Origin of the sequence: Nostoc sp., from assembly GCF_036917815.1 — a bacterium.
Lineage (GTDB): Bacteria > Cyanobacteriota > Cyanobacteriia > Cyanobacteriales > Nostocaceae > Nostoc.
In genome coordinates, this window is record NZ_JBALEK010000055.1 from 1 (window position 1) to 57,671 (window position 57,671).

At 42.8% G+C, this 57,671-nt stretch carries 48 protein-coding genes, 1 tRNA gene, 1 other RNA gene and 2 pseudogenes (1 of these 52 running past the window's edge); 24 read left to right on the forward strand and 28 right to left on the reverse strand.

All coding sequences use genetic code 11. The features are described 5' to 3' along the window. Positions 1–254 precede the first annotated feature (254 nt). The 7 genes and pseudogenes from V7K97_RS32055 to V7K97_RS16015 form a co-directional block, all read right to left on the reverse strand. Positions 255–788: a hypothetical protein gene (locus tag V7K97_RS32055; protein WP_442936892.1), complete on the reverse strand. Its 534-nt coding sequence runs from the start codon at positions 786–788 to the stop codon at positions 255–257. After that, positions 704–1,066 (reverse strand): aminotransferase class V-fold PLP-dependent enzyme, encoded by a 363-nt coding sequence (locus tag V7K97_RS32060; protein ID WP_442938910.1) that lies wholly within the window; start codon positions 1,064–1,066, stop codon positions 704–706. Before V7K97_RS32060 ends, V7K97_RS32055 begins: the two co-directional genes overlap by 85 nt. Positions 1,067–1,121: 55 nt before the next feature. Beyond that, positions 1,122–1,364 (reverse strand): annotated as a pseudogene (locus V7K97_RS32065) (aminotransferase class V-fold PLP-dependent enzyme); the annotation flags it as partial. A gap of 185 nt (positions 1,365–1,549) precedes the next feature. Then, positions 1,550–1,621: transfer RNA gene (locus tag V7K97_RS16000), tRNA-Asn, on the reverse strand. A gap of 144 nt (positions 1,622–1,765) precedes the next feature. Further along, positions 1,766–2,317 carry an NYN domain-containing protein gene (locus tag V7K97_RS16005; RefSeq protein ID WP_334802017.1) on the reverse strand — a complete coding sequence of 184 codons (552 nt, stop codon included), beginning with the start codon at positions 2,315–2,317 and terminating at the stop codon, positions 1,766–1,768. Between the two features lie 311 nt (positions 2,318–2,628). Next, positions 2,629–3,306, reverse strand: a complete 678-nt coding sequence (locus V7K97_RS16010; protein ID WP_334802018.1) for an ABC transporter ATP-binding protein — start codon at positions 3,304–3,306, stop codon at positions 2,629–2,631. A gap of 13 nt (positions 3,307–3,319) precedes the next feature. Continuing rightward, positions 3,320–3,592 carry a hypothetical protein gene (locus tag V7K97_RS16015; RefSeq protein WP_334802019.1) on the reverse strand — a complete coding sequence of 91 codons (273 nt, stop codon included), beginning with the start codon at positions 3,590–3,592 and terminating at the stop codon, positions 3,320–3,322. Positions 3,593–3,924: 332 nt separating this feature from the next. On the opposite strand from V7K97_RS16015, the gene psbD reads away from it, so the two are divergent. From psbD to V7K97_RS16050, 7 genes are all read left to right on the forward strand, one after another. Continuing rightward, the gene (psbD, locus tag V7K97_RS16020) at positions 3,925–4,980 is read left to right on the forward strand and encodes a photosystem II D2 protein (photosystem q(a) protein) (RefSeq protein WP_012409998.1); all 1,056 of its coding nucleotides are present in this window, start codon (positions 3,925–3,927) and stop codon (positions 4,978–4,980) included. Positions 4,981–5,878: 898 nt separating this feature from the next. After that, a complete protein-coding gene (locus V7K97_RS16025) occupies positions 5,879–6,160 on the forward strand; it encodes a 4a-hydroxytetrahydrobiopterin dehydratase (protein ID WP_334802020.1) in 282 nt (93 codons plus the stop codon). 661 nt (positions 6,161–6,821) lie between these two features. After that, a complete protein-coding gene (locus V7K97_RS16030) occupies positions 6,822–8,537 on the forward strand; it encodes an iron uptake porin (RefSeq protein WP_334802021.1) in 1,716 nt (571 codons plus the stop codon). Positions 8,538–8,780: 243 nt separating this feature from the next. Continuing rightward, the gene (locus tag V7K97_RS16035) at positions 8,781–9,218 is read left to right on the forward strand and encodes an Rrf2 family transcriptional regulator (protein WP_334802022.1); all 438 of its coding nucleotides are present in this window, start codon (positions 8,781–8,783) and stop codon (positions 9,216–9,218) included. 205 nt (positions 9,219–9,423) lie between these two features. Further along, a complete protein-coding gene (gene cysK, locus V7K97_RS16040) occupies positions 9,424–10,386 on the forward strand; it encodes a cysteine synthase A (RefSeq protein ID WP_334802023.1) in 963 nt (320 codons plus the stop codon). Between the two features lie 15 nt (positions 10,387–10,401). Beyond that, a complete protein-coding gene (locus tag V7K97_RS16045) occupies positions 10,402–11,100 on the forward strand; it encodes a J domain-containing protein (protein WP_334802024.1) in 699 nt (232 codons plus the stop codon). Between the two features lie 217 nt (positions 11,101–11,317). Continuing rightward, positions 11,318–12,190, forward strand: a complete 873-nt coding sequence (locus tag V7K97_RS16050) for a 6-carboxytetrahydropterin synthase (protein WP_334802025.1) — start codon at positions 11,318–11,320, stop codon at positions 12,188–12,190. Between the two features lie 215 nt (positions 12,191–12,405). Here V7K97_RS16050 and V7K97_RS16055 read toward each other — a convergent pair whose 3' ends face one another. The 4 genes from V7K97_RS16055 to V7K97_RS16070 all read right to left on the reverse strand — a co-directional run bounded on the left by V7K97_RS16055 (position 12,406) and on the right by V7K97_RS16070 (position 16,778). Next, positions 12,406–12,987 carry a Uma2 family endonuclease gene (locus tag V7K97_RS16055; protein ID WP_334802026.1) on the reverse strand — a complete coding sequence of 194 codons (582 nt, stop codon included), beginning with the start codon at positions 12,985–12,987 and terminating at the stop codon, positions 12,406–12,408. A gap of 32 nt (positions 12,988–13,019) precedes the next feature. Next, a complete protein-coding gene (locus tag V7K97_RS16060; protein WP_334802027.1) occupies positions 13,020–13,988 on the reverse strand; it encodes a PrsW family intramembrane metalloprotease in 969 nt (322 codons plus the stop codon). After that, on the reverse strand, positions 13,981–14,904 hold the full coding sequence (locus V7K97_RS16065) for a class I SAM-dependent methyltransferase (RefSeq protein WP_334802028.1): 924 nt from the start codon (positions 14,902–14,904) through the stop codon (positions 13,981–13,983). The genes V7K97_RS16060 and V7K97_RS16065 overlap by 8 nt, the downstream gene beginning before the upstream one ends. Before the next feature lie 191 nt (positions 14,905–15,095). Continuing rightward, positions 15,096–16,778 (reverse strand): DUF3352 domain-containing protein, encoded by a 1,683-nt coding sequence (locus V7K97_RS16070; RefSeq protein ID WP_334802029.1) that lies wholly within the window; start codon positions 16,776–16,778, stop codon positions 15,096–15,098. Positions 16,779–17,329: 551 nt separating this feature from the next. Between V7K97_RS16070 and V7K97_RS16075 the strand changes: the two genes are divergently transcribed. The 5 genes from V7K97_RS16075 (at position 17,330) to V7K97_RS16090 (ending at position 24,401) form a co-directional block, all read left to right on the forward strand. After that, entirely contained in the window at positions 17,330–19,972 is a 2,643-nt protein-coding gene (locus tag V7K97_RS16075; RefSeq protein WP_334802030.1) for a M1 family metallopeptidase, read from the forward strand. 237 nt (positions 19,973–20,209) lie between these two features. After that, positions 20,210–20,674 carry a GNAT family N-acetyltransferase gene (locus V7K97_RS32070; protein WP_442936845.1) on the forward strand — a complete coding sequence of 155 codons (465 nt, stop codon included), beginning with the start codon at positions 20,210–20,212 and terminating at the stop codon, positions 20,672–20,674. Between the two features lie 384 nt (positions 20,675–21,058). Continuing rightward, positions 21,059–22,783, forward strand: a complete 1,725-nt coding sequence (locus V7K97_RS16080) for an ABC1 kinase family protein (RefSeq protein WP_334802031.1) — start codon at positions 21,059–21,061, stop codon at positions 22,781–22,783. A 28-nt stretch (positions 22,784–22,811) separates the two neighbouring features. Further along, on the forward strand, positions 22,812–23,186 hold the full coding sequence (locus tag V7K97_RS16085; RefSeq protein WP_334802032.1) for a hypothetical protein: 375 nt from the start codon (positions 22,812–22,814) through the stop codon (positions 23,184–23,186). A gap of 330 nt (positions 23,187–23,516) precedes the next feature. Next, positions 23,517–24,401 (forward strand): hypothetical protein, encoded by an 885-nt coding sequence (locus V7K97_RS16090; RefSeq protein WP_334802033.1) that lies wholly within the window; start codon positions 23,517–23,519, stop codon positions 24,399–24,401. A 20-nt stretch (positions 24,402–24,421) separates the two neighbouring features. On the opposite strand, the gene V7K97_RS16095 is transcribed toward V7K97_RS16090, so the two are convergent. The 7 genes from V7K97_RS16095 to groL form a co-directional block, all read right to left on the reverse strand. Next, positions 24,422–25,492 carry a Gfo/Idh/MocA family protein gene (locus tag V7K97_RS16095; protein ID WP_334802034.1) on the reverse strand — a complete coding sequence of 357 codons (1,071 nt, stop codon included), beginning with the start codon at positions 25,490–25,492 and terminating at the stop codon, positions 24,422–24,424. 105 nt (positions 25,493–25,597) lie between these two features. Further along, the gene (rnc, locus tag V7K97_RS16100) at positions 25,598–26,311 is read right to left on the reverse strand and encodes a ribonuclease III (RefSeq protein ID WP_334802035.1); all 714 of its coding nucleotides are present in this window, start codon (positions 26,309–26,311) and stop codon (positions 25,598–25,600) included. A gap of 235 nt (positions 26,312–26,546) precedes the next feature. Then, a complete protein-coding gene (locus V7K97_RS16105) occupies positions 26,547–27,860 on the reverse strand; it encodes an Nramp family divalent metal transporter (protein ID WP_334802036.1) in 1,314 nt (437 codons plus the stop codon). Between the two features lie 208 nt (positions 27,861–28,068). After that, positions 28,069–28,499, reverse strand: an RNA gene (gene rnpB, locus V7K97_RS16110) — RNase P RNA component class A. A gap of 47 nt (positions 28,500–28,546) precedes the next feature. Beyond that, positions 28,547–29,245, reverse strand: coding sequence for a hypothetical protein (locus V7K97_RS16115; RefSeq protein WP_334802037.1), 699 nt, complete (start codon positions 29,243–29,245; stop codon positions 28,547–28,549). Positions 29,246–29,309: 64 nt separating this feature from the next. After that, on the reverse strand, positions 29,310–30,452 hold the full coding sequence (gene corA / locus V7K97_RS16120) for a magnesium/cobalt transporter CorA (protein ID WP_334802038.1): 1,143 nt from the start codon (positions 30,450–30,452) through the stop codon (positions 29,310–29,312). A 263-nt stretch (positions 30,453–30,715) separates the two neighbouring features. After that, positions 30,716–32,389 (reverse strand): chaperonin GroEL, encoded by a 1,674-nt coding sequence (gene groL, locus V7K97_RS16125; RefSeq protein WP_334802039.1) that lies wholly within the window; start codon positions 32,387–32,389, stop codon positions 30,716–30,718. 158 nt (positions 32,390–32,547) lie between these two features. Between groL and V7K97_RS16130 the strand changes: the two genes are divergently transcribed. Then, the gene (locus V7K97_RS16130; RefSeq protein WP_334802040.1) at positions 32,548–33,630 is read left to right on the forward strand and encodes an MraY family glycosyltransferase; all 1,083 of its coding nucleotides are present in this window, start codon (positions 32,548–32,550) and stop codon (positions 33,628–33,630) included. Between the two features lie 389 nt (positions 33,631–34,019). Here V7K97_RS16130 and fabG read toward each other — a convergent pair whose 3' ends face one another. After that, on the reverse strand, positions 34,020–34,766 hold the full coding sequence (fabG, locus tag V7K97_RS16135) for a 3-oxoacyl-[acyl-carrier-protein] reductase (RefSeq protein WP_334802041.1): 747 nt from the start codon (positions 34,764–34,766) through the stop codon (positions 34,020–34,022). A gap of 547 nt (positions 34,767–35,313) precedes the next feature. Here fabG and trxA point away from each other — a divergent pair. Beyond that, positions 35,314–35,631 carry a thioredoxin gene (gene trxA, locus V7K97_RS16140; RefSeq protein WP_334802042.1) on the forward strand — a complete coding sequence of 106 codons (318 nt, stop codon included), beginning with the start codon at positions 35,314–35,316 and terminating at the stop codon, positions 35,629–35,631. Positions 35,632–35,832: 201 nt separating this feature from the next. Here the strand turns inward: trxA and V7K97_RS16145 are convergent, their stop codons facing one another. From V7K97_RS16145 to V7K97_RS16155, 3 genes are all read right to left on the reverse strand, one after another. After that, a complete protein-coding gene (locus tag V7K97_RS16145; RefSeq protein ID WP_334802043.1) occupies positions 35,833–38,469 on the reverse strand; it encodes an EAL domain-containing protein in 2,637 nt (878 codons plus the stop codon). 323 nt (positions 38,470–38,792) lie between these two features. Then, a complete protein-coding gene (locus V7K97_RS16150; protein WP_334802044.1) occupies positions 38,793–40,577 on the reverse strand; it encodes a ShlB/FhaC/HecB family hemolysin secretion/activation protein in 1,785 nt (594 codons plus the stop codon). A gap of 823 nt (positions 40,578–41,400) precedes the next feature. Further along, positions 41,401–43,176, reverse strand: a complete 1,776-nt coding sequence (locus tag V7K97_RS16155) for an SWIM zinc finger family protein (protein ID WP_334802080.1) — start codon at positions 43,174–43,176, stop codon at positions 41,401–41,403. Positions 43,177–43,502: 326 nt separating this feature from the next. On the opposite strand from V7K97_RS16155, the gene V7K97_RS16160 reads away from it, so the two are divergent. The 5 genes from V7K97_RS16160 to V7K97_RS16180 all read left to right on the forward strand — a co-directional run bounded on the left by V7K97_RS16160 (position 43,503) and on the right by V7K97_RS16180 (position 49,407). Further along, complete coding sequence (locus tag V7K97_RS16160) at positions 43,503–44,807, forward strand: RNA-guided endonuclease InsQ/TnpB family protein (RefSeq protein WP_334802045.1); 1,305 nt, start codon at positions 43,503–43,505, stop codon at positions 44,805–44,807. Between the two features lie 364 nt (positions 44,808–45,171). After that, entirely contained in the window at positions 45,172–46,602 is a 1,431-nt protein-coding gene (lpdA, locus tag V7K97_RS16165; RefSeq protein WP_334802046.1) for a dihydrolipoyl dehydrogenase, read from the forward strand. Between the two features lie 125 nt (positions 46,603–46,727). Next, complete coding sequence (trpC, locus tag V7K97_RS16170; protein ID WP_334802047.1) at positions 46,728–47,618, forward strand: indole-3-glycerol phosphate synthase TrpC; 891 nt, start codon at positions 46,728–46,730, stop codon at positions 47,616–47,618. Between the two features lie 244 nt (positions 47,619–47,862). Continuing rightward, complete coding sequence (locus V7K97_RS16175; protein ID WP_334802081.1) at positions 47,863–48,114, forward strand: DUF5340 domain-containing protein; 252 nt, start codon at positions 47,863–47,865, stop codon at positions 48,112–48,114. 624 nt (positions 48,115–48,738) lie between these two features. Further along, positions 48,739–49,407 carry a carbonic anhydrase gene (locus V7K97_RS16180; RefSeq protein WP_334802048.1) on the forward strand — a complete coding sequence of 223 codons (669 nt, stop codon included), beginning with the start codon at positions 48,739–48,741 and terminating at the stop codon, positions 49,405–49,407. A gap of 307 nt (positions 49,408–49,714) precedes the next feature. Here the strand turns inward: V7K97_RS16180 and V7K97_RS16185 are convergent, their stop codons facing one another. Continuing rightward, complete coding sequence (locus tag V7K97_RS16185) at positions 49,715–49,873, reverse strand: YqaE/Pmp3 family membrane protein (protein WP_099065790.1); 159 nt, start codon at positions 49,871–49,873, stop codon at positions 49,715–49,717. A 141-nt stretch (positions 49,874–50,014) separates the two neighbouring features. Beyond that, positions 50,015–50,362, reverse strand: coding sequence for a translation initiation factor (locus tag V7K97_RS16190; RefSeq protein ID WP_334802049.1), 348 nt, complete (start codon positions 50,360–50,362; stop codon positions 50,015–50,017). 95 nt (positions 50,363–50,457) lie between these two features. Here V7K97_RS16190 and V7K97_RS16195 point away from each other — a divergent pair, with 95 nt between their 5' ends. The 5 genes from V7K97_RS16195 to V7K97_RS16215 all read left to right on the forward strand — a co-directional run bounded on the left by V7K97_RS16195 (position 50,458) and on the right by V7K97_RS16215 (position 55,154). Beyond that, entirely contained in the window at positions 50,458–50,580 is a 123-nt protein-coding gene (locus V7K97_RS16195; RefSeq protein ID WP_334802050.1) for a hypothetical protein, read from the forward strand. Between the two features lie 159 nt (positions 50,581–50,739). Further along, the gene (gene trpB, locus V7K97_RS16200) at positions 50,740–51,975 is read left to right on the forward strand and encodes a tryptophan synthase subunit beta (RefSeq protein ID WP_334802051.1); all 1,236 of its coding nucleotides are present in this window, start codon (positions 50,740–50,742) and stop codon (positions 51,973–51,975) included. Positions 51,976–52,801: 826 nt separating this feature from the next. Next, on the forward strand, positions 52,802–53,332 hold the full coding sequence (locus V7K97_RS16205) for a CAP domain-containing protein (protein ID WP_334802052.1): 531 nt from the start codon (positions 52,802–52,804) through the stop codon (positions 53,330–53,332). 554 nt (positions 53,333–53,886) lie between these two features. Next, complete coding sequence (locus V7K97_RS16210; RefSeq protein ID WP_334802053.1) at positions 53,887–54,435, forward strand: CAP domain-containing protein; 549 nt, start codon at positions 53,887–53,889, stop codon at positions 54,433–54,435. Between the two features lie 89 nt (positions 54,436–54,524). Continuing rightward, a complete protein-coding gene (locus tag V7K97_RS16215; RefSeq protein WP_334802054.1) occupies positions 54,525–55,154 on the forward strand; it encodes a ribonuclease D in 630 nt (209 codons plus the stop codon). Positions 55,155–55,919: 765 nt separating this feature from the next. Here V7K97_RS16215 and V7K97_RS16220 read toward each other — a convergent pair. From V7K97_RS16220 to V7K97_RS16230, 4 genes and pseudogenes are all read right to left on the reverse strand, one after another. Beyond that, a pseudogene (locus V7K97_RS16220) lies at positions 55,920–56,366 on the reverse strand (rhodanese-like domain-containing protein); the annotation flags it as partial. Between the two features lie 275 nt (positions 56,367–56,641). Next, positions 56,642–56,698 carry a hypothetical protein gene (locus V7K97_RS32075; protein ID WP_442936917.1) on the reverse strand — a complete coding sequence of 19 codons (57 nt, stop codon included), beginning with the start codon at positions 56,696–56,698 and terminating at the stop codon, positions 56,642–56,644. Between the two features lies 1 nt (position 56,699). Continuing rightward, complete coding sequence (locus tag V7K97_RS16225; RefSeq protein WP_334802055.1) at positions 56,700–57,257, reverse strand: hypothetical protein; 558 nt, start codon at positions 57,255–57,257, stop codon at positions 56,700–56,702. 252 nt (positions 57,258–57,509) lie between these two features. Then, positions 57,510–57,671, reverse strand: partial view of a hypothetical protein gene (locus tag V7K97_RS16230; protein ID WP_334802056.1) — the 3' portion only. 48 nt of this gene lie beyond the right edge of the window; 162 of the gene's 210 nt are visible here — the last part of the coding sequence; its start codon lies beyond the right edge, outside the window; its stop codon occupies positions 57,510–57,512.

Consider the following 57,671-nt stretch of genomic DNA (forward strand, 5'->3'; position numbering starts at 1 on the left):
AGTTACCTCTGATCCTAGTTGTGCCTCATTAGGGACAACTCAGGTGATCTGTGCCGCTAAAGGAACCGATAGTAACCTTTACGCCAATCGGTTTATCTAAAGTGGTGTATCATGTTTGTAAAAAAAAGTAGTGATGTTTGTAAGCACAACTTCTCAGGAAGTGAGTAGACGCTTAACAGTACTAGTACAGCATGACGAAAGTTGCGATCGCCAGTTTGCTGAAAGTAGATTAACAGCACAAGCCCTTTAACACCTTATCCTAAATACTCATACTGCTCTAAAGTATTGTAAATCTGCGCTGAAATCCTTACCAACAGCCGAGGTTTTTCCTGCCAAGGCATTACCGCCACTTGAATACCAAACTTATCAAACAACTCATCATGTATAGACATGAAATCGCGGTTTTCCAAAGTCGTGGGCAATGGCACAACCGCCATTGAACCAATCATCTCCTCTGGACAAGGCGGCTGCACTTCCAGCGCTTCACAAAGTAGCTGTCTTCCCTGCAACAGTAGTTGATGATTTTGCTGTCTCAATTCTGTCCACCCACCAGGTAGCAAGGAACCCATAAAAGCGATCGCTTCTGGCACACACATATAAGCTGTAGGATCATCTGTACCTGTCCAGTCAAATTCCAACTGAAAGCGGGTTTTATCAGTGCGTGGCGAATTTGTCCCGTGGCTAATTGTTAAAGGACGAATTTCTAACTGTTTATCTCGTCGCACATACAAAAATGCTGCCCCTTTGGGCGCACACAGCCATTTACAGCGCTTCCGGCTATTATGCAATATAGTTTTCTCCTTGCCCCTCTCCTATCATCGCTTTCAGCTTTTAGGATGTACCTCATAGCTGCCGGAAGTGCTGTATGACAATTCCCGGTGTAATAAGTTGCGCCAATTTCTTGCAAATTCAGAGAAATCATTCCAGGTGTATGGGCACCATCTACCAATATATCTACACCCCGTTGTTGCAACTCCTGCACCAACTTTTGAATTGGGAAAATTAGCCCTGTCTGACTGGTAACATGATCCAAAAGTGCTAATCGGGTTTGGTGAAACTCGTTCAATTACTGCTGCGATTACTTGCTGTGGCGAGTCAATAGGGAAAGGAATTTTGGCCACTACCACCCGCGCACCTGTGCGACTGGCAATAAAATCAAGTGCATTGCGGCAAGCATTATATTCGTGGCTAGTTGTAAGTATCTCGTCCTCTGGTGAAAATACCAGCGACCTTAACACCGAATTAACGCCAGTCGTCGCATTAAGGACAAATACCAAATCTTGTACATCAACCCCCACAAAGGCCGCCAGCTTACTTCTGGCATCGTCTAACAGGGGTTCCCACTCCCTACCAAAAAAGCGTATGGGTTCCTGTTCTAACTGCGATGTCTAACGACAAGCCGCTTTGCGTCTACGCAAACGTTGTTAAAACTCCAGCACTTGTTTACGACAAGCACCAAAAGACCCATGATTCAGAAAGGTCACAGACGAGTCAAGTGACCATAGATTACTAATCTAGAATCCAAAATCTGAAATCCAAAATTGATCAACTCCCCAGGCCGGATTCGAACCAGCGACCAATCGATTAACAGTCGATCGCTCTACCACTGAGCTACTGAGGATCACTCACGATTTATAATCTTAGGGCTAAAAATAGAATTTGGCAAGTACTTTCGCAAATATTTTTTTTGAGATGCTTAATTGTAGAAATTTTACAGTCAAAATCCATTCAGGAACTTAAGCAGAGACTGTTAAATACTAAATATCTACTGTAATCCCATTCGTAATTCAGCCAGACGTTGCCGCGCCTTAGCATCAATGGCATTAGCTAAAAACCTACTCTTAGATTGTTTGCGCGTATGATACTTTTGTCGCATCCGGCAGACGGTGGTTTCCACTTCGCCACAGAGTTGTTGTGCCGACAACCATTCAGCCCCATAACCTTGGATCATCAACTGTTGTGCCCGATCTGATGTAGCAACAATCACACGAGAAATCAAAGATTGAGCTATTTGGTGGCGAAAAGAAGCGCAGGATTTTTCAATATAAGTATCTGCTGTTTGCCCAAAATCAGTGTAATAAACTGATAAAAGCTCAGTAATAATTTCTTTATTACTAGAGGTGTTTTGATATTGGGCATCAAAAACTACCTGAGTTGTGTAACCTTGAAACGCGCTATAACCAGTCATCGCTTCCACAAGTTCGCCCCGTGCTGCCTCTAGTCCAACGCTATCACGCGTTTTTTTAAGGCAAGGCCAAGCGCCTATTATATTGTAGCCGTCCACCAACAAAACAGCTTGGAGTAAGGAACGGGACATGGTTTTTAATCACAATTTTCTAGAGTTAACAAAATTCATTCATAAGTTTTATAATAATTGATGCATAGTCTGTAACACTATGCTACATAGAATAAAAAATACGGCAGTCTCACAAAGCTCAAATTTCAGACAGACCCACCAACTTAAAACGCGCCTTTATTTAAAAGGCGCGTTGCAGTTATTTTTTAGTATTGGTGAGAATGAAGAGTACTGAGTTAAAAGACCACCCAATCAAGGCAGGAGTATGTACCGGGTGTGAAAATCCTGAGTAGTTTTTACTCAGCACTCGTTACTCAGCACTGGGCAGTTAATTAAGAGGCTTCGCTGTCTACCTCCATTAGACGTTGTTTGAGGCGTTGGGCTTCACCCTTATCAACCAGAGAGCCTTTTTCTAGCAAGAAAGCGCCGTCACAGTAATTTAACTCATCTAATCGATGTGTTACCCACAGGGCCGTAATACCTCGACTTTTGACAAGACGGCGGACACCAGCAACTAAATCCAACTGGCTATCTGGATCTAGTAAGGCAGTGGGTTCATCTAATAATAAGACTTCACAGCGACGGGCGATCGCACCGGCGATCGCGACTCGCTGTTTCTGTCCCCCAGAGAGTGCATAGATAGGCCGTCGTTGCAGGGTAAGCAAATTCACCGCCCCTAGCGCCTCCTCAACCCTGGCTCTGATAGCAGCAGGTGGTAACTTTTCTTCCACCAATCCAAAAGCCACATCAGCACCAACCGTTGGCATCACCAGTTGATGATCCGGATTTTGGAAGACAAAGCCAACGGGGTGCAAAACCCGAATTTCGCCAGATTCAGCAGCTAATAACCCCGCCAGCAGTCTGAGTAACGTTGATTTCCCGCTCCCATTTGTACCCAAGAGCATCCAAAACTCACCCTTGGGCACTTCTAAAGAGCAAGATTTGATCACCTTCTCCCCATTAGGCCAACTGAAATTTAAATCCTTGACCTCAATGCCCACTTGAACCATTTGTCAACCTTGGTTACTCAGCAGCTACAGCGAAAAATCCAGGTGGTCTGGCACCGCCAGGGGTTGTACCATCTTTCTGAACAATCTGCACCCCAGAAATTTCACTAGCGCGGACAGCAATTTTTTTCTCTGTCTTACCCTCGCACTTGAGTTCCACAATGTCAGGGTTCCCAGAACGGATTGCTGCCAAAACTAGCTGATAGACAGCCTCAGCATCCTCTGCTGACTTGCGTTGTACCGAGATAGGGAAAGCAGTGTTTCTGATGCTTAAATCGATGGTAAACATTTAGCAATAATCAAATTTAACTGTGGACTCATTTTAGCGTCAGCTGGCTGATTCTAGGGAAATGGGCATTGGGCATTGGGCATTGGTTATTAATTCTTCTCCCCCTGCCTCCCCTGCTCCCTCATCTCCCCGCCTCTTCTAGATAAAAAATTAATTTTTATTACAAATGCCCTAGAAAAATTAGCGATTTACACCTAATATGATTAAAGGTGTGTAAAAAATTGTAAACTTGGTTAACAACCCGGTTAACTTTCTGCTTATGGAAGGCTTTCATCTAGCCATCTATAATACAGATACAACCTGTACTTATAAACATTTGGAGATTTGCTCTAATGACCATCGCAGTTGGACGCGCCCCCAGTAGAGGGTGGTTTGACGTTCTCGACGACTGGCTCAAGCGCGATCGCTTCGTATTCGTAGGTTGGTCAGGGATACTATTATTTCCCTGCGCCTTCCTAGCACTAGGCGGTTGGCTGACCGGCACCACCTTCGTCACCTCTTGGTACACCCACGGATTAGCCTCCTCCTACCTAGAAGGCGCTAACTTCCTGACAGTGGCAGTATCCACCCCCGCCGACAGCATGGGACACTCCCTATTGCTGTTGTGGGGACCAGAAGCCCAAGGCGACCTCACCCGTTGGTTCCAATTGGGTGGTTTGTGGCCATTCGTGGCCCTACACGGAGCCTTCGGTTTGATTGGCTTCATGTTGCGGCAATTTGAAATTGCCCGTCTAGTAGGTATCCGTCCTTATAACGCTCTTGCCTTCTCCGCTCCCATCGCCGTATTCGTCAGCGTATTCCTGATGTACCCCTTGGGACAATCAAGCTGGTTCTTTGCACCCAGCTTTGGCGTAGCGGCAATTTTCCGGTTCCTGCTATTCCTGCAAGGCTTCCACAACTGGACACTCAACCCCTTCCACATGATGGGTGTTGCTGGTGTATTGGGTGGTGCTTTATTGTGTGCCATTCACGGTGCAACAGTCGAAAACACCTTGTTTGAAGACGGTGATGGTGCTAACACCTTCCGCGCCTTCAATCCCACCCAGTCGGAAGAAACCTACTCAATGGTGACGGCAAACCGTTTCTGGTCACAGATTTTCGGTATTGCTTTCTCTAACAAGCGCTGGTTACACTTCTTCATGTTGTTTGTGCCAGTTACAGGCTTGTGGATGAGCGCCGTCGGCATCGTCGGTTTAGCACTCAACCTGCGGGCTTATGATTTCGTTTCCCAAGAATTGCGGGCGGCGGAAGACCCAGAGTTTGAAACCTTCTATACCAAAAACATTTTGCTGAACGAGGGTATCCGCGCTTGGATGGCTCCTCAAGATCAACCCCACGAACAATTTGTATTCCCTGAGGAAGTTCTACCTCGTGGTAACGCTCTCTAACAATTAATAAAAGCCGACCATGCCTTGAATTAGGGTTGTGGTTCCCAAAAATTGACACCACCCAGATTAAATAATCTCCTTGACATCAGCTAATAAAGTGTCAATATTCTCCATTCTCCAGTCATCTCCCACCAAAAGGCGGGAGATTTTTATATATGGATATGGTTAACATCTCTAAATTTATGTGTTATCTTAGATGAAGGTGATAAGCCCAGAGTAAAAACTCTGCCCTTTTAAAACTAAGACCGCTTAGGCAATAAGGAGGTGATGCCCATGATAGAAAGTAGTAAATGCATGGGTCATCAGGTTGCAGTTAGCCGGCTGTGTGCCGGGGCTGTTCTCTAAAAGTTAGCCTTAGTCATCTTTGAGATACTAAGTTAGCTCAAGTAGCTAGGCAAGCTAGAAGTTCCTTCCGGCAGTCTGGTTGCAACCTGAAGACCCGCTAGACCGCTCTGACTTAGATCAACCGATCTAAATCAGAGCGGATAGTTTTTTATGGGTGATTTTTGTTTTATCAATGGTTGTTTTGAAAATTTCGATCGCAATGCCTGGGTTGGGCAAAACCAAAGCGTTTAAGTTTTCTTAAAAAGAAAAATATCTTGCATCAAACCTTGGGGTCTGATTCCGATGTGATTCCGATGTGAGCAATAGCATCTATCCCCCAAGTGTGATTTAAATATGCACACATTATGTAATAGTACAGCACGGCGCAAATAAACCACCAATTCCAAATCAATGAAATGCTTACGCTGCATTGATTTAGAATTTGGAATTTGGAATTACGCCCTGCGGTATTAGGCTATCCTCCCATACTTTTGTGTGGAGAAAAAAGGGGTTTGCCTTTTTCGGATGAAAAATGTAACAGACATAACAGATATATAAGTAGGAATTTTTTGAGATGGCACAACTACTCAGCGAAGCGGAAATTCAAAAACAGGCAAAGGTACTGTCAGGTTGGACTGTTGAAGACTCCAAGTTGCACATTACCCGGACATTCAAGGATTTTATCGAATCAATTGAGTTTGTCAATAAACTGGTGGAGCCGGCTGAGTCAGCAGCACATCATCCAGATATAGAGATTTCCTACAACAAAGTGAAGATTACACTCACAACACATGATGCAGGCGGGTTGACGCAACCAGATTTTGATGTGGCGGGAGCGATTTCCCAAATCAACTAAGTGATTTCTTCTGATATCTTGCATTACGATGACTGAAAATCACTAATACATAGACAAAACACACCTATCCTTTTCCTGGGAGAGATGCAGCCCGTAGCTTGCTTAAGAGTAGAGCTACGGGTTTTGCTTTGGATTATGCGGGTTTCAAAAACCTTGATTCCTGATTTGGTGTTTATCCAATAAAACCAGGCAAACTAAGCTACGAGAAGGCTTTGCCTACTTTTGTATCGCCAAGTTAGTGCGTTCTGATTGGCGTGCGATTTCTAATCATCGCCAAAGCGAAGCGCAAGAAGCGATTTTGATGACAAGCTGCTAAGTGTCTAAAACTTTCCGCAATTTAGCCCAGTCGGAGCGAATGACCCCAAGACTACTCCCTGCTTAGATATTTAGACCAGTAGGTGTGACAGTTGTTAAGGCGATCGCTCCAATCTTGCCATCTAGATCAGATGTTTTATAATGTTATGATATGAAGATATGTTTTTGCATAAGTTAATCCCATAGGCTTTTAACCCGAAGTTAATCATTTATTAGCTTTGCAAAAACTAGAATTGTAGTATTGGCGAGTATGCCTCATCCACAGGTTTCAATGAGATGTGGCATTTTTGAGAATTAGGTGTAACGAAGCCAATTGTCTAAACAAGGTGTGAGGAGTAAAGAAAAGATGTCTAATCTATTGTGGAAATCCTTAGTGGTTAGCCCAGCAGTATTGGGAGCAGCATTGTTAGTTTCGACAACAGCAATTGCGGCTCCAAACACAACCACTCAAGTATCATCAGCCAAACAAGCGGGTGTAACGGAAGTTGCCCAACAGCCAGATGTATTGGCTCAAACAACGATAGATCAAGTTAACCGCTACAGTAACGAAGGCAACCAAAATAACTCTCAGTCTCAAGTAACATCGGTTTCTCAATTTTCCGACGTACAACCCACCGACTGGGCATTCCAAGCATTGCAGTCCTTGGTTGAGCGGTATGGTTGTATTGCAGGTTATCCCAATGCTACTTATCGCGGTAATCGTGCTTTGACTCGGTATGAATTTGCCGCCGGTTTGAACGCCTGTTTGGATCGGGTTAATGAATTGATTGCCACAGCAACATCTGACTTGGTGACTAAACAAGATTTAGCTACCTTACAACGGTTGCAAGAAGAATTCTCCGCAGAATTGGCAACCCTACGCGGTCGCGTAGATTCCCTAGAAGCGCGGACTGCTGAATTGGAAGCTCATCAGTTCTCCACTACTACAAAATTAGTCGGTGAAGCCGTTTTTGGCGTTACTGATGTGTTTGGTGGTGCTAATGGCAATAACAACAATACGGTCTTCCAAGATCGGGTACGTTTAGACTTGCAAACCAGCTTCACAGGTAAAGACGTGTTACACACCCGTCTTGCTGCTGGTAATGCACAAAGCTTTGCACTAAATGGTAATAACGTTGGTGCTGAAGGCACACAAACATTCCAAGTTGGTGCTGGCAATGGTAACAACAGTGTCAGTATAGACCGCTTGACTTATGAAGTTCCTATAGGCCCAGCCAACGTTTACATTGCAGCTAGTGGTGGAGAGCATAGCCAGTATGCGGCTGTCAACAACCCTTACTTTTTTGACAAAACTGACGGTGGTAACGGCGCTTTATCTACCTTTGCTTCTGAAAGTCCCATCTATCGGATTGGTGGCGGTGCAGGTATAGCGCTCAATGTACCACTTGGTAAAGGTGGCGGCATCCTGGGAAATAGCTCAATCACTGCGGGTTACTTGGCATCGCAAGCTAATAATCCTGGTCTTAGTCAAGGTCTGATTAACGGCGACTATGCTGCTTTAGGACAGTTGAACTTTAGTGTTGGCAATCGCGTGGCTTTAGCTGCTACCTACGTTCACGGATATAGCGCAAGTGGTGCTTTATTCAACTCAACTTCCGCGCCAAATGGAGCTTTTGCAGTAGGTACTCAACAAGCTAACTTTTTAGGTAATAATACAACAGGTGTTATCAGCCCATCTTCAAGTAATTCCTACGGTGTAGAGGCTGCCTTTAGACCCAGCGAAAAGCTATCAGTTAGTGGCTTCGTCTCCTACCACGAGGTCACCGGCTTCGGTCAAAATGATGATTATAACGCTTGGAGCTACGGTCTTGGAGTAGCCTTACCTGATTTGGGTAAAAAGGGTAACGTTCTAGGTATTTTTGCTGGTGCAGAACCCTATTCCTTTAACCGACCAGGTTTTACTGGTAATAATGTACCATATCACTTTGAAGGCTTCTACAAGTATCGTGTGTCAGATAACATCTCAATCACCCCTGGTGTAATCTGGTTGACTTCTCCTGGTCAGAGTAGCGCCAACGACGATGCGATTATCGGTACTCTTAGAACAACTTTCACCTTCTAGAGTGTTGACTATCCACTGACAATTTTGAATTCTATTTCTCCCTGCCATTAGGCGGGGCTTTTTGTTGCCCATAGCAGCAACTAACAAACCCCAGTGGTTAGCCGGAGTATACTAGAAAAGTTGGGAGTTGTGAGTTATGGACGGTTTTATCTTTTGAATTTTGGATTTTAGATTGAAGGAAAAATCTCAAATCTAAATTGAATAACTCCTAACTCCTACTTAACCCCTAACTTATTGCTGCTTGTGGAACTATCGTGTAAATCGGAATACGCAATTCTGGCATTATTAGAGATGGCCGCTCATTACGAAAGTGGCGAACCGTTGCAAATTCGACAAATTGCAGCACGACAAAATATACCCGATCGCTATTTGGAACAGCTACTAGCAACCTTGAGGCGTGGGGGTATAGTTAAGAGTCAGCGCGGATCAAAAGGTGGCTATCTATTAACGCGAGAACCTCGAAAAATCATCCTTTTTGAGATTTTGGAATGTTTAGAAGGGTTAGAGGCGCGGACTGGTGAAGAAAAGGTTAATTCCAAAACGGTAGACAGTTCGGTTATAGAAGAAATTTGGCAAGAAGCAAGTCGCGCGGCAAATTCAGTGTTGCAAAAATATACGCTCCAGGATCTTTGTGAAAAACGAGATTCCCTGCGGCAGTTGGATATCATGTACTACATTTAGTCAAGAGTCATTAGTCATTGGTCATTGGTCATTATTCATCAAAAAATGACCAATGACTAATAACTCAATGGCACTAAGTTAAGATACAGCCCTTTCCCTGACTGGTTCCCAGCCTGGAGGCTGGGAACCAGGTAACACAAGACTTTGGGCTTTACAAGCGTGCCATTCGACTAATAACTAATAACTAATAACTAAGGACTAAATTATGCGAATAGCTCGTAACATTACAGAACTAGTTGGTCGTACACCCCTAGTGCAGTTGAACCGCATTCCTCAAACAGAAGCATGTGTTGCGGAAATTGTGGTGAAACTGGAAAGTATGAACCCATCGGCATCAGTCAAAGACCGCATTGGGGTAAGTATGATTAACGCCGCCGAAGAGGAGGGGCTAATTACTCCTGGGAAGACAATATTGGTAGAACCCACGTCTGGAAACACAGGAATTGCCTTAGCAATGGCAGCAGCAGCTAAGGGTTATCGATTAATTCTAACCATGCCAGAGACGATGAGTGGAGAGCGTCGGGCAATGTTGCGGGCTTATGGAGCAGAACTGGAATTAACACCAGGGATGGAAGGCATGAGTGGAGCAATTCAGAGGGCGCAGCAGATGGTTAATACTACACAAAATACCTATATGTTGCAGCAGTTTCGCAATCCAGCCAATACAAAAGTGCATCGAGAAACTACAGCCCTGGAGATATGGGAAGATACCGATGGACAAGTAGATATAATTGTGGCAGGAGTGGGCACAGGTGGTACGATCAGTGGTGTGGCAGAAGTGATTAAAGCACGTAAGCCTAGTTGTCAAGCGATCGCAGTTGAACCAGCCAATAGCCCAGTTTTATCTGGGGGACGACCAGGGGCGCACAAAATCCAGGGAATTGGCGCTGGGTTTATTCCCCAAGTATTAAAGATAAAATTGATTGATGAAGTGATTACCGTCACTGATGAAGAAGCGATCGCCTACAGTCGGCGTTTGGCAAAAGATGAAGGACTACTATCTGGGATTTCCAGTGGTGCTGCTTTATGTGCAGCAATTCGCGTTGGCCAACGTCAAGAAAACAAAGGGCGTTTAATTGTGATGATTCAGCCCAGTTTTGGTGAAAGGTATTTGAGTACACCGTTGTTCCAAGATTTGGAGGCAAGGTTAGCCGCTAGCGTCAGCTAACGATACATTGAATTAATGGTCAATTATAAGCACGTTTCTAACCATTACGAAACTCTCAAAGTTAGTCCAAGTGCAAGCCTTGCAGAGATTAAGCAAGCTTATCGCCGCTTGGTTAAGTTGTTTCATCCTGACAGTAATCAGGAAAGTGCCGATCGCGATCAGATTATCCGCATCAATGCAGCTTATGAGGTTTTAGGCGATAACCAAAATCGCCGTAATTATGACCAACAACTGCAAGATGACCCTCAAAAATTAAATAGCGATCGCCAACAGCGTACAGCATCAGCGCAAAAGCATTACCAGACAAGACGAAAAACCGGACGGGATGTTGATGAGCAGGTTGAAGAATGGCTGCGCCAAGTTTACCAACCAGTTAATCGCTTACTTTGTAACATTCTTTATTCGTTAGAAGAACAAATGGATCAATTAGCCGCCGATCCCTTTGATGATCAGTTGTTAGATGAATTTCAGGAATATTTACAAAGCTGTCGAGATGACCTCAAGCAGGCACAAATTACTTTTCGCTCTTTGCCAAATCCCCCTAGTTTAGCAAGAACGGCGGCTCACCTCTATTACAGCCTCGATCAAGTAGCAGATGGACTCGAAGAGTTAGGTTATTTTCCTTTGAGCTACGATGAGCGTTATTTACACACTGGTCAAGAACTATTCCGCATAGCTACGGGATTACACTGTGAGGCCCAAGCGTCTGTTTGATACGCATCATTTATTCTTAACCAATAATTTCGGTACATGAGTTAAATGAATACCTCGACTATTTCCAAATTTTTTGCCAGAGAATACCCTGTAAGGCTTTCGGTATCGTTCTAAAATTGTCCGAAGTATTGATTCCCCTAACCACTGACAGAGAAATTAGTTTATCCTGGAAACAGAAAAAGATTAAGAAATTTTAAATTCTGCTCCCAGTGTACTCATGCAATGTATTGTTAATCGCCGCGCCCAGTTTTCAGCAAGTCATCGTTATTGGTTGCCAGAACTGAGTGAAGCCGAGAATATTGAGAAATTTGGTGCTTGCTCTAGATTTCCGGGACACGGACATAATTATGTTTTATTCATCTCTCTAGCCGGGGAATTGGATGAATATGGCATGGTGCTGAACCTGTCTGATGTGAAACACGTAATTAAACAGGAAGTTACCAGTCAATTGGACTTCTCTTATATCAACGATGTGTGGGCAGAATTTCAACAAACTCTGCCCACTACTGAGAATATTGCACGGATTATCTGGCAGAAACTAGCACCCCATTTGCCTTTAGTCCGTGTGCAGTTATTTGAACATCCTGAACTTTGGGCAGATTATATGGGAAACGCAATGGAAGCCTACCTCACCATCAGTACTCACTTTAGCGCCGCCCATCGGCTAGCTCATCCTAATCTCAGTAATGAAGAAAACACTGAGATTTATGGTAAGTGCGCTCGTCCCCACGGTCACGGACACAATTATCATCTAGAAGTCACTGTCAAAGGGAAAATTGACCCACGTACTGGGATGATTATTGATTTAGTTGCTCTAAATCAAGCTGTAGAAGATTATGTGGTAGAGCCATTCGATCACACCTTTTTAAACAAAGACATTTCTTACTTTGCCGAAGTTGTGCCCACTGCTGAGAATATCGCACTTTATATTAGTAATTTACTGCGATCGCCTATTCAAGAATTGGGAGCTAAACTTTACAAAGTAAAACTGATTGAAAGCCCTAATAACTCCTGCGAAATCTACTGCACGGAGTCAGAATCAGAGTCAGTCAGCCCAGCCGTGAATCAGCCAGTATTGGCACGAGTTTAGGTAATTGGAAACTTAGGCATAGGACATAAAGCTATGTTCAACTTTCTTTCAAACCTAACCCCCAACCCCTTCCCTACAAGGGAAGGGGAGCAAGAATTAAAGCCTCTCAGGAGTGGGGGAGAGGAATGGAAGTGGGGTTCTAAGAATTAAGTTGCACATCGTGTGACATAGGGAATTCATAGGGAATTCATAGCATCCTAATGCCCAATGCCTAGCTAAAAAAGTTTACTAACTAAGCAGTTAAAACCAGGTAACAAAGGACTTGTGAGTTCATCTTGACTAAATAAAGTCGCTGCTAGCTTTAATGCAGCCTGTTCACGACGATAAACTTCAACTTTCTTCTGTATAGAATCGCAAATACAATATTCTTGAACCCCTTGCACTGAGTACAGCTTTAGCTTTGTTTCCCTGTCGCGGTTCTCATTTTTTTCACCGGGTGACAGAACCTCTACGACTAACTCAGGTGCGCCCGTCAGGTGTCCAGCCTCATCTAGCAAGTATTTTAACCGTTCATGACTTGCCCACACCACATCAGGAATCACATTGTCAGAATCTGAGAAAATAATTCCAGGTGCGATCGCAGCTTTACCTAAATCAGTTTCATCTGACCAAATCTTAAGAACTGTAGCAATATTGACGCAGCTTGTTTGATGATTCCAACTAAGTGGTTTAGTCACAAATAGTTGTCCATCAATAATCTCATAGCGATTTCGGCGTTCACAAAGTGTCTCGGAACGAGAATCGCTAGCAAATAGCTCTAAGTCAGCAGTCGTCCAACGCACTGGAGTTGTTTGCATAGAAACCCCCTAGCATTTTCTTAAATCATATTTTAAAAATACCGACGACGAGCGGAATGTCGCAAATAGCGATAAATGCCCCAAGCTAAAACTCCGAAAAAGAGATTTAGTAAAAAGCGACTAAATATAAACCACAAAATATCAGTGTCAAAAAGCTTCGACGGACTCAAAGGACTAATTTTACTGGCCAAGAGAAACAGACCAAAAATTGCATTTCCACCCAGCACGAGGGCAAACAGCACTAAACTCCTCTGCCAGTAACGGTGCTGGATTATGCGGTCTGAAATTAGTGTAATTACAGATTTACCTTGCACTTTTCGCAGTAATTGTTCTAATCGCCAAAACATCCACAACAGAAACGGAAATAAACCATAACTCAGCAAACGTAGGGGTAATGAGTAACCCCAAGCACTAGATAAGACATTAACTAGGGCGTGACAGATTACAGAATTTAGCCAAGTACTAAAAATGAAGTTCTTGTCTCGATTTAACCGACTATGGGAAGAAATATAAATTCCCAAAGCATATCCCCAAGGCGCAGAGAACATAGCATGGACTGGCGTGCCAATAGTTCGGTCAAGGATTGATGCAGTACCGTGGAAAAGGTAAATCCAATTCTCTTCGGCAGTGAATCCAAGGGCAACGGCGATGGTGAAGAGGAAAACCGTAGACTGAAGTAATCGATACCTGCGTTGTAGATAGCAGGTTGGGACAACAACTGCTGCAAATTTGCAGCCTTCTTCAATTGTTCCTACTTCCACAAGCTGCCGCAAGGCTATACCAGGAAGCCAACGTTTGATTTGTTGCCAGTCTATAAAAGAGTTGGCTAGAGTTTCAAAAACCCATTCGAGGCTAAGGGCTAAAATCCCCGATATTGCCCCGATGATAAAGAACATCAGTAACTTTAACAGAGGTGGGGCAAATGGCACTCGGCAATAGTAGTAGCCTAGCAGTAGCAACGGTGGTATCCCTGCCCACAACAGTAGAGATAAATCAACCACTCACCTGAGCAATTACTGTGCGGTGACGGTGGGTATTGCTGGTGATAGTGGGAGTTTGGAAACCAGCCTCAACAATAGCTTGCTCAATGTCCAAAGCGAAATATTCATCTAAATACGGTTCAGTACTTTTGAGCAATGTCAAAATGTAAGGCGGCATTTTCTGGTAAACTTCAGACTTGGGATTCATATCCATGATTGCCAAGTAGCCACCGGGACGCAGCACGCGCCGCATTTCAGCTAAAATCTGTCGGGTTGGCGATTGGGGTAATTCGTGGCACATCAGGAAAATGGAAACTAAATCAAAGGAGGCATCAGGTAGCCCGGTAGATTCAGCTTGGGCATGAAGCCAGTTAATTTTAGCTTGGCGTTGCCCCGCGCGGTAATTGGCAACAGCTAAGAAGTAAGGAGATAAGTCTAAGCCTGTAATTTTGGCATGGGGATAAACTGCTTGTAGGGCAAAACTACTCAAGCCAACACTACAGCCTACATCTAAGATGTCTTGTGGCTGATTGGGGATTTGACTTTTCAGGATATTGTGGTAACTTTGGCGCAGCATGGGATCGCCTTGCGCTTCTTCAGTGCCCTGCCAAATCTTAGCGTGGACAGCATAAGCAGCAGGTTCTACCTCAAAAGCGGCTTGCCAACTGAGATTTCCGGTTTCGTAGGCATGGAATGAGGTGACGTAGTAATCGGGGTAGGAAAGCTGAGGATTTTCTACTTGAGCTAAATCGGCCTTCCAATCAAGCGCCTGTAGTGTTTCGACTTCTTGCGTCCAAGGCACGCCAATTCTCTCGGCACGTTTAATCATCATTTGTCTAGCTTGATGCTTGGCTAGGTTAGCTAAAGGCTGGATTGCCAGTATGCCATTCACCAAGCGCGAAGCTAAACCAGGATTAGTGTTTACAGCAGCAGTCATAAATCAATTTGCATTTGAAGAGCCTTTTCTACTTATGACATAGTTGCTAGAGGCCAGTCTAGATGCAAATTGAAAAACATTCTGGGGAATGGGGAGTGGGGAGTGGGGAGTGGGGAGTGGGGATGAGGGGGATGAGGGGGATGAGGGAGATGAGGGAGATGGGAAATAACCAATGCCCAATGCCCCATCCCCTACTTTGCACTCGGCTTGAGAGCTAACAACATCTCTAATTGACTGGTGGATTTATCGGCGCTAGTGGCGGTAATACCAAAACCACGAATGGAATTCAGGATGGTGATGGTATCGGCGTTAGATGAAATAAAACTATTGATCAGGGGTACAGTTTTAGTTTTATCCATATCGAGGTAGAAATAGCCGCCGTTGGGCTTTTGCAAAGAACCAGTAACAGCTTTGAAGGTGTCGCTATTGTTAAGAGATGAATTTTTACGATCGCTAACTGCATCAGCAATTGGGCCACCAAGAGCTACAAATACTGTATCTTGATCCAGCCAACCATGTGCCAATAAAGCTCCTTGTTGGGGGATTTGCCATTCAGTTACGTCTTTACCACCGATATTTCTGTTGGCGACGTTGATTCGTTGGGTTTTGGCAAGGGTATCCAATTTTGTGAAGGTGGCTTCGGCAGTTTTGCGATCGCTTGTATCAAATACTAAAGCACCTCCAAAACCAACATTCGCTAATACCCCTTGATTTGATGGAATCGCACCAAAGGCAAATTCCCCATTCATCCAGCCAAAAATATCCTTATCCAGGTCTATATTGGCAATTTTCACTTGTCCTCGCGCTTGTTCTAGAGCTTGCTTCATTTCTGGATAATCTTTTGACTGTTCTACTAGCGCTTCCCAGCCCCGGCTGATGCCATTTCCACTAATCAGAGCAAAGGTATCAGCCGGAAATTGCCCGACTATATTCCCAGGACTTGATTGATACTGAAATTTATTTAGTTGCGGATCTAAATTAGCGATCGCTTTTAACCGCAATCCCGCATCATCAACACCAAGACCCGCCACCACAGATTTTATCTGCTTCAATTGTGCCAAGCTTTGTGGTGGTAACTGCTTTGCCTGCGGATTTCCGGCGACTAATTGCTGTACCATCCCGGCATAGTCTGGTACATAAATTTGAGCAAGGCTGTTTTTGACATCCACTCCTTTAAGAGTGCTGCTGGCACCTTCTTTACTGGCAAAAGAAGATTGTCCCTTAAATGTGTCAATTGCTTTTTCTACAGCTTGCTTTTCGGGGGCTAATACCAAGTGACTATTATTTAAAACTACGCTATATGTCGGCTTGTCATTTTGTGTAGTTTCGACAATTTTTTCACCTTGATAATCAGATTCCTGTAATTTCACCCCTTTTTGGGACTTCAATTTGTTAGCAAAATTTAAGGCACTGAGTTTGTCCTTAATTCCCACCACTATCAGGATATTCGGTTCCTGTTGTACATTTTTTGGTACATTAGGCGTCCCAGACGGCGCGTTGAACTGTGCTGGTTTCACCGGATTTGGTGGCAGTACAGCAATCATCACACCACCAACCCAAGGCTTTATGTCTTTTTCATAAGAAACGTTACCGTCACTGAACATTTGCTGATTAAAATCTTCCAGATTTTTTGCCACTAACTTTTGTGCTTCTGGAGTGCCAAACTGTTGTAACTTTGCCCAAGCTTGGGGATCAGTAGTAATATAAGCTGCCATCAATGCTGTTGAAGGTACTAGTTTCGCACTGCCGAGAGCGTCTGAGCTACCTCCTGATGGGCCTTTCAAATACGTATAGGCCGCTATACTTACTCCTACAACTACAACTACAGCAGCACCAACAGCAGGGATGAGAAACTTTGATTTACTTTCAGACATTTTATTATCCTCTTTTGGTCAGATTGTCACCGAGATTTATACAAGTGTCATTGTAGAGTTTTCGGATTTATTAATAATTTCCGCTCATTGATCGGTATTTACTGATAAAATTAGTAGTCCTATAGGTTAGCGGTCTAATAATTACTCTCAAAAATACTTCAAAGGGATGATCCGCAAATCCGCAAATGATCTGCTGTTCATCTCAAACAAAATAGCCTAATCAGCAGTAGCAAGTTATCCTAAGTTATAAGAATAATTAGGAGTATTTCCACTTAATGAGAATCTATCGAGGTGCAAGATACTCTTGACCCGATGACAAAAAAGTGCAAAATATCAGGAAAAGTAAATGTGGGAGGGATATGGAAAAAAGTCCCAGGAACGGCTGCCGATCTTCGGAAGTTCGCGTGAGATTAATTTCAATCCCCCAATCCCAAAGGTGAGTTTTCACCTGCATACTACCCTGTTGATTTGGGAAATACAGACACCGCTATTTTGCTTAACAACATCCAACCAAGCCAGACTTTTCAGGATTACAAGGTCAGTAAGGATCAATGTCGAAGTCTTATTTTGATACAGATAATAACACACACAAACCTTTTGAGTTACCGGGAGCAAGACCACACTACAACCCCGATCGCCCCGGACAAGTAGAGCATATTTTTCTCGATCTCAGCTTGGATATTCCCAAACAAAGCTATCAGGGCACTTGTAGCATTCGCCTCTTACCAATCCGTAATGGCATTGATCGTTTGACTTTGGATGCTGTCAACCTGAATATCGAGTCTGTGCAGGTGGACGAGATCCCAGAAAATTTTGACTATGACGGCCAACAGCTTTCTATCCAACTTTCTGAGGCGACCCAAATTGGTAAAAGCTTGCTGATTGCGATCGCCTACTCGGTGGCAAAACCCCAACGCGGCATTTACTTTATTCAACCAGACAAGCACTACCCAAACAAGCCCACCCAAGTTTGGACTCAGGGAGAAGACGAAGACTCTCGCTTTTGGTTCCCCTGCTTTGACTATCCAGGACAACTTTCTACTTCGGAAATTCGCGTCCGCGTCCCCAACCCTCTCGTAGCTATTTCCAATGGCGAATTGATTAACACTACAGAAGATGGTGATTACAAAATCTACCATTGGTCACAGCAACAAGTTCATCCTACCTACTTGATGACTTTGGCAGTAGGTGATTTTGCTGAAATTCGGGATGAGTGGAACGGAAAACCAGTTACCTACTATGTAGAAAAGGGAAGGGAGGAAGATGCTAAACGCAGCATGGGCAAAACTCCCCGAATGATCGAATTTTTGAGCCAAAAATATGGTTATCTCTATGCTTTTCCGAAATACGCCCAAGTTTGCGTCGATGACTTCATCTTTGGTGGAATGGAAAACACTTCCACAACCCTGTTAACAGATAGATGTTTGCTGGATGAACGCGCCGCCTTAGATAACCGCAATACCGAAGCTTTAGTCGTCCACGAACTCGCGCACCAGTGGTTTGGTGATTTGGTGGTGATTAAGCATTGGTCTCATGCTTGGATTAAAGAAGGGATGGCTTCTTATTCTGAGGTGATGTGGACAGAACAGGAATATAGTCAAGAAGAAGCAGCTTACTATCGTTTATTAGAAGCTCGTCGTTACTTAAGTGAAGATAGCAGCCGTTATCGCCGCCCAATGGTAACACACGTTTACCGAGAAGCTATTGAACTTTACGATCGCCACATCTACGAAAAAGGGTCTTGTGTTTATCACATGATTCGCGCCCAATTGGGAGATGAATTATTTTGGCAAGCTATCCAAACATTTGTCCAAGATAATGCCCACAAAACCGTAGAAACTGTAGACTTACTCAGGGCGATTGAAAAGGCAACGGGACGTAATCTTTTGTTCCTCTTTGACCAATACGTTTATCGTGGTGGTCATCCCGATTTTAAAGTGGCTTACTCTTGGGATGGGGATGCTAATTTAGCAAAAATTACCGTAACTCAAACCCAAGCTGCTGAAGGTAAAAATGGCAGCAAGGATTTGTTTGATTTAAAAATACCTGTTGGTTTTGGCTATACCCAACAAGAAGAAGTCAAGAGTGAGGAGTTAGAAGTTAAAAAGAATTCCAAACTCATAACTCCTAACTCCCAACTCAAAAGTTTCACCGTGCGGGTGAATGAACGTGAACAAAGCTTCTACTTTCCCCTAGAAAATAAGCCCCAATTTATCAGCTTTGATGTTGGAAATAATTATCTAAAAACAGTAGCTTTAGAGTATCCAATCGCGGAGTTAAAAGCACAGTTAGAATTTGATCCCGACCCGATTTCGCGTATTTATGCAGCAGCAGCTTTGGCGAAAAAAGGCGGCTTAGAAGCGACTAAAGCAGTTTCTACGTCCCTAAAAAATGACCCATTGTGGGGTGTGCGTGTGGAAGCGGCGAAACAACTAGCCCAGATTAATTTAGATCAAGCCTTTGATGGTTTAGTTGCTGGGTTAAAAGATAAAAATGCCTATGTGCGGCGATCTGTAGTGGAAGCACTTGCTCAAATAAAAACTGCTGAAAGCTATAAAGTTGTGAGAGGGTTAGTCCAAAAGGGCGATCCTAGCTACTACGTGGAAGCAGCCGCTTCTCGTGTGATCGGGGCGATTGCATCAGCAAACTTGGAAGAAAAACCCAAGGAAGACAAGGTATTAAAGCAGCTGAAATCTGTTTTAGAAGAAAAGGCGGGTTGGAATGAAGTTGTGCGGAGTGGTGCAGTTGCTGGTTTAGCTGAATTCAAAACCTCAGAAGCAGCTTTAAATCTGCTGATCGAATACACCAAACTTGGTGTACCACAACCCCTACGTTTAGCGACAATTCGCGCTTTAGGAAAGATTTCTGTAGGTCAAAGTCCGGCTAATTTAGAACGGATTTTAGAAAAATTAACAGAACTAGCCAAAGAAACCTTCTTTTTAACGCAAGTAGCCGTAGCCACAGCCTTAGGACAAATGGAAACACCTAAAGCCGTGGGGATTTTGCGATCGCTAATTGACCAAACAGCCGATGGGCGTGTACGTCGCTATGCTGAAGAAGAAATTTCTAAGGTGCAAAATAATATTGGTTCAGAAAAAAACCTGCGTCAATTGCGTGAAGATTTCGACCAACTCAAACAACAAAATCAGGAATTGAGAAGCCGTTTAGAAAACTTGGAGGCCAAATCTAAATAGCACTACATAATCATTAAAAGTAGCTAATTGGTAATTGGTAATTGTGGCGAAACACTACCAATTACCAGATTTATGGCAGTCATAAATAATAATTCTGTTATGAGTCACGGGTTGATTCTTCCACCTAACTATATAATTCGTCCTGCAAGAAACCGAACAGATAGATGGGCTGTTTATAGATTACTGATTTTGGAACGTGACGAGGAACCTTCTTGCTCGAAATTAGTGACAGTAGTCATGAATCCCTATACCCTGACTCTGCTTGCTTTACTAGTTATTATTCTCTTATTGATAGGCTTTATATTCCCATTACACGATTGGTTCTACATACTTATCATTTCGGTACTAATTGTTTTGGGATGTGTTAGTTTCTTTCAGCTTGGTTTTCTATATAATCTGTTTCTAGAAAACGAAAGACGACTTGTTATCGCATTATATAGAGAACAAATAATTGGTTCTGCACTAATAGCTTTTCGAGGAAATTACTCAGTTTTACTGGGATTGTACGTTGCACCTAGCCATCGTCTTAGAGGAGTAGGTAATCATCTAGTCCAGTATATTTTGCAGAGAGATACACTTCCAATATATGTTAATGCACCACCTGACTTACGCTCGTTCTATGCCCGTGTTGGCTTCGTTGAAACTAATATGCAGAGAGGATATAACATGGTTGTACGTGCATTTGACTTTAATAATGATTAAATCTAAGACAGTAATAGTACTACTGATATATGTAAATGCTAGTAAATAAAGTTACTTAACTATCGCATTTATTCAAATTTATATATATTAGACATAGGTAAATAAATATTTATTGTTTATAAAAACATAAATAAAAGTTAAGAAAAAATAAAATCGTCTAGAACCTGGATAATTAGTTGTAGTTTTATAAAGTATAATTAAGAATAAAGATCAACAAATCTAGGCAGTAACATCAGCTAAAATCGCCTCAAACACTATCCCTAAAGGGTAAAGTTCTGGTTGTTTTAGATAAAAGACTACCGCCATCCTGAGCTTACAACTAACTTGTGGGTTAGGAGAAAAACAATCATTGTAAATTTTTCAGTTGAAGAGGCAAAAAAAGGCGTGGGTCAGTATCAACCTACTCAGCTAAAACTCTATAACCCAGATGCGATCGCTCGCTACTATAGTTACCGTCCTTGGCTAGCCTGGGGGCGACTGCTGAGAATTATCTCCTCCTTTGCAGGATTTATACTCAATCTGAAGTGGGACGAATGGCAAGATAAAGTTGAGCAGAACAAGGGTAAACGAGCGATCCAGTTGCGAGAAATGCTCACCCGCCTCGGCCCGACTTTTATTAAAGTTGGTCAAGCCCTCTCCACCAGACCAGACCTGATACGCAAAGATTTCTTAGAAGAACTGATCAAGTTACAAGACCAGTTACCACCTTTCGATAATGCGATCGCTTACCAGATTATCGAAACTGAACTAGACCGTCCTATTCACGCCAGCTTTAGCGAACTGTCAGCTAACCCAGTAGCGGCTGCTAGCTTGGGACAAGTATACCGAGGTCGTCTAGTGAGTGGCGAAGAAGTCGCTGTCAAGGTGCAACGCCCCAACTTGCACCCAGTAATCACCCGCGACCTATATCTGATGCGTTGGGCAGCCGGTTGGCTAGCTCCTTGGTTGCCTTTAAATCTCGGTCACGACCTCACTTTAATTGTGGACGAGTTTGGTACGAAGTTATTTGAAGAAATTGACTATATTAATGAAGGCCGCAACGCCGAAAAATTTGCTAGCGACTTCCGCAACGACCCCCAAATAAAAGTTCCAGGTATTTACTGGCGTTACACTAATACCCACGTTTTAACCCTGGAATGGATTGATGGGTTTAAGCTGACAGACACTCAAAGCATCCGCCAAGCAGGTTTAGACCCAGAAGCAATCATCCAAATAGGCGTTACCTCAGGATTGCAACAGCTGTTAGAAAATGGCTTCTTCCATGCTGACCCCCATCCCGGCAATTTGCTTGCCGTGCCCGATGGTCGGATGGCTTATATTGACTTCGGGATGATGGATCAGTTGGAGGAAAGCACCAAAGAAGCACTCGTGGATGCCCTAGTGCATTTAGTGAATAAAGACTACACCGACCTAGCCGAAGACTTTGTAAAATTAGGGTTTCTGACTCCAGATACGAATATTTGCCCCATAGTGCCAGCATTAGAAGCAGTGCTAGGAAACGCTATTGGCAAAAATGTCAAGGATTTTAACTTCAAAACTATTACCGATGAATTTTCGGAACTGATGTATGAATATCCTTTCCGAGTGCCGGCAAAGTTTGCCTTGATTATTCGTTCCCTCATTACCCAAGAAGGAATTGCCCTTACCCTCAACCCGAATTTCAAAATCGTGGAAGTGGGTTATCCCTACATAGCACGGCGGTTGCTGACAGGGGAATCGCCCGAATTGCGGCGACGATTATTGAATGTGTTGTTCAAAGATGGTAAATTTCAGTGGCAGCGTTTAGAAAATTTAATCGCGATCGCTCGCACCGATAGCAACTTTGATGTATTGCCCACAGCCCAGATGGGGTTTCAATATTTAATGTCGGAAGAAGGCAAATTTCTGCGGCGCCAGTTGGTGCTTGCTCTCACTGAAGATGACCGCCTCCACACCGAAGATGTTCAACGGGTGTGGAACCTGATTAAAGATGACTTAAAACCGGATCGTTTATTAAATGTAGCGATCGGCATTTTAACAGAGTTATCCAGAGAAGGCGCAGCTGCTATCCTGCCAAAAGCAACATCACTTGGGTCTTTTGCTGAGAACCAGTCAACAAATAAAAAGTAAAAAATCTTTAAATCAATTAGGAGTTTTGATGTACTATTTTCCTCTACAGCCACCTTACTTCCTATTACTTGTTGGCTTTTTGGCAGCATTAACATCTGGTTTGGCATTATCTGGTACATTGAAAGTAATTGTGCAGAAATGGCCAAGCGAACGTACAGAAAATACTAAACCGCGTTCATCACTGAAACAACTGCTTGTGCCATTTATCGGTATAACTGGCGGTACTTGTCTATTTCTGTATTCAGGCTTAGAGATATTTGGCTTTCCCTCCTCCTTGGCTTTAGGAGTTGGTTTACCAATTAGCCTGTTTACTTGTTTATTAGTTTGGTTGCAGCTGGGAAGTATGATGACCTTTATAGAACGCGAAGGTATGCAATCTTTAGATTTAGATTCTTTTTCTTAGATATATAGCAATCCTAAATCATTCGTGAATAACGAGATCCCCGACTTCTTAGAGAAGTCGGGGATATGAGTCTTGTGATTTTCACAAATCAAATAGGATTGCTATAGAAAGCTTCAGCAACATACAAATTAACGTAAATCTTTACCGCGAGGAAATAATTTCCTCGCGGTTAATACTTATTTTTTACTGAAATTTCACAAATAATATCTAATCGCGTTAAAATTACGTACATACACTGTAGTATCTCTGCTCAAAGAATAGTCAGGAATACTCACCCTTTTACGATTTTTCGTGCAAATTTTTATTTTTTTCAAAGGAGTTTTATAAGCTATGAGTCAAGAAGAAAAAGAATTTTGCTTTTGCACCTTAGCCTTAGGTAAAAGATATCGCTCTCATGCTTTGCTATTAGCTCAAGATATTGAAAAACATTCACCTGGAACCAAGTTGGTAATCTTAACAGATAAGCCACAAGAATTTAGTAAATATTCTCATATTTTAGCCTTTTCGCATCAACAACAAAGCATTGGTTGTTACCACGATAAAAGGTTTGTTATTGCCCAAGCATTATTACTATTTAATACCTGCATTTTTGTTGATGTAGATATCAGAATATTGGATAAGGTGGCATCAAATCTAAAATATCTTCCTGGAGTCACAGCAAGAAGTTGTACGAGTATTGTCAAACATAATCAAGCCTACATTGGTTCAGTAAATGACTTGCACAAGCCAAAAAGAATTAGAGAGTTGGAAATTGTTAACAAGCTAGCACAAAAACTGGATTTGAATTTAGAAGATAATAGTATCCAGTTTGTGATGGAAATGTTATTTGTAGTGACAAGGCAAGATGAGCGTGAAATCGAATTTCTCAAGCACTGGGAAACCATTGCACTTTACTGTGAGTTAAATGGTTTTTATGGTGCTGAGGGTTATGCAATAGGATTAGCTGCTGCTAAGGCTGGATTACCAGTTCGATGGGATGCTATGGAGGGTATTGTTTATTTCAAGGATTGGATAGAACGCCAGAAAATCAAAAAGGGACAAGCAAATCCAGATGAAACGCTGATATATTTTCAACAGCACGAAGCGATTGAATACCGCAAAAATTCAATTTTCCAAAAGCTGGTACATAAACTAGATAAATTTATCGGCTATTACTATCGTTCGTTGTGTTTAAGACTTACAGCTTTGAGTAACTTTAATTTTTATTACCGCTAATCAGCAGATGTCAGGTATTTCTACTTTGAAATAATTACTTGAGAATTATCAACAAAAATAGGTTTGCCGCCTTGCTCAAGAGATACTGTCAGAGCAGCAAGAATTTCTACTAACTCAGTGCCTACCCAGCCAGATGAAACCTCTGACGGAGTATTGTTAAGAACAGAGACAACAAAGCGATCGCAAACTCGCCCCAATGGTTCACCTGGTTCTAATTCCAACACCACCTGCTTTTGATTCACAGGAATAAATTGATTGCCCTGCTGTTCAAACTCCCCATGTAGTAGGGTGAGAGGTGATGATTGTGACATTTCATCAAAAATCAAGCTGCCAAGGCTGCCCACAATTCCCAGTCGTCGCTGTTTATCAGGATTCAGCCAGCACAGGTGAATATAAACTTGAAAGCCATTGGGGTATGTCAGCGTCAGCCATACTAGGTCAGCTAGTCCTTGAGATGGGGAGTGGGTCATTTCCCTACTCCCCTCTCCCTGTAGCCACACTGTACCCGTTGCTTGTACTTTCACCGGAATCTGACCCAGCCAAGCGTTAAAGATTGCAATATCGTGAATTGCTAAGTCCCACAGCGCATCAACATCTTGGCGAACAGGCCCTAAATGGGTACGCGTCGCGTAGCCATAGCGTAAATCACCTAATTTACCCGCCTGTACTACAGTTTTTCCGCGCTCAACTGCTGGGTGAAATAAATAAGTATGGTCAACCATCAATATTAAATGATGCTGCTGTGCCAAGTGGCAAAGTTCCCGACATTCTGCTGGGTTGAGTGTTAGGGGTTTTTCTGCCAAAACATGGTATCCCTGTTGGAGAGAGTCTTTAATTAAAGCGTAGTGGGTGGTAGCAGGAGTGGCGATCGCCACTCCTGTCAGCCCTGGCACTTGCTTTAAGTCCTGCCACTGGGTTGTTAATACTACATTTTCACCTAAGTTAAACTGTTGCTTTACCGCCGCTAATCTTTCTGGATGAGGATCTACTACAGCAACTACATTTACTTGGGGATGTGCTAAGAAATTTCGCAGCAGATGCACTCCCCAACGCCCAACCCCGATGACAGCAATTTTAATTTGGTTTGTCATTAGTTATTAGTCATTTGTCATTTGTCATTTGTCATTAGTCAAATAAAAAATAACTAATGGCAACCAACTGATTATGAGTTTATTTGTAATCTTTTGAGTTCAGGGTTATTGCGGATTAGAAATTGCTAAAAAAGCTACCTTGGCTGCTGCTTGTTCAGCCGTTTTGATCGAGCGTCCCTTACCAACTCCAAGCTTGTTTCCGTGCAGCCACACTTCAGCCACAAAACGTTCTTGATTGCGGTGTGGTTGGCTGACTTCTACAACCCGATACTCTGGTAAAACTTTAAATTGTGCCTGAGTCCATTCTTGGAGAGCAGCTTTGTAATTAAGTCTGGCAGGATCGAGGCGAATTTCTGTGGTTAGTTGGTGGAAGTGGGGATCTAACCAAGAGCGGATCAGTTCCAGATTTTGAGTGCTTAAGTAAAGCGCACCCAGAACTGCTTCAAAAGCATCTGCCAGTCGAGACTCTAGACCAACTTTATCAGCAGTAGCACTACCAGCAACTAGCAAGTATAACTCCAAACCATAAACTCTGGCCAATTGGGCGAGAATGCGATCGCTCACCAACACCGAACGAATTGCTGCAAAATCCCCGACTGGACAATCGGGATAATTTTCCCATAAAACCACAGCCGAAACCAGCCGCACCACTGCATCGCCAACAAACTCCAGTTGTTCATAATTTGCCGAATCAGAGACAGTGGGATGAGTTAGCGCTAAATCTAGCAGTTCCCACTTTATAGGTGCATCTAGCGACAAACCTAATTTTTGGACTAAACTTTCGAGTTGCCGTTGACGGCGTGGATAGGCAAGGGGCATTACATAACAAGGCGAAGAGGGCAATCGAGTGAAAACCGCTATATTTAGCTTATTTTGAATATATTTCTGCACAAAGGATCGGAAATTACAGTCAACACGATGTGGTCAGCTAACCCCAATACTGCTCGGTTAAGCCGAAAAAAGCACTCCGGGGTAGGTTGGGTTGAAGAATCAAACCCACTTGTTCATGTTGGGTTTCACTGCCGTTCAACCCAACCTACATTAATGGATTTTATTATAGCCATCCGAAGAATGTCTCCCATAACAACCAAGCATTTAGTCCAACAATTACCGTCGCTACGGCATAAGCAAGAACTTTCAGCCAGCGAGGATTAACAAACTCTCCCATCAAACGGCGATCGCTAGTGAACATGACCAGGGGAATTACGGCAAAAGAAAGCTGTAAACTCAGAATTACCTGACTCATAATCAGTAGATTGGTGGTGCTACCTTCGCCCAAAAATACAATGGTTAGGAGGGCTGGAACAATGGCCACCAGACGAGTTAGCAAGCGTCTTAGCCAAGGTTTCAGTCGAATTTGCAAAAATCCTTCCATCACAATCTGTCCGGCTAGGGTTCCAGTCAATGTAGAGTTTTGCCCTGATGCTAGCAGAGCGATCGCAAAGAGAATACTCGCAGGTGCAAACCCAAGCACCGGAGACAGCAACTTGTAAGCGTCTTGAATTTCTGCCACATCCTGATGACCGGAAAAGTGGAAGGTAGCAGCAGATAGAATTAAAATAGCAGCGTTAATAAATAGAGCAATCGATAAGGCAACGCTTGAATCGATCATGCCAAACTTGATGGCTTCGCGCTTTTTCTCAGGAATTTCTTGCCAATCGCGCGTTTGCACAATGGAAGAGTGTAGATAAAGATTATGGGGCATAACGGTTGCCCCTAAAATCCCAATGGAAATATATAGTGCTGTTGGATTTCGCACCACTTCTGAATGAGGGATAAAGCCTTGGAGAACTCCACCCAAATCGGGACGAGCAGCAATCAATTCAACGATAAAGCAACCACCAATCACCGCAATGATGGTAATCACTAAAGCTTCGACGTAGCGAAAGCCCTTGCTTTGCAAAAACAACACCACTAGCACATCTAAAGCTGTGATGCAAACACCTACAGCTAATGGAATGCCAAATAATAATTGTAAGGCGATCGCACTGCCGACTAACTCTGCCAAGTCACAAGCGGCGATCGCAATCTCACATAGAATCCATAGGAAAAAGCTGACACGTGGACTGTAATTATCTCGACAGGCTTGTGCCAAATCTCGTCCCGTTGCCACCCCCAATTTGACACAAAGCGCCTGCAACAAAATTGCCATCAAATTAGAGAATAGGATGACACTCAGGAGCATATAGCCAAATTGGGCACCGCCAGCTAAGTCAGTTGCCCAGTTGCCAGGGTCCATATAGCCCACTGAAACCAAGTATCCTGGCCCTGTATAAGCCAACATCTTACGCCAGAAGCCCCCTCCGACAGGCACTTTAATCGTTCGGTGAACTTCTGGCAGAGAAGGAATTCGTTCTGTTTGCTTCATAAGTTACTCATAATTTCCTCATTTTTTCCAAACTTACCATAGAGCAGGTAAAAATGAAGGAAAAATGAGAACTAGTATCCAGACATCACACCTGGGTTTTTTATCCAAAAAAGCTTGATTTTTAAAGGTTTGCGGGTAAACCTCTGCTCAAAATCCGGACAAAAAAGAATAGAGTACAAACCGTGAAAGGTTCGTACTCCATTGCAGGGGAGAGAGCAGGACATAAGCCGGGTTCTGTTCTCTTGCGAGGGCAGTTATCTATCTGGGACGCTTGTTACCAAACGCCTCTAGCGGCTCTCATTGAGCGGAACTGGTAAAAGACCAACCATAATTCCTATCGCCTTGCTCCCAACCGGGGTTTACCGAGCCAGCACCTCTCGATACTGCTGGTGCGCTCTTACCGCACCTTTGCACCCTTACCAAATCAAGTAAAAAGTAAAAAGTAAAAAGACAAAAGAAAGAAATCTTTCTTTTTACTTTTGCCTTTTACCTTTTGCCTTGTTTTGGCGGTATCTTTCTGTGGCACTATCCTCACGATCGCTCGCACTGGACGTTATCCAGCAAGTTTGGTCTTTCGGGAGTCCGGACTTTCCTCAAACCAGTGACTATGACTGATCTGCAACCACCTGCGCCTACTCTCTCCTTAGATCCAGTGTAATCTTTGGTTGGCATAGTATGTCTGGTTGCTATTGCTTTTTTTTATTCCAAGGTAGAGCGTAAGTCCAAGGTAGTTTCCTGACTGTGAAAGGACAATTGATAATACTAATGGGAGGAAAATCACGACCTGGGGCTAGACCTAAACGCACCTCAGATATCCTGAGTACCAGTTGCAGGGAAAAATCCAACTCCTTTCTTCTGTTAATAAAGTCGTTGTATAACTTTTTTTGTCCTTTTTGCAGCCCGTTGATATCAATTAGTGGTTTTTTGGCTAAATAGGTTCCAGCTTCTTTATCGCGCTCAAAAACATCTTCTGCTGTCACCGTTTCCGAAAGTGTTTTCTTGGGAGCAATCAGACTAGGACTTTGGGGTACTGCTAAGTCGCGGGTTAAGTCTGGTGATTTCCGAATCACGCGGCGCGATTGCTTACTATGTTCAACTACCAAAGAACTGTTGTCCCAGTCAACGTATACAGCAACATTATCAGATTTATTTTCAATGCTAATTCCTAAATCTTTCAAATCGCCAATTGGGTATGAGGCTTTGAGTTTAAAGGAAATTCCAATTTTATCGTCAAGATTTTGTTCTTTTAGCTGCTCATCAACGATTCCTTTCTTAAACTCAAACTTAATTTGGTCGTCGATGGATTCAACCATACGGTTAAACACATAAGAGACACCGATAATATAAGCCGTCAAAACTATTAAATTCTGGTCGCTACTCCTCATAACTCAGAATCTTAACTCCCGGTGCTAATGAATGTATATTTTACTCATCGCTCATTTGCAATTTTTAATTGCCCTTCATTGTGACAGAATTTTGTAGCCAACCTCGTCGCCAAAAAAAGAATAATAAACTAAGTGCGATCGCAGCCATTAATGCCAAGCAAAGTGGATAGCCCCAATACCAATTCAATTCAGGCATATTATATGGCGATTTTTCAGTACTGAAATTCATCCCATATATTCCGGCCACAAAAGTCAGGGGAATAAAAATTGTTGAAACTATCGTTAGCACCTTCATGATTTCATTCATTTTATTACTCACTGCCGAAAGATACACATCCATTAATCCAGATGCTAGTTCTCGATAAGTTTCCACCATGTCCATCACTTGCACCGTATGGTCATAACAATCTCGCAGGTAGATTCGCACTTCTTCATTAATCAAATCACTACCATCTCGAATTAAGGCATTAATTGCATCTCGTTGGGGCCAAATAGCACGACGTAGTTGCAGTAATTCTCGCCGAATTTGATAAATGTTTTGGAGTGTTTGCGGAGTCGGTCTGACTATTACCTCCTCTTCTAACTCTTCAATTCGCTCTCCATAAAGCTCCAGCACTGGAAAAAAGCCATCAATAATCGCATCTAACAGAGCGTAAGCTAAATAATCCGCTCCCTGTTTACGGATGATACCTTTGTTTTTTTCAATTCGCGATCGCACCGCTTCAAAGCAATCATGTTCTGGTTCTTCTTGTACTGTCAGCAAATAATTTTTACCTAATATTAAACTCACTTGCTCGCTGTAAAAACCACATATTCTTTCCTTTGGTACTACCATGCGGCTAATGAATAGCAATTGGTTTTCATAATCCTCTGTTTTCGGACGCTCCGGCACATTGACTACATCTTCTAAAACTAAAGGATGTAACTTAAAAACGTTACCCAATCGTTGTAATATGTCTTGACTGCCTAAACCTTGTACATCTACCCAAGAAATAGATTCCATCTCTAGATATGGAACACACTCTTCTGGAGTTACTATTTGTTCACGGGTGAAATTGGTTTGGTTATAGTCAATCAAGAAAATTATCGGTGGCGGAGCATCTGCATCAATAATAATGGTTCCTGGCAGAGTTCCTGGTTGGTGATAGAATTCATCTTCATATACCCTATTTACTACTTTGGGAAGGCGACGCAGTTTTCGTGCCATGCAATACTACCTAATAGTCATTGGTCATTGGTCATTAGTGAATAACAAATAACAAGTTACACTAATTTTACAAAAATTAATACAAAGACGGTCATTTCTAGATTAAGCAATTATTGAGGTTGCTAATTTGATGACCAGCCAGATTTAATCTAACGAATTACGAATTGGTATAACATATCGCCTCTGAATCAGCAATGCTACAAAAAACAGTTTGCCTTGGCAAGACAAACTGCTTAAAAAATATTTATCTGGGTGAGCAGAAGTTAGAACATACCCATGCCGCCCATACCACCCATGCCACCCATGCCGCCCATGCCGCCCATACCGCCCATATCAGGGGCAGGAGCTGCGGATTTCTTCTCCGGCTTTTCAACAATGATCGCTTCGGTGGTTAAGACCAAACCAGCAATTGAACCAGCGTTTTGCAAAGCTGAACGCACGACTTTGGCAGGGTCGATAATACCAGCAGCAATCAAGTCTTCAAATTCCCCAGTAGCGGCGTTGTAGCCAATATTGAAGTCGGTATCCCGAACTCTAGAGACGATCACAGAGCCTTCAGCACCAGCATTATCTGCTATTTGGCGCAAGGGAGCTTCTAGCGCTCGTGCGACTATATCAGCCCCAATTCTTTCTTCTTCATTTTCTAGGCTGTTTTTAATCGCTTCTACCTTCTTAGCCAAGTGAATTAGGGTCGTCCCACCACCAGGAACAATACCTTCTTCCACGGCGGCTTTAGTAGCGTTCAGCGCGTCTTCAATCCGCAGTTTGCGGTCTTTGAGTTCGGTTTCGGTTGCCGCACCCACTTTAATCACTGCCACACCGCCAGCAAGCTTGGCGATACGTTCTTGCAGTTTTTCTTGATCGTAGTCAGAATCGGTTTCTGCCAACTGTTTGCGAATTTGAGCAATCCGTTTTTGTACCTCTGGCTTGGTGACACTGCCAGCGACAATTGTGGTGCTTTCTTTGTCGATGGTGATTTTGCGGGCAGTTCCCAGGGCTTCTAGAGAAGCGGTATCCAAACTTAAGCCGATTTCTTCAGAAATCAACTGTCCATCGGTGAGAATAGCAATATCTTCTAACAAAGCTTTGCGGCGATCGCCAAACCCAGGTGCTTTAATGGCAGCTACAGCCAGTACACCCCGCGCTTTGTTCACCACCAAAGTTGCCAAAGCATCACCTTCAACATCTTCAGCGATAATCAGCAAGGGCTGACCAGAACGAGCGACTTTTTCCAAAATCGGCACTAAATCTTGGATGCTGCTGATTTTTTTATCTGTCACCAAAATCCGGGCGTTTTCAAATTCGACAATTTGCCGCTCGTTGTTGGTGACGAAGTAGGGAGAAATATAACCCCTGTCAATCTGCATCCCCTCAACTACTTCTAGTTCAGTGGTTAGGGATTTAGATTCTTCAACGGTAATTACACCATCTTTGGTGACTTTTTCCATTGCTTCGGCTAACATTTGGCCAACTTCTTCATCGTTACCAGCAGAGACAGTGGCAACTTGAGCGATCGCACTTCCTTCTACTGGCTTGGCTACTCTGGCAATTTCTTGTACAAGTGCCTCAATAGTTTTGTCGATCCCGCGTCTCAAGCTAACTGGGTTACTACCCGCCGCGACGTTCTTCAAACCTTCCCGAATCAGGGCTTGTGCTAAAACTGTGGCGGTGGTTGTCCCATCTCCAGCGACATCTTTAGTTTTTGAGGCTACTTCCTGGATGAGTCTTGCACCAGTATTTTCCAAAGGATCTTCTAATTCAATTTCCTTGGCAACAGTGATACCATCGTTGACAATTTGAGGTGCGCCAAATTTTTTCTCTAAAAGGACATTGCGACCTTTTGGTCCCAAGGTGATTTTTACGGCATCGGCAAGGGCGTTAACACCCCTTTCTAGAGCTCGCCGAGATTCCTCGTTAAATGCAATAATTTTCGCCATGTTTGATTTCTCCAGCGCTTCCATTAGACAATTTAGCACTCACAGAGCAAGAGTGCTAATCTCCCAACTGGCTCAAGTTACAAATGGAAATAAAAAAAATTGATTAATATACAGGTGATGCTCATATTAGATACTGGCAGTAATGCTTGAATTGGGAGATGAATCTAGAGAACTCCCTTAAATCCCTTGGTATTGCCGACCCTGGCGGCACCGGCTGGTTGGCAGTAGTATTTACGTTCCTCTTGGCTTGGGTTGTAACTTGGCGTTTAATTCCGACAGTACGCAAATTCGCCTTGCGGGTAGGTTGGGCTGACCAACCCAACGCCCGGCGACTCAACCGAGAACCTTTACCCAATGCAGGGGGGCTGGCTATCTACGCAGGTGTAATTGCCGCGCTGGTATTAGCTAGCCTTTTACGACCGATCGAACTTCAAAACGTATTGGCTCAGGTACTCACTATTCTATTGGGAGGTTCGATATTAGTCCTTGTAGGCTTTATCGATGATCAGTTTGGCTTACCGCCCTCTGTTCGATTGTGGGCGCAAATTGTCACGGCACTGTTGCTGGTAGCTAATGGCATCAGCGTCAAAGTGATGTTTGGTACCCCCATCGACTCGCTCCTTTCCATGTCGCTAACAGTACTATGGGTAGTAGGGATTACCAACGCCATCAACTTGATGGATGGTATGGATGGCTTGGCAGGAGGAATCAGCTTTATTACGGCCATGAGTTTGTTGGCCGTTGCAGCCCAATTTAACAACCGTGCAGCCGCAATTTTGGTACTCGCAGCCTTGGCAGGTGCTGCACTAGGCTTTTTACGCCATAATTTCCATCCATCACGAATTATTATGGGTGATGCCGGAGCATACTTTTTTGGCTATGTGCTGGCAGCAACTAGTATTTTAGGGAAACTGCAACAAAACACAGTTTATGCACTAATTCCTACGGTTTTATTTCTGTTGTTACCAGTGTTAGACACCACTCAAGTATTTGTGCGGCGGCTACTAGCAGGAAATAATCCTCTGAGTACTCCTGGTAAAGACCACCTGCATCACCGCTTACTTGCTTGGGGACTCTCCCAGCGCCATGCTGCGTTTACGCTTTGGTCAATTACCTTAGTTTTTAACTTGCTGGCGATGAGAATACAAGGTATGAGTTTGGCTGTGATGGTAGCTACTGCTACTAGCATTATTCTTCTTTTGGGCTTTACTGTCTGGCAAAGGATACGTCAACAGCCTTAATTGCTTGTAGGGTTGGCATTGCAATGCTAGCCCTACTATCTTTTATTCTCTATATGCCAAGATATTTTACCAATGGCAAGTGATGTTTACAACCTGCTGTGACCCTCGTTGCCTTGGTGTCTCCCCTTTTCCCAAAGGCAGAAGACCGCGATCGCTCGCCAACCTATCCCTAAATTTATTAAAGCCTATGAAAATAAAGGTTTCTGATTTTTATTTAACGAGAGTAATAGAAGAGCGCTAATAATAATTATTCTTGTTTAAGTGTGGGATCTTGATTTTTGTTGAGTAATTTATTCTTTGGAAGTCCCTAAATCAGCGATCGCCAGATAAAATCGGTGCGTTAGCCTATGGTGTAACGCACACGACGAAAACTCCTAAATCAGCACTATTTATGCCATTACCATACCGCCATCGACATTAAAAACTTGTCCGGTGACGTAGGCGGCGGCGGGATCGGCAGCGAGGAAGCGCACCATCCCAGCGATTTCTTCCGGTTGACCGAAGCGACCGAGTGGGATGTATTTCAAAATATCTTCGGGGTTGTTAAGATCGCTGGTCATGTCGGTGGTGATGAATCCAGGGGCGACGGCGTTAACAGTGATGCCACGAGTAGCTAGTTCTTTGGCAACGCTTTTGGTGAAGCCGATGACACCTGCTTTGGCGGCGCTGTAGTTAGACTGGCCTGGGTTGCCCATTAGCCCTGCAACGGAGGTAATGTTGATAATTCGCCCCGATCGCTGCTTCAGCATAATTTTACTGATGGCGCGTGTACAGAAGAAAACACCAGTTAGATTCAGGTCTATCACCGCTTGCCAATCCTCTGTCTTCAAACGCAAAAGCAGATTGTCGCGGGTAATACCTGCGTTGTTGACTAAGATATCCACACGGCTGAACTTTTCCATGACGGTCTTAACTAGTGCGTCTACTTGATCGCCTTGAGAAACGTCTGCTTGGATAGCGATCGCTTGCCCTCCCGCATCTGTAATTTCTGTAACAACTGCCTCAGCAGCAGCACTCGAACTGGCATAATTAACAACTGCGATCGCTCCTTGTGTGGCTAATTCAATTGCGATCGCTCGGCCAATTCCTCGTGATGCACCTGTGACAATTGCTACTTTATCTTGTAATAGTGTCATTTAATGTTCCTCAATCTTAGAAATACCGCGCTAATTATCTTATGGTGATTTCGGGAACATCTGAATATTCTCTGAATAAAATCTAACTCTTGCGGGATGACAATGTTGCTGTCATGATGCAAATTAGATAACTAATAAATAGTCAGTTATTTTATGAAAAACACCCGATAAAAGTAGTAATCATATGTCATTTTGGCGATTTTTAAAGCTAGAAAATCAGGTGGTGAATATTGATTTAAATGAAATCTATCTTAACCCTGTGGATAATCTGTTAGGAATTTTAACTACACTTATTAAATAGATAAAGTTCTTCGTCGGTTACATCTGTTTATCAACGTAGAGGCGTGCCATTAAATATATATCTATTGATATACACAAATTAAAATAATATACGTATTTTATTATAATTATTTAAGATTGTTGTCCGGCAAATCAGTCTAGATTAACTAATCTAATCTTTTCCCAACAAAAACCGATGAATCTATACCGATTTTATTTTCTAAGAATTACTATTGAAACAAACAATTGAAAATCGGTGTGTGTCATCATGGCAACTAAAAAAGAATTTAACAGCTTTGAAGATATGCTGTCTGCTTCTGATGTACCTGTATTAGTAGATTTTTACGCTGACTGGTGTGGCCCCTGTCAGATGATGGTGCCAATTTTAGAGCAAGTCAATGCCCAACTTAAGGACCGCCTACGGATTGTCAAAATTGACACAGAAAAATACACAGATTTGGCTACTCAGTATAAAATTGCGTCTCTGCCAACCTTAGTACTGTTTAAGCAGGGTCAACCTGTGGAGCGGATAGAGGGAGTAATGCAAGCGCCCCAGTTGGTGCAATATCTACAAACAAAGATTTAAGGTAACACTTAGAATTGGAATTTTGGTTCTTAGAGGCGCGAAATATCGCGTCTTTTTCAGTAAATAATTCTGAATTAAGCTGTATTACTACTTTCTTTCTTGTAACTGCTGCTTTTTCCCTTCTGGCAATAGCTGAAATTTACCTTGCTCAACCTTTCAATAAGATAGGTTTATTTTGGCGCTCCCCATCTTCACAAAATACTAAAGCCTTGGTCGTTTACTTTCGAGGATTTCTGTTGCAATCTTTGCAGAAAGCGGTCGGTAGAATAAAAAGCCCTGTACATCATCACAGTTGATAGATTTCAAGAACTCCAATTCCTCTTTATTCTCTACCCCTTCAGCCGTCAACTTCAATCCCAAGCTTTGTCCCAAACTAACTATGGCCTTGATAATATGAGCTACTTTGACATCGTGCGTCAAATCTCGAATAAAAGACTGATCTATTTTCAGATTGTGCAGTGGCAAAAGCTGTAGGCGCGAGAGCGAAGAATGACCTGTACCAAAGTCATCAATGGAGATGTAAATACCCATCTGTTGTAGCTCTTTTAACACCTTTGTGGTAAAAGCTAAATTTTCAATAGCTGTGCTTTCGGTAATTTCTAATTCTAAAAAGCGCGGCTCCAGCCTTGTTTCTTCTAAAAGTTTGGCTATAGTCTCCACCAATTTGGGTTGGCGGAACTGCTTAAGAGAAAGATTGACTGCGATCATTATCGGTGGCAATCCGGCATCTTGCCAGGCTTTATTTTGGCTACAGGCTGTCCGCAGCGCCCATTCGCCGATGGGGACAATTAATCCACTTTCTTCGACCAGGGGAATGAAGACACTGGGTGCAACCAATCCCATCTCTGGGTGCTGCCAACGCAACAGAGCCTCCATACCAGTAATTTCTTCTGTGGCAATGTTCACACGAGGTTGATAGTACACCGTAAATTCATTACGTTCTAGGGCATAGCGCAAGCTCTTCTCTAAACTCAGGAGTTCAGGATTTTTGGCACTCAAGGAAACACTGTAGAATTGGTAGTTATTCCGCCCTTTGTCCTTGGCGTAGTACAAAGCGGCATCGGCGTGCTGGATTAGTGTTTCGGCATCAGGACTATTGTTATCAAGCAAGGCAATACCGAGGCTGGCAGTCACATAAAGTTCGTGCCCTTGGAGATGGAAAGCATCCTCTAAGGATTGTAAGATTCTGTACGCCACCAGAGTTACCTCTTCAATATCATTGACTCGCGGGAGTAAGATAGTGAATTCATCACCTCCCCACCGGGCTATGGTGTCTCCGCCTCTGAGTGAGTCATTTAATCTTTGAGCGACCCTTTGTAACAATTCGTCTCCCAGAGTGTGCCCCAGAGTGTCATTAATCACCTTGAAGCGATCGAGGTCGAGGAAGATCACAGCTAAACTTTCGCCATTCCGAGTGGCATTGGGCAGGGTTTTACTGAGCAGTTCGTTAAATAGTAGGCGATTGGGCAACCCTGTCAGCAGGTCATGGAGGGCTTGATAGCGAATCTTCTCTTCTACTTGCTGACGCTGCTTGGTACTAATGATACTGGCCGCCATCGTCAAAAGGGTAGATTCTTCGTGCCTTGACCAATGACGCTCAGAGGTGCAGTCTGCCAAGCCAAGATACCCCCAGAACTCATTGTCTAAGCGCAGAGGCACTAGAAGAAGGGATTGAATGCCATCTCGAATCAGGAATTCTTGTTCGGCGACAGGAAATTTTTGGGTGAGTCCGCTAATGGACTGACCGCTAGAGAGAACAGTATACCAACGGGCTAATCCAGAATCTTGATAAGGCTGATTTTGCCAATGATGGTGGGTAGATTTAATCTTAGGGTGCGTCCATTCAAAGCACAGGCTGACTGCTATTTCCCCTGTAGCAGGATGGGGATGGTTCTGAAAGAGATAAGCACGATCTGCCTGGGCAGCTTCACCCAGTACAGCTAGAGATCGAGCAACAGCAGTTTCGTAATTCATTTCGCCCAGCAAATAATTGGCAGCTTCTGCAACTGCCTGTAGCAAGCGATCGCGCTGGCGCAGTTCGGCTGTAACTTGCTTTTGCTCTGTAATATCCCTAATAATAAAAGTTCTAATTAAATCACTTTCAGGAAGGTAGAGAACGGATTGTTCAAAAACTTCTGTGCCTACTTCCACCTCCCGCACAAAAGAATTTTTTTCTAGATTTTTAACTCCACTCAGAAGTCCTGTTAACATCGGATGTTGCGTCCCAACTTCCCGAAGTTTGGGAAACTTGAGAGCTGCGGCTGGATTGAGATAAGTAACTGTTCCCTCGAAATCCATCTCAATAATTGGATTGGGGATGAGTTCAGGGAAGGATGCTAGGCGAGCTAGGGCAGATTCACTAGCCGCTTCCAAGCCGGGATCGACCGCTAGGGTTTGAAAAGGATTAGCAGGATTGGCTTGATCTGAGAGGAAACCAGATAAGTCTTCAACATCACAAGATTCAGAAAATGCTTGTTCTGAAAGGTTGGAAATAGCATAATATTTGGCTTGAGCTTGATTACCACCAAAGTCAATGATATCTCCATGTCTGAGATTATGAGAAAAGCATTTATTGCCATTTACAAATAAGCCATTAGTACTTCCTTTTCCCTTGTAGTTGCCATCAATAATCTGGAAGCCATATTGGTCAGTTTCTGGAACAGTTACTCGCAATAAAATTGCATGCTGCATTGATACTGATCGGGAAGCCAAGACAATAGTATTTGCGGGATGCCGCCCCAGTGAATAAGTAGTCTCTCGTAAGGGGATAGTTCGCCGCCCTTGCAGGTCTTGAATAACCAGCAGATGGCGTATTTTTTCCCGCTCAGTTCCTAGCATGTCTGTTCCTCAAATTCTCATCTCTTTATGTTTTAGTCTGAAAAATACTACTCCCAGAAGTTAAGCTTTTCAGGCTGCACTTCTGGGAAAATTTGCTCAATCAAAGTTGTCACCATTTGTGATCCCATTGGCATGAGGGTGCAAACCAGCCCTTCTCTTGATGATTGATCTTCATAAGATGGCTAATTGTTCAATCAGTTTTTGCGGTAGAAGCTCTAGATGGTTTCTCCACTCATGCATAAGTTATAAACTTTCTCCCTTCGTCTATATCATTCAACCTTGTCTTTCTTAGAATACCCAGATTAACAATTCAAAATTCAAATTTAAAAAGGATTATAGAGTAAACTAAAATACAGTCCGTTTTCTTGTAGTGTTCTATCATTTGAATTAACAGATATTAAAGGAATGCCCCAGTCAAGACGAACGGTGAAGCGATCGCTCTGTGACCAACGCAACCCCACACCAACAGCAGCTAGAGTATTAGGATCGGGATTCTCTCTATCAGAACTGTTCCAGCCAACACCAAAATCCACAAAGGGGACAACCTGTAAGGTGCTATCTATCTGGGGTAAACGCAGAATTGGTACTTGAACTTCAGCAGAAATAAAAGTGCCATTATCCGTCAGCAGGTAATCTTGACGGTAGCCCCGAATGCTATCTTGCCCACCTAAGCCAAATTGCTCTAAAGGTAAAAGTGTTCTGGTTGCGAGTTGGGTATTTAAACGAAGTAAAAGTAAGGTTTCAGGAGCTAAAAGACGTGCCCACTGCGCTTGCCCTTGCCAAGCAAAGAAACGGCTATCGGGAGGATTTTGATTAATAGTGGGATTCAACACATCTATGCCCAAACTGAATTGAGAACGTAGGGCGATGACTTCACGACTGTTACGAGAAGTCCATTCTTGAAAAAATCGCAACGCAGATACCCTAGTGCGTCCCTGTTCATCAGCACCTGAACCGGGGAAAGGGATTCGATCTATGTCGATATAAGAGGCTTCACTTTCCCGTCGTGAGGCTGTCACCCCCAGGGCAAATTCTTGTGTAGGCGTTTGAACTATGGGCTGGCGAAATGTTAGTTCGTAATAGCGAGAAGACGATTGGATATCTAAAATGTTGAAAGGAGGTTCAATGACATTACTTGATGTAGTGCCATAGTTAAAGGTGAGGGTTCCATTCTTGGGATTGAGTGGTAATGTATAGCTGGCATCAACGGAGTTGCTACCGTCGGTATTAGTATAAGCTACACCCAGAGCATCTCCCAGTCCCAATAAGTTGGCTTCATTCAATTGTAATCGGCGGCGGAAACTGCCAACGCTAGGCGATCGCCCATTATCAAGAACTATTTGACTACTAAAGGTTTTTGCCTCCCTGATCTTAACTTCTAGCAGATTCACACCAGGCCGCGATCCTGCCGAGAGTTCAGCAGACACATTTTGAATTAAAGGATTCAGTTGTAAAAGTTGCAGTGCTTCTAGTAGACGCTGGCGATTCAGAGGCGGTGATGTCGCTATTGCTAGTCGGCTGCGGACATAATTCGGATTCAACCGTCGAGTCCCAGTTACCTGGATGTCTTCTAATTTACCTTCGATCACCTGAATTTTAATTACACCGGATTGAATTGTTTGGGGTGGAATATATGCACCAGAAGTAATATAACCATTTTTGAAGTATAGATCAGTGATTTTAGAACGTGCTTGATACACTTGGGTCAGTGAGATCGGTCGTTTGGTAAATTCCGCAGTGGCTTGGGCTAACTCTTTAGCACTGAAGACTGTGCTACCAACAACTTCAAAGCGTTCAACAACAATAGTTTGAGGAAAGTTGCCAGGGAGTCGTTCTTCAGGTGTCGGATTTGGGGCAGAGGGTGGAAATAGTTCTGCTGGTGGGGGGAGTGGCTGTAGCAGTTCAGGTGAGGGAAGTGGGGAAGGTGAGGGTGGTTGGACATCCTGTGGTGGTGGTAATTTTTGTGACAGGATGAAATTACTAGTTGGTAATTGTGTAGTATCAATAGCCTGAGCTTTCAGTGGATTAGAAAATATGCTACTGGGTAATATAAGCGTACTCAGAGGTAAGCAGGACACTATAAGATTCTGAAGATATTTATCAATCATTGTACTGGACTATTTTTTGTCAGAAACTATGGGATTATACGGGGAATACTTCAGATGTGAATATTACTTGATCTTCTGCGGCTAAAGTTCATATTTTGGGCAAATCTCAATCTATGGCAGATTGCGAGTTGGTGAGGTACAAAATACCCCACCCTAACCCTCCCCAATACATACGGGGAGGGAACTATATTTCTTTTTCCCTCCTTTCTAAGGGGGGTAATTCACCATAACCCTTTTATGTATTTAAATCACAATCTGACTTTTCACGGTATCTGGAAAACCTCTCTCTAAATCTCTCTCCTACAAGGAGAGAGACTTTGAATTTTCCCCCTGGTAGGGAAGAGGGGGTTAGTTTTTTTGTGGCTTTTCCACATAAGGGACTTCCAAGAAATAAATTATCCAAAGAAACGAACCACAGAGGCACAGAGAACACAGAGAGAGGAGAAATAGAGAGGCTTTTGGGTCAGTTTTTAGGACATTTTTTTATTTGGAAGTCCCTAACGTGAAAAGTCAGGAATGAAACAACGAGACAAAATTTAGTTGCTCTGTATCGTTTGATTTTTCGGTCAATGCAGACTTCAAAGTATGGATGGTGTTCGATCTGCATAAGCAAGCAGATATGTTGGAGTTATCTCAATACAGTTCGGATAAGATCCCCCCGCCTAGGTTGACCCCCTTAAAAAGGGGGTAAATAAAGAAAATAGCCCCCCAATTTATCGGGGGGATCTTCTAGCGATAAATCACCTAACCGAACCGTATTGGGAATTATCTGCGCCTGGGAGAGCATTATCGAGTCTACTCAGTTTATAATCACAATAATCCTTCACTCCATACCCCTTTGCTTAAACATTCCCATTAATTTACGTTTACGAGCGTGGGTTTGCATCAAGTTTTCTCGATAGCTTAACCAGTCAGCTTTCTTCCCAGATTCCAAGTAGGCATTACGCGCTTTTTTTAACCATTCAACCGCGTAGCAGTAGTATTCGGCTTTACCTGCATCCATAATCTTTTCGGCACGGCGACGAGCATTAGCAATCACCCAACTAGGATTATGAGAGATGGCAGCACTCATGACTTGGTGAATCAACTCTGAATAATTAGAACTGAGTTCATTAGCGATCGCAATTGCATCATCAATTAGCCCTTCATGCAAAAATATATTCACCTTGGCTGATTCTGTTCCCCAACCACTATAAGTACGGACAATTGTCAGCAGGTCTGTTTTGACACTTTCCCAGCTTTCACCGGTCAATTCTGCCATCTTTTGGTAGTCAACCAAGGAAGGCTTGATTTGAAAAGCCGCCTTGATTCCTAATAAAGCAGCTTCACGATTACCCAACTCCACAGCCAAATCACTTGTCCAAATTCCCAACTCGTACTGACAATTACCCGGTAAATTTAATCCACTCTGGGCTATATCTAGTGCTTGCTCTAATGCGCCTTGTTTACTGAGTGTTTTCCCTAGAGCAAAGGCTTCTTCCATTGAGTTCATCTGGGTTTGGGCAGCATCAATTGCTTCTTCTACCCTACCTAAACGCCCCAACATTGTGAGATATTGCTGGGTTTGCCCTTCTGCTTGTGCTAAATAGAGGTATTCTTGATAACGTTCCTGACCTTCGAGAATTTTCAGGCGAATTAATGCCAAATCATCTGCATAATCTGGCACGTCTTCTTCCCAAGCTCCTCTTTCCGTGATATTACCTTGAAGAACTTGTAACAATGGTGGATAATCCCAACCTTGGCGTAAAGCTTCCATAACTAGGCCAAAATCAGCATTCCACTGATCTTGCCAAGCTTCTAAATTTATTTGAATATCAACTTTTTCTTCTGGGCTGAGTTCCACACTGAGAATTGCTTCACACCAAGCATTATTTAATTCCCCGACAATTTCATCGTTTTCAGCACCGTATTCGGCAACATCATCCCAATTTTCCGCACAGGTAGAAGTAATCGCTTCCAAAATAGCGATGGCATTTTCACCTTCTCCCCGTTCGCTAAAATCTACCGCCGTTTGCACCACACTCAGCAAGTCTTCGGCAATCGGGTCTTCTTCGTACCCCTCCTCAAAGTAGCGCACAGTATCCTTGAGAATCTGCCGGACTTGCCGCCGAAAGGGAGCCGGATCAAGAGTACTGCGGCGCACAGATTTTATCGTTATTTGCTTGTCAGTAGGATTCGTCATCCAACTAACATGGCGATCAATCGCCTCAATCAGTGGTGGGTATTCTGCTACCAACTCTTGCAGCAGTCTTTGGGTTTGGATATGATCTAGGCGATCGAGTAATTGTTCTAAAGTCGGGCGCTGCTCAATACATTCTGAGTTACGCGCACAGACGAGCATCGTCGCTACAATGTGTTTACACCACCCATCAAGGTCGTAGGCACAGGTGCAGTTGACTGAGGTTAACCCACTGCTATCGAAACTCAAATTGACATGATAAGGTCTAGCTTGAGTGCCTGCAACATCTGCCTGAAGCAGATGACCACGTAAGGTAATAGCATTAACAGCACCAGCTTCATAGTATGCCTCGCCTCGCTGGAAAGATTTGGCGTTGGCATGACGGCGGATAGTAAATTCACTAATTTGGGGAATAGACATCGAGCGATCGCCTGTGTAAATCCTCTGGATCAATCCTAAATCCAGCTTAGTGTTAGGCTAACGCGCTGTAAAGAAATTCAAATTTATGGGCATGGGGCACTTGTACTGAGCGTACCCCTCCGGGGATCTTGCTACGCGTAGCGTCTCCAAGAGTTGCCGTTGGCGCAGCCTAAGAAGAGAAGTATTGGGCATTGGGAGTCTGGATGAGACTGCAATTTTTATAGAAACACTCGGTAAGCGTAAAACTCAGTCCCTTTAGGGCTGAGATATAAGCGACTCGAGTGACTTAAGTCACTGGATTTTTTCTTTAATTTTGTGCGATACTAATGATATCACAAACAGGCAAAAAGATGGGTAAAGAAAAATATTTAATGGGTGTACAAAAATTATTATTGCACCTAGATAAAGATACTAAAGCTATATTGCAATATCTCTGTGAGCAATCAGGAAAATTATATAACTCCGGAGTCTATTTCGCTAGACAAATACTCTTTAAGACAGGTAAATTACTAACAGGCAAATTTGATTTAATTTATGAGCCATCTATCTCTAAAACTACTTTAAGTAGTTCTTTGCCATCTATCCCTGCACAACAAACTTTAATGTCTGTTACTGAAGCTTTTAAATCTTTTAAAGAATTGAAAGTTAAATTTAACAAAGGTAATCTACATTTTCAACCTAGACCTCCTCAATATCTCAAAGGCTCTAAACTTTTCAAAGTTGCTTATCCCAACACTGGACTAGGTAGACCGATTCTAGAGGGAGATAGAATTAAATTTCCTTTAGGTAACACGGTAAATAGATGGTTTAATCTCAAGTCTTTTTCTTTACCACTGCCATCTAATATTGATTACTCAAGAGTGAAAGAGTTTACAGTCCTCCCGAAAAATGGAGCTTTTTATCTAGAGATTTCTTATTTAGTTGACAAGCCAAAACACGAGTTAGATATTAATCAGGCTTTGAGTATTGACCTGGGAACTTCTCAAAACTTAGCAGTTGGTGTTGATACATTAGGCAATTCATTTTTGATAGATGCTAAATTTTTGAAATCAGCTAATCAACTTTGGAATAAGAAAGTAGCAACTAGGCAAGAGAATAAACCTCAAGGTTACTGGGATGAATGGTTAGATAGGGTAACTAGAAAACGTCATCATCAGATGAGAGATGGGATTAACAAAACTGCTAAGTTAATTATTGATCACTGTATTAAACATGGGATTGGTACTCTAGTTATTGGTTGGAATGAGGGATTTAAAAGTAACTCTAACATGGGTAACTTGAACAACCAAAAGTTTGTTCAAATGCCTTTAGGTAAATTAAGAGATAGGTTATGTCAACTATGTGAGTTACATGGAATTAGGTTTGAGATAACAGAAGAAGCTTATACTAGTCAGGCTAGTTTTTTAGATGGAGACTCCCTACCTAAATACGGTGAAAAACCTTTTGGGTGGAAAGCATCTGGAAAACGAGTTAAACGTGGTTTGTATCAGTCTGCTGACGGGTTGCTTGTTAATGCTGACCTGAATGGCGCAGCTAATATTTTAAGAAAAGTAGCGGGAAGATTAGGTATTTTACTTGATCAACTCAGTAGACGATCAATGGCCGTCGTAGCGAGAGTTAGACTAATTTAGTCTAACTCTGTCTGTAGAATCTCAGTGTCTTTAGACCTGAGAGTGTCAATGATTAACTAGCTCAAAACTAGGAATCAGGTTGATTACCCTGCAAATACTCACCTAATTTATTGTCGCTTTTCTGGGAAAACCAACCCATATAATGAAAACATCCATATTTTCGCCAGAAGTGAGCGAATCATAATTTGAGTTAACAACACGCGAACCTGAAATCAGTGAACAGTCAACAGTAAACAGTCAGGGTAGTGTAAGGTGAGGGATTTAGAGTTCAGCGATAAAACTGATAACTGATCACTGTTAAAAGGGTTGCGCTGATTGTCGGTCAAGTTGAGAATAAATAGGCGAAGCAGACGGGGAAACTAACGTGAGTCAAGGATATGATTACGATTTAGTAATTATCGGCGCTGGTGTAGGCGGACATGGCGCAGCCTTACACGCCGTAAGTTGTGGTTTGAAAACAGCGATTATTGAAGCTGCTGATATGGGAGGAACCTGTGTTAATCGGGGCTGTATTCCTTCTAAAGCGCTGCTGGCGGCATCTGGACGTGTGCGGGAGTTACGCAATGCCCACCACCTCAAGTCACTGGGAATTCAAGTTGGTAGCGTGGAATTCGATCGCCAAGCAATCGCTAATCATGCTGCTAATCTCGTCTCGAAAATTCAAGGCGACTTAACCAACAGCCTGAAACGTCTAGGAGTCGATATCATCAGGGGTTGGGGAAAAATCGCTGGGGCGCAAAAAGTCTCTATTACCGGAGACAATGGTGAAAAAACCATTACAGCCAAAGACATCATCCTTTCACCTGGTTCAATTCCTTTTGTACCTCCAGGGATTGAAGTAGACGGCAAAACTGTTTTTACCAGCGATCAAGGGGTCAAACTAGAGTCGTTACCAGACTGGGTGGCGATTATTGGCAGTGGTTATATCGGCTTGGAATTTTCGGATATTTACTCAGCTTTGGGTTGTGAAATCACCATGATTGAAGCCCTAGATCAGTTAATGCCAGGATTTGATCGCGATATTGCCAAACTTGCCGAACGAGTGCTAATTACTCCCCGCGATATTGAAACGAAAGTGGGGATATACGCCAAAAAAGTCACCCCAGGTTCACCCGTGGTGATTGAATTAGCAGATTTCAAAACCAAAGAAGATCTAGATGTCATCGAAGTAGATGCTTGCTTGGTGGCTACGGGACGCATCCCAGCGACCAAAAATCTTGGTTTAGAGTCTGTGGGTGTGGAAGTCGATCGGCGGAATTTTATCCCAGTTGACGATCGCATGGCAGTACTATCAGCAGGTGAAGTAGTGCCGCATTTGTGGGCAATTGGTGATGCTAATGGAAAGATGATGTTAGCACATGCAGCTTCTGCTCAAGGCGTCATTGCGGTAGAAAACATAGTTGGGAGGGAAAGAATAGTAGACTATCGCAGCATCCCCGCAGCAGCGTTTACCCACCCCGAAGTCAGCTATGTGGGCTTAACAGAAACCGCAGCGAAGGAGTTGGGAGAAACCGAAGGGTTTGAAATCGCCACAAGTCGGAGTTACTTCAAAGGGAATTCCAAAGCGTTAGCAGAAAACGAAGCTGACGGTATTGCCAAAGTGATATATCGCAAAGACACCGGAGAAGTCTTAGGCGTTCATATTTTCGGACTGCACGCCTCAGACTTAATTCATGAAGCGTCAGCCGCGATCGCCAACCGTCAATCAGTTCAAAGCCTCGCACATCTAGTTCACGCCCACCCGACACTCTCGGAAGTCTTGGACGAAGCTTATAAACGAGCGATCGCCATCTAAAAGTTAGGAGTGAGAAGTTAGGAGTGAGGAGTTAATACTTCCTAACTCCTAACTCCAAAGTAGAGACGCGATTAATCGCGTCTCTCTTAACTCCTAACTCATAACTCCTAACTCATAACTCAATTATGCAAATCCGTCGTCGTTCACCTAACCCATCTATTTCTGTATCTATTTTGTGCTATCAGATTGCTGTGCCAGATGCAACTCCAAATAATATTTTGGAAGAAATTGTCTGGCAAAAAGAAGTAGAATATGACCAAATGCGGGAAAAAGTTCCTTTGCAAGAATTACAGAAGCAGGTACTCACTGCGCCACCAACCCGTGATTTTGTCGCCGCCTTGCGCCAAGGTAAGACAAAGCCAGCATTGATTGCCGAAGTTAAAAAAGCTTCACCTAGCAAAGGCGTTTTACGAGAAGATTTTGACCCAGTAGCGATCGCCCTATCTTATCAACAAGCCAAAGCTACTTGTCTTTCTGTGCTGACCGATGTCAAGTTCTTTCAAGGTAGTTTTGACAACTTAGCCAAGGTTCGGGCTGCCGTAGATTTGCCCCTACTATGCAAAGAGTTTATCATTTATGCTTACCAGATATACTTGGCGCGGGTTCAGGGTGCAGATGCAATTCTGTTGATTGCAGCTATCCTGGGCGATCAAGATTTGAAATACTTTCTGAAAATTGCTCACAACCTGAAAATGGCAGCCTTGATTGAAGTCCATAGCTTGGCAGAACTTGACCGTGTGTTAGCCTTGGATGGCGTCTCGTTGGTTGGAATCAATAATCGCAATTTAGAAGATTTCTCTGTTAAGCTGCAAACTACTTGCGAACTTTTAGCTGCAAGGGGTAGCCAATTGCAGGAGAAAAACATCCTTGTTGTCAGCGAGTCAGGACTACACAACCCAGAGGATTTGAATTTGGTGATGACAGCAGGTGCATCTGCCGTACTCATTGGAGAATCTTTGGTAAAACAACCAGATCCCGGCGCGGCGATCGCCCGTATATTACCAGGAAATTTCTGAAAAGTTATACCTCCCGTGCCCTAAGGGGCGCAGGACAACTGCACCCAATAATTGGGTAATCGGGCATACTATGCGTAGAAACGCAGCACTTTGCCGTCAAATATCATCAATATCTTTGCCAAATCTTCATTGCTAATCAAATCAAAGCCATAAGTAACTAGTTATTTCTTATGTAACAATTTATTAACAAGAGAGAAAGTGTGACTAATACAAAATCCCAAATATGAAATCAAAATTTAACTTTATGGAGCAAATTCCTCTACCTTCACCTATTCACTACGAACTTATACTTCAACTCTTAGAAAGACAAACCATGTTAGCAGTAAATGATAATCCTGATTTACGGTATCAGGTGAATCAGCTAATTATTACTCTCCGTAAAGCTGCTGTCCAGCAAAAGCGACTAGAAGAAATTTGCGAGTTTTCCTCTGTAAGTATTGATCACCGTTGGTCAATCAACCATCATCACGAGAGCAAAGTTGTCGCCCCCGATTGAAGCTGATCGCTTAATATCTCAACCTCAAATTTGGCATCTTTGTTAAGTTAGCTTCCCATCATCAGAAAGGGTCTTTGTGTATTGAAGGGGACAGTACTCAAAACTTCCGCACAATTGCTTGACTCAAATGCACAGTTTGGGGTGTGATTTCAAAAGATTTACATAAATTATGGTTACAAAAGTTTTTCTGCTGTGCAAAAACATCTAAACTAGATGAAAATTTAAAATTAGCAGTCACAACGCTCAGATTTTAGTTTATTTAGCTAGTTTACTCAAGTTATACATAGTTATTCTATCTCTAATTACTAACTTAGATTTTTACAATTTATACAGAAGTTATATTAATTTTGTATAAAAAATTGTCATCTTTATAAAATTCTAGCTCTGAAAAAGTTCATCTGGATTTAGAGCAAACTTTAGATCAGCTAAAATATTGATCATATAGCAGTTCTCAACTGAGTTCAATACAGACCTAACCTCCAACCCCTTGCCTAAGATTCCAAGCCTCTTTCCTTTTAGGAGAGAGGAATGGAAGTGAGTTCGGAGTGCATTGCATCCATAGACGCGTAGCAGCTTCCCGCAGGGTACGATAACCGCAATATTCTCTCTCAAATTTGACGAAAGATGAAATATAACAACATTGATGAACTCTTCAGAAATAATCAGGCTTGGGTTGCCGAAAAGCTAGCTATAGACCCAACTTACTTTGAAGAATTATCTAGCGGACAAACACCACCTTTTCTATACATTGGGTGTTCTGATAGTCGTCTGGCATTAACAAGTTTTACCCGTACAGAACCAGGAGAGTTATTTGTACATCGTAATATTGCCAATCAGGTTTCTCTAACGGATATAAACTTTTTAGCTGTTTTAGAATACGCAATTTTACATCTTAAAGTGGAACACATTATTGTTTGTGGTCACTACGATTGTGGAGGAATTAAGGCAGCTTTAGAAGGTAGAACCATCGGAATTCTTGATAACTGGGTAAATCCGATTCGGGAACTGTATTTAGAGAAACAATCAGAAATTGATACCTTACCAACAAGAGAAGAACGTCTAAATCGTTTGGCGGAAATCAATGTTGTAGCGCAAGTGAAAAATCTTTATCAAACTTCCATGATGCGTCAGGTACTCCATCAGCGAAAAGCGCCTATGGTTCATGGCTGGGTACTAGATATACGCACTGGGTTAATCAAAGATTTGAACGTCTCAACTGTGCAATGGCAATTGCACATCTGCCCCTTACTTTTGGAGTTTAGACTCTATGCGATGTTAAAAAATGAGAGCTAATTCGGTATTTCTAGTCACACATAAGCCCACACTATAGACTTAATAAATCTGGTCTTTAAAATTTTTATTTAAAGTAGAATAGATAGTTATTTTCCCCACAATATTGTCATAGCTAAGTCAAAGTTATAAACCAATACCCTTGGCTTTGTGAAAAATTGTCGGTTGGGTTAAGCAAAGCACAACCCAACAAAGCCCCGGAAATATTGGCTTTTTTCCTCATTTCCATGCTCTGTATGCAAATGCATCAATTGAGGCTCTGACTCAATTTCTCACTGGATGCAGAGCCTCCAATCTACCCCACAAAGAATTATTTCTTAGCAATTATCCACACTGCATGAATAATCCCAGGAATATAACCGAAAAGCGTCAAAACTATATTAATCCAAAAGTCTATACCAAAACCTACTTGTAAAAAAACTCCCAAAGGTGGCAGGAAAATGGCACACAAAATCCGAACTAAATCCATTTAAACCTCCTGTTAATCTCAGAAAAAACAGCTTGTTGGCGAACTGATTCACCACTGCTGAAGCATATTTGTACCTTTCAAAGATAACATTCTCTCTCTCAATCTAGGTCACGGTTAAGATGCGGTAAACCGCACTCAAGATTAGCCACCGCTAATTTTGGCCTTATAACCTAACTTGATCAAAATCTCGACAATTTTTTGCTTGTGTTCACCCTGAATTTCAATCTCATCATCTTTAATCGTCCCACCTGTCCCACACTGGCTTTTCAACTGCTTCACCAAATCTGCCAAGGTTTCCGGTTTGGCTTGAAAACCGCTAATCACTGTGACGGTTTTCCCTTTGCGTCCTTTACGGGAAGCTTGTACTTTGAGATTTTGTTGTTGTGGGGGCAGTTCTGGCACTGGTCTTTCTGTGGCGGCAGAATTGTCGTTGCCAAATTCGCGGTAGACAAAGCCTTTATCGGAAGATTTGGGATTTGAAGAAGACATAAAATGAATGTTTAAGAAAAATTTCAAAGGCAGTGGAAACTTCTACGCAACCATTCTGCTGGCATATCAATTTCTAGACTAACATCACAAATCCATTGCAAGGGATTCAAAGTAATTGGGCACTTGTACTGAGCGAAGCCGAAGTATTGGGTATTGGGCATTGGGCATTGGGCATTGGGCATTGGGCATTGGGCATTGGGCATTGGGCATTGCATTGAATATCAATGAACAATTTAGTTCCCTGTTCCCTGTTCCCTGTTCCCTGTTCCCTGTTCCCTGTTCCCTGTTCCCTGTTCCCTGTTCCCTGTTCCCTGTTCCCCAGATATGCCCCAGACTTTCTATAATAATTAAGTCATTCCCGTCATCGAAAACAGCCTGTGACTACCACTCCCCTATCTCCAAGTTCAACTGCTCAGGTTCCAGATACGCTAGGCCGCTTTGGACGCTTTGGCGGTAAGTATGTACCTGAAACACTCATGCCTGCCCTTGCTGAATTAGAAACAGCTTATCAGCAATACCGCAATGACCCTGGTTTTCAAGCAGAACTACAGCAACTTTTACGAGACTATGTGGGACGTGCGACACCATTATATTTCGCTGAACGCCTAACTGCTCATTATGCTCGACCCGATCGCACGGGCCCGCAAATTTACTTAAAACGTGAAGATTTAAATCATACTGGCGCTCACAAAATCAATAATGCCCTTGGTCAGGTATTGTTGGCGAAACGCATGGGTAAACAGCGAATTATTGCCGAAACGGGCGCTGGACAACATGGAGTTGCTACAGCCACCGTTTGCGCTCGTTTTGGGTTGGAATGCGTCATTTATATGGGCGTTCATGATATGGAACGCCAAGCTTTGAATGTGTTCAGAATGCGGCTGATGGGGGCAGAAGTGCGCCCGGTGGAGGCGGGAACGGGAACTTTGAAGGATGCTACTTCTGAAGCAATCCGGGATTGGGTGACAAATGTAGAAACGACTCACTACATCCTGGGTTCGGTAGCTGGTCCTCATCCTTACCCGATGATGGTACGTGATTTTCATGCAGTAATCGGCCAAGAAACCCGCGCCCAAGCAATGGAAAAGTGGGGTGTATTGCCTGATATTCTCTTGGCTTGTGTGGGTGGTGGTTCCAATGCGATGGGACTATTCTATGAGTTTATGAATGAGTCTTCTATACGGTTCATTGGAGTTGAGGCAGCTGGGGAAGGTGTCAATACCGATAAACACGCAGCAACCTTGACAAAAGGACGAATTGGTGTATTGCACGGAGCCATGAGCTACCTGCTGCAAGATGAAGATGGGCAAATCATTGAGGCACACTCAATTAGTGCCGGGTTAGATTATCCCGGTGTGGGGCCAGAACACAGTTATTTGAAGGATACTGGTCGCGCCGAATACTATAGTGTGACAGATGCAGAGGCTTTGGCAGCATTCCAGCGATTGTCGAAATTGGAGGGAATTATCCCAGCACTGGAAACAGCCCATGCGATCGCCTACCTCGAAACCCTCTGTCCCCAGCTAACCGACAGTCCTCGAATTGTAATTAACTGCTCTGGACGCGGTGATAAGGATGTACAGACGGTAGTAAAGTTATTAGATCCAGCATAAACCTACGTAAAATATTGGGGAAAAAGCCATACTGCATCAATAATTCCAACACGTGATGCTACCGCAACGTACTTACATGAAGAATCCCAAACGGCACTTCCTCCACTTGACTTAAGGCAGTGGAGGAAGTGCCAACGGCGAACTCATTCGCATTCAATATTAAGGCTCTTTTAAGCTAAAACACATCTAATTTGCAGATTAAAATTTTCTCAACATCTTGTGGGGTGGGCAACATGAGCGCCTTGATTATGCAAGGCGATTTCTAATCGTCTGGATTATTCTCTCCCCAGAGTCATAGAAGAGCGTTAATTATGATCAGGGTCTTCGATATATATCTTAATTACATCTGCCGAAACTTCTCCAGCAGTGGAGTAAAAATAGCTATCAAACAAAGCTAGTTGAAATCACGCAGATATTTTGCTGAATAAATCCATACGATTTATATCATATATTCCGCATCTTAAACTGTCACAATCGGTTTTTACTGCTTTTTAGACGTAAATCAGGCTATTAAGTATACTTAAAAAGCGTAAAATAACTTAATATTAAGGATAAATAATCATAACCTGAAACTAAAAAAGCGAAAGAAATATAGTAATTACACTATGTGACAACCTCGGTATCAAATCTGGGATAAAAACAATCATACTAACGGTAGAAGACAATTACTTATTAAACAGCACTATTTTTTCGTAAGATTGTGAATTTAACCGTTTGCTGGTAGTTTTTGAACATAAAACGGCATAAATAGAGCTATACAGACCTATAAGCAATTTGTCACATTGATATTAGTTGGTTAGATTGTCTAAAACTTTACTTCCAGCAAATGATCAAGTCAATATTTTACAGTATAGCTTTAGGCACTCTTGTTCTCAGTAGTGACGCGATCGCTACCCCCATAACAAATCCAATTTTTACGCCGACTTCTTTACCTGTATCAAGTAGTACTGTTAAAATGGCAGCATCTAACATCGACACTGCTACTCTAGAACAGTCGATTTTCAACCAAATTAATAACTATAGAGCTTCCCAAGGGCTACCAGCGCTGACTCGTAATTCTGCCATAGATAATCAAGTTAGGATTCACAGTCAGAACATGGCTAATGGTACAGTTCCCTTTGGACATAATGGATTTGCACAGCGTATTATAGCAACCGGTATTTCTTACAAAGCAGCTGGTGAAAATGTCGCTTTCAATCAGGGATATAGTGATCCTGCCACAGTAGCTGTTCAGGGCTGGCTCAAAAGTCCAGGGCATCTTGCTAATATCAGAGGTAATTATAATAAGACGGGGATTGGTGTCGCCAAGAACAGTCAAGGCGGAATTTACTTCACACAAATGTTCATTCGCTCATAGGTTTGACGCGATGTGCAACTTAATATTCTGATCTCCTTCTTTCTAGGAGAGAGGCTTTGAATTCTCCCAATTCCCTATTAGGGACTTCCAAATAAAAAAATGTCCTAAAAACTGACCCAAAAGCCTCTCTATTTCTCCTCTCTCTGTGTTCTCTGTGTCTCTGTGGTTCGTTTCTTTGGATAATTTATTTCTTGGAAGTCCCTTAGACATTTTGTTAAAAAGAATGTAGAGATGTAGGAATTCTACGTCTCTACAAGGATTCTGGATAACGCACATTTAATTTCACGAGATGTCTATAATGTAGTTTCAATGACATTTGTCTATTGAATACTATATTAGTTCATGAAAATCTTAAATTCTTAGCAAAGTTAACCGTGATTTCCATGAAGCTGACCTATTAAAAGATTGACCATTGGAAATGATTATTTATATCCCTTGTAAAGGATGTAGGCAAACTGCCAAAATTCATCAACACTTAATAGTATCGTGGTATATATCTTCGGAACAATGAGCTAGAGTATAAGTCTTATATCTCTAACATTACGCAATTCTCCATGTTCCGACAAACTGCTTTTGGCATCGCTTTAAGTGCGCTTGTCCTTGCTAGTGGATTAACGACTGTTCCGATACCAAATCATACTTCTACGAATACATCCACCCGTAATAAGCTGTTGTCGCTTTTTTCTAGTCAGGTTGCAATATCGACTCCTACTTTTAAAACTACTGAGTTAGAAAAATCAGTATTTGACGAAATTAATCGATATCGAGCTTCTAAAGGACTGCCAAAGTTGACCTTAAATGCAAGCATGACTCGACAGGCTAGAATTCATAGTCAAAATATGGCTAAAGGTAAAACCCCTTTTAGCCATCATGGGTTTGAAGCGCGAGTCAAAGCTATCCCTATTCGCTACAACAGTGCGGCAGAAAATGTTGCTTTCAATCGGGGATATAGCAACCCCGTGGAGGAAGCTGTTACTGGTTGGATCAACAGTCCTGGACATCTAAAGAATCTTAAAGGAAATTACAACCTGACTGGAATTGGGGTTGCTACTAATAATCAAGGCGAAGTCTACCTGACACAAATGTTTTTTCGCACTAGGTAGATTTAATTTCTGGTTTTTTTGCCCAATAATAATGTAGTGTCTGACAAGACTTTTGTTTGCTGGACACTGCTATTATTTTTGAACATTTCATGACATTACCAGATTTTCAGGTGAGCGATCGCGATCTTAGTGATACAGCCCTTAGCCAGTATTTAGAATCGACCGCGATCGCAGTTGATACAGAAACGATGGGATTATTGCCACTGCGCGATCGCTTGTGTCTCGTCCAGTTGTGCAACCCAGAAGGGAAAGTGACTGCAATTCGCATCGCTAAAGGACAAGTTGATGCCCCCAACTTAAAAAAACTCTTGCAAGCAGTCAATATTGTGAAAGTGTTTCACTTTGCTCGATTTGACCTTGCCACTTTGCGAGCCAATCTAGGGATTCAGGTTAAGCCTGTTTTTTGCACCAAAATTGCCAGTAAATTAGCCCGTACTTACACAAATCGCCACGGACTCAAAGATGTGGTGCAAGAGTTAGAACAAGTGGAACTGGATAAAAGCTCTCAAAGTTCTGATTGGGGTAACGCCGCTAGCTTATCTGAAGCTCAACTAAGTTATGCTGCCAATGATGTGCGCTACTTACTTAGTGTGCAGCAGAAGCTAATAGAAATGCTCAAACGAGAAGAACGTTGGCAAATTGCTCAAGAATGTTTTGAATGTCTGCCAACAATAGTTTCCTTAGATTTGTTGCAATTTAAGGATTTGTTTGAACATTGATCAAAGGGGGAGTAGGGAATGGAGAATGGGGACTCATATCTTGCACCTAGCCCTGGCGATTAGAAATCGCGGCTATACAAACTCTCGTCCGCCTACGCGGACTAATGCAAAATCAAGGTTTTCAACCCGCGCAGGCGGGTTTTGCCTGTGTAGCCAAGCCAGTGCGTTGGGCGGCTCCGCCGACTTGTTCGCGTAGCGTCTCCCCCTGGGAGAAGCACCTGGCGCGCGACTTCCAGTCGGCTGGTGCAAGATATCAGGGGACAAAAAACTTTTATTTCTCAACAACCCATGCTGGTAATCTGTCCTGACTTTTCACGGTATCTGGAAAACCTCACTTCTATTTCTCTCTCTTGTTAGGAGAGAGACTTTGAATTTTCCCCCTTCCCGCGACGAGTTGGGGGTTAGGTGTTTCGTGGCTTTTCCACATAACGTGAAAATTCAGGTAATCTGTCAAGTTGAAATTGATAGATAAGCAGTTCGTAGTCAGGACTTTAGTCCTTATTTTCTAAGCACTTAAGTCCTGACTGCAAACGCTCAAAACTAAGTCATTTTTGCCTAAGATCAAACATTGGAATCATCAGTGTCTCTAGGATTTTTAGATTCACTAATACCTTCCTTGATATTACTGACTCCTTCTTGAATGCCTTCCTTCAGGTTGCTTGCTCCTTCTTGAATGCCTTCCTTGAAGTTGCTTGCTCCTTCTTGAATGCCTTCCTTGAGATTACTAACTCCCTTCTTAACGGCTTCTGTGGCGCTACTTCCTCCCTTTTGCAGATTTTCTTGGTGATTTTTTAGCCGGTCTACAACGTTGTAGTCATCTGCACCTGGGGGAGTTTTTGATTCAATAATGCCTTCTGTTGGTCCACCGATCGCCTTCCATGCAGCAAGACCACCTTTGAGTTGAGAGACACGCTCAAATCCATTAGAACGCAGTTGTTGTGCAGCTTGAGCCGTTTCTTCTTCATTGGCACCGTAAACGTAAATATCACGGCTTTTATGCAAAGAAGATACTGCACGCTCTACCAATTCATCTATTGGGGTCGGTATTGCTCCCAGAATGTGACCTTGGTTGAAGGTGGTGCGATCGCGCACATCCAAGATTGTAAAAGCTGGTTCGCCCCATTCCAGACGAGTCTTCAGGACATGAACATCAGATTGTGCTTCTATTGGTGGCTGTGAGGGAATGATGCCGCCTACTAAATTATTAGCCATAATTATTCCTTGCTGACGATATTAATAGCAATTTAGCGAACTGAATGTATTTAATTGCTCTTTCGCTGGTATGAATCTCCTCTAACTCTCTCTTCAGATATAGCAATCTGTGTAGGAGTTAGGAAGAAAAAAATCCCCGACTTGTTGAAGAAGTCGGGGATCTAAGCCGCCCAGGAGTTGATAAAAACATTAAAAATTAAAAATATTCAGTTATTAATATATGAGTTGCGTACCTTTTCAATATCAGCGATCGCTAATAATAATGTCTCCTCAATCTACTGTCGCACTCTTGGAGTTACATAAGCAGCACTATTGAGGCAATCTACCAGCAATTTATTGATATCGTAATTCAGTTATATGACTAACCAGATTGTTCCAAGTTGGGGCTTGGGAAATTCCCACAATTTTTCTAGCTGTGAAGTACTTTTGGAGCGTCAAATGAGAAAATGAGTAAATTTCTTGTGCCCTTTCTACCAATAACCCATCTTGTATTTCAATTACTTTCAAAACTGCCTCCTGATCTAGTTGCAATTGAGTTACTTCAGAATTACTATCTAGATAGTCAGCAATAACTTGCAAAATTTTCTCTTTTTTAAGAATTGCCTCAAATGCGACATCTTGAGATAAGCCAGCAACTTTTTGCCAAGATAACCCTAGCTGTTGGCAAATTTGCACAAAACAAGAGCGGGAAACTGACTCGCCTGCAAAAAATTTGGAAACTGGTTGACGTGTAATACCTAAAGCTGTTGCTAATTTATGCTGACTCCAAGTTTTCTCTGTTAAAGCTATTTTTGCTGGCGTTATACCTTCTGGCGATGCTTTCAGTCCTTGGCTTGTGATGAAACTTGTAGTATAGTATATGCTTAAGAGTCTAGCTACGTGTAAATGCACCAGGGTAAATTTTCGTAGATCCTCTTGAAGAAGACATACAAGTTGGGTAAATAGGAGTTTAAAATCTAGATTGGCTTATAGCTTCCTTTGTGAGCCTTTCTAAATATCTAATCAATTAGGTAGTGGGTTCTCTTCCAAAGTTGTAGCAATTTCCGTGGCGTTTGGTGTTTCTCTGGACTATTTGTGGTTATGAAAATGGTCTTAAATTACACTTTTTTTAAGTATGAAAGTTAAAAAATATCCAATGCAAATTCAAAATCGTACCATAAACATACGACAATTATACACTTTACAAGCATTCCGATGGCTGAAGTTTTCATAAACTTCATGGAAAATTAGTTGTGTACAAGTACTACAGTAGCGATCGCACTCACCAGAGACGCGCGTGAATACACTCTCAACAGAAACACGTAA

Excerpts from the sequence above, each read along its gene's own strand:
- V7K97_RS16070 (WP_334802029.1), bottom strand. The coding sequence starts at position 16,778 with ATGTCTGAAAGTAAATCAAAGTTTCTCATCCCTGCTGTTGGTGCTGCT.
- V7K97_RS16045 (WP_334802024.1), top strand. The coding sequence starts at position 10,402 with ATGGTCAATTATAAGCACGTTTCTAACCATTACGAAACTCTCAAAGTT.
- V7K97_RS16150 (WP_334802044.1), bottom strand. The coding sequence starts at position 40,577 with ATGATTGATAAATATCTTCAGAATCTTATAGTGTCCTGCTTACCTCTG.
- V7K97_RS16130 (WP_334802040.1), top strand. The coding sequence starts at position 32,548 with ATGAATCTAGAGAACTCCCTTAAATCCCTTGGTATTGCCGACCCTGGC.
- V7K97_RS16055 (WP_334802026.1), bottom strand. The coding sequence starts at position 12,987 with ATGCAAACAACTCCAGTGCGTTGGACGACTGCTGACTTAGAGCTATTT.
- fabG (WP_334802041.1), bottom strand. The coding sequence starts at position 34,766 with ATGACACTATTACAAGATAAAGTAGCAATTGTCACAGGTGCATCACGA.
- V7K97_RS16095 (WP_334802034.1), bottom strand. The coding sequence starts at position 25,492 with ATGACAAACCAAATTAAAATTGCTGTCATCGGGGTTGGGCGTTGGGGA.
- trpC (WP_334802047.1), top strand. The coding sequence starts at position 46,728 with ATGCAAATCCGTCGTCGTTCACCTAACCCATCTATTTCTGTATCTATT.
- V7K97_RS16050 (WP_334802025.1), top strand. The coding sequence starts at position 11,318 with ATGCAATGTATTGTTAATCGCCGCGCCCAGTTTTCAGCAAGTCATCGT.
- V7K97_RS16175 (WP_334802081.1), top strand. The coding sequence starts at position 47,863 with ATGGAGCAAATTCCTCTACCTTCACCTATTCACTACGAACTTATACTT.
- V7K97_RS16145 (WP_334802043.1), bottom strand. The coding sequence starts at position 38,469 with ATGCTAGGAACTGAGCGGGAAAAAATACGCCATCTGCTGGTTATTCAA.
- V7K97_RS16210 (WP_334802053.1), top strand. The coding sequence starts at position 53,887 with ATGTTCCGACAAACTGCTTTTGGCATCGCTTTAAGTGCGCTTGTCCTT.
- V7K97_RS16160 (WP_334802045.1), top strand. The coding sequence starts at position 43,503 with ATGATATCACAAACAGGCAAAAAGATGGGTAAAGAAAAATATTTAATG.
- rnc (WP_334802035.1), bottom strand. The coding sequence starts at position 26,311 with ATGCCCCTTGCCTATCCACGCCGTCAACGGCAACTCGAAAGTTTAGTC.
- V7K97_RS16185 (WP_099065790.1), bottom strand. The coding sequence starts at position 49,873 with ATGGATTTAGTTCGGATTTTGTGTGCCATTTTCCTGCCACCTTTGGGA.
- V7K97_RS16005 (WP_334802017.1), bottom strand. The coding sequence starts at position 2,317 with ATGTCCCGTTCCTTACTCCAAGCTGTTTTGTTGGTGGACGGCTACAAT.
- V7K97_RS16115 (WP_334802037.1), bottom strand. The coding sequence starts at position 29,245 with ATGAGGAGTAGCGACCAGAATTTAATAGTTTTGACGGCTTATATTATC.
- V7K97_RS16105 (WP_334802036.1), bottom strand. The coding sequence starts at position 27,860 with ATGAAGCAAACAGAACGAATTCCTTCTCTGCCAGAAGTTCACCGAACG.
- psbD (WP_012409998.1), top strand. The coding sequence starts at position 3,925 with ATGACCATCGCAGTTGGACGCGCCCCCAGTAGAGGGTGGTTTGACGTT.
- V7K97_RS16015 (WP_334802019.1), bottom strand. The coding sequence starts at position 3,592 with ATGTTTACCATCGATTTAAGCATCAGAAACACTGCTTTCCCTATCTCG.
- V7K97_RS16085 (WP_334802032.1), top strand. The coding sequence starts at position 22,812 with ATGTACTATTTTCCTCTACAGCCACCTTACTTCCTATTACTTGTTGGC.
- V7K97_RS16065 (WP_334802028.1), bottom strand. The coding sequence starts at position 14,904 with ATGACTGCTGCTGTAAACACTAATCCTGGTTTAGCTTCGCGCTTGGTG.
- V7K97_RS16090 (WP_334802033.1), top strand. The coding sequence starts at position 23,517 with ATGAGTCAAGAAGAAAAAGAATTTTGCTTTTGCACCTTAGCCTTAGGT.
- V7K97_RS16030 (WP_334802021.1), top strand. The coding sequence starts at position 6,822 with ATGTCTAATCTATTGTGGAAATCCTTAGTGGTTAGCCCAGCAGTATTG.
- V7K97_RS16215 (WP_334802054.1), top strand. The coding sequence starts at position 54,525 with ATGACATTACCAGATTTTCAGGTGAGCGATCGCGATCTTAGTGATACA.
- V7K97_RS16205 (WP_334802052.1), top strand. The coding sequence starts at position 52,802 with ATGATCAAGTCAATATTTTACAGTATAGCTTTAGGCACTCTTGTTCTC.
- V7K97_RS16075 (WP_334802030.1), top strand. The coding sequence starts at position 17,330 with ATGTCGAAGTCTTATTTTGATACAGATAATAACACACACAAACCTTTT.
- V7K97_RS16010 (WP_334802018.1), bottom strand. The coding sequence starts at position 3,306 with ATGGTTCAAGTGGGCATTGAGGTCAAGGATTTAAATTTCAGTTGGCCT.
- V7K97_RS16155 (WP_334802080.1), bottom strand. The coding sequence starts at position 43,176 with ATGTCTATTCCCCAAATTAGTGAATTTACTATCCGCCGTCATGCCAAC.
- corA (WP_334802038.1), bottom strand. The coding sequence starts at position 30,452 with ATGGCACGAAAACTGCGTCGCCTTCCCAAAGTAGTAAATAGGGTATAT.
- V7K97_RS16025 (WP_334802020.1), top strand. The coding sequence starts at position 5,879 with ATGGCACAACTACTCAGCGAAGCGGAAATTCAAAAACAGGCAAAGGTA.
- V7K97_RS16190 (WP_334802049.1), bottom strand. The coding sequence starts at position 50,362 with ATGTCTTCTTCAAATCCCAAATCTTCCGATAAAGGCTTTGTCTACCGC.
- cysK (WP_334802023.1), top strand. The coding sequence starts at position 9,424 with ATGCGAATAGCTCGTAACATTACAGAACTAGTTGGTCGTACACCCCTA.
- groL (WP_334802039.1), bottom strand. The coding sequence starts at position 32,389 with ATGGCGAAAATTATTGCATTTAACGAGGAATCTCGGCGAGCTCTAGAA.
- trxA (WP_334802042.1), top strand. The coding sequence starts at position 35,314 with ATGGCAACTAAAAAAGAATTTAACAGCTTTGAAGATATGCTGTCTGCT.
- V7K97_RS16180 (WP_334802048.1), top strand. The coding sequence starts at position 48,739 with ATGAAATATAACAACATTGATGAACTCTTCAGAAATAATCAGGCTTGG.
- V7K97_RS32070 (WP_442936845.1), top strand. The coding sequence starts at position 20,210 with ATGAATCCCTATACCCTGACTCTGCTTGCTTTACTAGTTATTATTCTC.